The sequence below is a fragment of the Allobosea sp. TAF32 genome (assembly GCF_052113585.1).
In the GTDB taxonomy this organism is placed as follows: domain Bacteria; phylum Pseudomonadota; class Alphaproteobacteria; order Rhizobiales; family Beijerinckiaceae; genus Allobosea.
This window is the reverse complement of sequence record NZ_JBFRDM010000007.1, coordinates 275163-331835: the sequence shown is the minus strand read 5'-3', so window position 1 is coordinate 331835 and position 56673 is coordinate 275163. Positions and strand designations below refer to the sequence as shown.

The 56673-nt window shown below is 66.3% G+C and carries 50 protein-coding genes (2 of these 50 running past the window's edge); 21 read left to right on the top strand and 29 right to left on the bottom strand.

Features of this window, described 5'->3' with window-relative positions; all coding sequences use genetic code 11:
• From thiL to AB4Z16_RS16885, 12 genes are all read right to left on the bottom strand, one after another.
• A protein-coding gene (gene thiL / locus AB4Z16_RS16940; RefSeq protein WP_441512523.1) for a thiamine-phosphate kinase crosses the window boundary here: on the bottom strand, positions 1 to 85 show its beginning. It extends 911 nt beyond the left edge of the window; 85 of the gene's 996 nt are visible here — the first part of the coding sequence; its start codon is at positions 83 to 85; its stop codon lies off the left edge, out of view.
• Complete coding sequence (nusB, locus tag AB4Z16_RS16935) at positions 85 to 552, bottom strand: transcription antitermination factor NusB (RefSeq protein ID WP_441512522.1); 468 nt, start codon at positions 550 to 552, stop codon at positions 85 to 87. The genes thiL and nusB overlap by 1 nt, the downstream gene beginning before the upstream one ends.
• Positions 549 to 1058, bottom strand: coding sequence for a 6,7-dimethyl-8-ribityllumazine synthase (gene ribH / locus AB4Z16_RS16930; RefSeq protein WP_441512521.1), 510 nt, complete (start codon positions 1056 to 1058; stop codon positions 549 to 551). Before ribH ends, nusB begins: the two co-directional genes overlap by 4 nt.
• Positions 1059 to 1243: 185 nt before the next feature.
• Positions 1244 to 1891 (bottom strand): riboflavin synthase, encoded by a 648-nt coding sequence (locus AB4Z16_RS16925; protein ID WP_441512520.1) that lies wholly within the window; start codon positions 1889 to 1891, stop codon positions 1244 to 1246.
• Positions 1891 to 3021: a bifunctional diaminohydroxyphosphoribosylaminopyrimidine deaminase/5-amino-6-(5-phosphoribosylamino)uracil reductase RibD gene (gene ribD, locus AB4Z16_RS16920; RefSeq protein ID WP_441512519.1), complete on the bottom strand. Its 1131-nt coding sequence runs from the start codon at positions 3019 to 3021 to the stop codon at positions 1891 to 1893. Before ribD ends, AB4Z16_RS16925 begins: the two co-directional genes overlap by 1 nt.
• Complete coding sequence (gene nrdR, locus AB4Z16_RS16915; protein ID WP_441512518.1) at positions 3014 to 3508, bottom strand: transcriptional regulator NrdR; 495 nt, start codon at positions 3506 to 3508, stop codon at positions 3014 to 3016. The genes ribD and nrdR overlap by 8 nt, the downstream gene beginning before the upstream one ends.
• A 42-nt stretch (positions 3509 to 3550) precedes the next feature.
• A complete protein-coding gene (gene glyA / locus AB4Z16_RS16910) occupies positions 3551 to 4852 on the bottom strand; it encodes a serine hydroxymethyltransferase (protein ID WP_441512517.1) in 1302 nt (433 codons plus the stop codon).
• Between the two features lie 502 nt (positions 4853 to 5354).
• Entirely contained in the window at positions 5355 to 8186 is a 2832-nt protein-coding gene (locus tag AB4Z16_RS16905; protein WP_441512516.1) for an autotransporter domain-containing protein, read from the bottom strand.
• A 287-nt stretch (positions 8187 to 8473) separates the two neighbouring features.
• Complete coding sequence (locus AB4Z16_RS16900) at positions 8474 to 9718, bottom strand: L,D-transpeptidase family protein (RefSeq protein WP_441512515.1); 1245 nt, start codon at positions 9716 to 9718, stop codon at positions 8474 to 8476.
• 299 nt (positions 9719 to 10017) lie between these two features.
• Positions 10018 to 10530 carry a transcriptional regulator LdtR gene (ldtR, locus tag AB4Z16_RS16895; RefSeq protein WP_441468360.1) on the bottom strand — a complete coding sequence of 171 codons (513 nt, stop codon included), beginning with the start codon at positions 10528 to 10530 and terminating at the stop codon, positions 10018 to 10020.
• Between the two features lie 264 nt (positions 10531 to 10794).
• Entirely contained in the window at positions 10795 to 11241 is a 447-nt protein-coding gene (locus AB4Z16_RS16890) for a DUF6163 family protein (RefSeq protein ID WP_441512514.1), read from the bottom strand.
• A complete protein-coding gene (locus AB4Z16_RS16885; protein WP_441512513.1) occupies positions 11238 to 12293 on the bottom strand; it encodes an enoyl-CoA hydratase/isomerase family protein in 1056 nt (351 codons plus the stop codon). The genes AB4Z16_RS16890 and AB4Z16_RS16885 overlap by 4 nt, the downstream gene beginning before the upstream one ends.
• Positions 12294 to 12542: 249 nt before the next feature.
• Between AB4Z16_RS16885 and hemB the strand changes: the two genes are divergently transcribed.
• The gene (gene hemB / locus AB4Z16_RS16880) at positions 12543 to 13598 is read left to right on the top strand and encodes a porphobilinogen synthase (protein ID WP_441512512.1); all 1056 of its coding nucleotides are present in this window, start codon (positions 12543 to 12545) and stop codon (positions 13596 to 13598) included.
• A gap of 18 nt (positions 13599 to 13616) precedes the next feature.
• On the opposite strand, the gene AB4Z16_RS16875 is transcribed toward hemB, so the two are convergent.
• Positions 13617 to 14255 carry a VOC family protein gene (locus AB4Z16_RS16875; protein ID WP_441512511.1) on the bottom strand — a complete coding sequence of 213 codons (639 nt, stop codon included), beginning with the start codon at positions 14253 to 14255 and terminating at the stop codon, positions 13617 to 13619.
• Between the two features lie 161 nt (positions 14256 to 14416).
• Between AB4Z16_RS16875 and AB4Z16_RS16870 the strand changes: the two genes are divergently transcribed.
• The 3 genes from AB4Z16_RS16870 to AB4Z16_RS16860 are packed head-to-tail and all read left to right on the top strand — an operon-like array spanning position 14417 to position 17572.
• Positions 14417 to 15757 (top strand): branched-chain amino acid ABC transporter permease, encoded by a 1341-nt coding sequence (locus tag AB4Z16_RS16870; RefSeq protein WP_441512510.1) that lies wholly within the window; start codon positions 14417 to 14419, stop codon positions 15755 to 15757.
• 42 nt (positions 15758 to 15799) lie between these two features.
• Positions 15800 to 17044, top strand: a complete 1245-nt coding sequence (locus tag AB4Z16_RS16865) for a threonine ammonia-lyase (protein ID WP_441512509.1) — start codon at positions 15800 to 15802, stop codon at positions 17042 to 17044.
• 57 nt (positions 17045 to 17101) lie between these two features.
• Positions 17102 to 17572, top strand: a complete 471-nt coding sequence (locus AB4Z16_RS16860) for an RDD family protein (RefSeq protein ID WP_441512508.1) — start codon at positions 17102 to 17104, stop codon at positions 17570 to 17572.
• Here AB4Z16_RS16860 and AB4Z16_RS16855 read toward each other — a convergent pair whose 3' ends face one another.
• Positions 17573 to 18562: a class I SAM-dependent methyltransferase gene (locus AB4Z16_RS16855; protein ID WP_441512507.1), complete on the bottom strand. Its 990-nt coding sequence runs from the start codon at positions 18560 to 18562 to the stop codon at positions 17573 to 17575.
• On the opposite strand from AB4Z16_RS16855, the gene AB4Z16_RS16850 reads away from it, so the two are divergent.
• The 6 genes from AB4Z16_RS16850 (at position 18550) to AB4Z16_RS16825 (ending at position 23570) form a co-directional block, all read left to right on the top strand.
• A complete protein-coding gene (locus AB4Z16_RS16850; RefSeq protein WP_441512506.1) occupies positions 18550 to 19314 on the top strand; it encodes an arginyltransferase in 765 nt (254 codons plus the stop codon). The two genes, AB4Z16_RS16855 and AB4Z16_RS16850, sit on opposite strands and share 13 nt — an antisense overlap.
• A gap of 113 nt (positions 19315 to 19427) precedes the next feature.
• Complete coding sequence (locus AB4Z16_RS16845) at positions 19428 to 20075, top strand: RraA family protein (protein WP_441512505.1); 648 nt, start codon at positions 19428 to 19430, stop codon at positions 20073 to 20075.
• Between the two features lie 152 nt (positions 20076 to 20227).
• On the top strand, positions 20228 to 20542 hold the full coding sequence (locus AB4Z16_RS16840) for a UxaA family hydrolase (protein ID WP_441512504.1): 315 nt from the start codon (positions 20228 to 20230) through the stop codon (positions 20540 to 20542).
• Positions 20539 to 21738, top strand: a complete 1200-nt coding sequence (locus AB4Z16_RS16835; RefSeq protein ID WP_441512503.1) for a UxaA family hydrolase — start codon at positions 20539 to 20541, stop codon at positions 21736 to 21738. Before AB4Z16_RS16840 ends, AB4Z16_RS16835 begins: the two co-directional genes overlap by 4 nt.
• A gap of 123 nt (positions 21739 to 21861) precedes the next feature.
• A complete protein-coding gene (locus AB4Z16_RS16830; RefSeq protein ID WP_441512502.1) occupies positions 21862 to 22887 on the top strand; it encodes a DUF2336 domain-containing protein in 1026 nt (341 codons plus the stop codon).
• An 89-nt stretch (positions 22888 to 22976) separates the two neighbouring features.
• Positions 22977 to 23570: an outer membrane protein gene (locus tag AB4Z16_RS16825; RefSeq protein WP_441512501.1), complete on the top strand. Its 594-nt coding sequence runs from the start codon at positions 22977 to 22979 to the stop codon at positions 23568 to 23570.
• Positions 23571 to 23885: 315 nt separating this feature from the next.
• Here AB4Z16_RS16825 and parC read toward each other — a convergent pair whose 3' ends face one another.
• The 3 genes from parC to AB4Z16_RS16810 all read right to left on the bottom strand — a co-directional run bounded on the left by parC (position 23886) and on the right by AB4Z16_RS16810 (position 27535).
• Positions 23886 to 26132, bottom strand: coding sequence for a DNA topoisomerase IV subunit A (parC, locus tag AB4Z16_RS16820; protein WP_441512500.1), 2247 nt, complete (start codon positions 26130 to 26132; stop codon positions 23886 to 23888).
• A gap of 122 nt (positions 26133 to 26254) precedes the next feature.
• Complete coding sequence (recO, locus tag AB4Z16_RS16815; protein WP_441512499.1) at positions 26255 to 27016, bottom strand: DNA repair protein RecO; 762 nt, start codon at positions 27014 to 27016, stop codon at positions 26255 to 26257.
• Positions 27017 to 27151: 135 nt separating this feature from the next.
• A complete protein-coding gene (locus AB4Z16_RS16810; RefSeq protein WP_441512498.1) occupies positions 27152 to 27535 on the bottom strand; it encodes a tautomerase family protein in 384 nt (127 codons plus the stop codon).
• 116 nt (positions 27536 to 27651) lie between these two features.
• On the opposite strand from AB4Z16_RS16810, the gene AB4Z16_RS16805 reads away from it, so the two are divergent.
• On the top strand, positions 27652 to 28497 hold the full coding sequence (locus AB4Z16_RS16805) for a LysR substrate-binding domain-containing protein (protein ID WP_441512497.1): 846 nt from the start codon (positions 27652 to 27654) through the stop codon (positions 28495 to 28497).
• Here AB4Z16_RS16805 and AB4Z16_RS16800 read toward each other — a convergent pair.
• The 3 genes from AB4Z16_RS16800 to AB4Z16_RS16790 all read right to left on the bottom strand — a co-directional run bounded on the left by AB4Z16_RS16800 (position 28494) and on the right by AB4Z16_RS16790 (position 33060).
• Positions 28494 to 30710: a RelA/SpoT family protein gene (locus tag AB4Z16_RS16800; protein ID WP_441512564.1), complete on the bottom strand. Its 2217-nt coding sequence runs from the start codon at positions 30708 to 30710 to the stop codon at positions 28494 to 28496. The genes AB4Z16_RS16805 and AB4Z16_RS16800 overlap by 4 nt on opposite strands.
• A gap of 163 nt (positions 30711 to 30873) precedes the next feature.
• Positions 30874 to 31263: a DNA-directed RNA polymerase subunit omega gene (gene rpoZ, locus AB4Z16_RS16795; RefSeq protein WP_441512496.1), complete on the bottom strand. Its 390-nt coding sequence runs from the start codon at positions 31261 to 31263 to the stop codon at positions 30874 to 30876.
• Between the two features lie 87 nt (positions 31264 to 31350).
• A complete protein-coding gene (locus AB4Z16_RS16790; protein ID WP_441512495.1) occupies positions 31351 to 33060 on the bottom strand; it encodes an ATP-binding protein in 1710 nt (569 codons plus the stop codon).
• 231 nt (positions 33061 to 33291) lie between these two features.
• Here AB4Z16_RS16790 and AB4Z16_RS16785 point away from each other — a divergent pair, with 231 nt between their 5' ends.
• On the top strand, positions 33292 to 34044 hold the full coding sequence (locus AB4Z16_RS16785; protein WP_441512494.1) for a pyridoxine 5'-phosphate synthase: 753 nt from the start codon (positions 33292 to 33294) through the stop codon (positions 34042 to 34044).
• A 52-nt stretch (positions 34045 to 34096) separates the two neighbouring features.
• Positions 34097 to 34513 (top strand): holo-ACP synthase, encoded by a 417-nt coding sequence (gene acpS, locus AB4Z16_RS16780; RefSeq protein ID WP_441512493.1) that lies wholly within the window; start codon positions 34097 to 34099, stop codon positions 34511 to 34513.
• Between the two features lie 70 nt (positions 34514 to 34583).
• Here the strand turns inward: acpS and aqpZ are convergent, their stop codons facing one another.
• The gene (gene aqpZ, locus AB4Z16_RS16775; RefSeq protein ID WP_441512492.1) at positions 34584 to 35309 is read right to left on the bottom strand and encodes an aquaporin Z; all 726 of its coding nucleotides are present in this window, start codon (positions 35307 to 35309) and stop codon (positions 34584 to 34586) included.
• A 245-nt stretch (positions 35310 to 35554) separates the two neighbouring features.
• On the opposite strand from aqpZ, the gene lepB reads away from it, so the two are divergent.
• The 5 genes from lepB (at position 35555) to AB4Z16_RS16750 (ending at position 39363) form a co-directional block, all read left to right on the top strand.
• Positions 35555 to 36322, top strand: a complete 768-nt coding sequence (lepB, locus tag AB4Z16_RS16770; protein ID WP_441512491.1) for a signal peptidase I — start codon at positions 35555 to 35557, stop codon at positions 36320 to 36322.
• On the top strand, positions 36319 to 37050 hold the full coding sequence (gene rnc, locus AB4Z16_RS16765) for a ribonuclease III (protein ID WP_441512490.1): 732 nt from the start codon (positions 36319 to 36321) through the stop codon (positions 37048 to 37050). The genes lepB and rnc overlap by 4 nt, the downstream gene beginning before the upstream one ends.
• Complete coding sequence (era, locus tag AB4Z16_RS16760; RefSeq protein ID WP_441512489.1) at positions 37043 to 37960, top strand: GTPase Era; 918 nt, start codon at positions 37043 to 37045, stop codon at positions 37958 to 37960. The genes rnc and era overlap by 8 nt, the downstream gene beginning before the upstream one ends.
• 18 nt (positions 37961 to 37978) lie before the next feature.
• On the top strand, positions 37979 to 38524 hold the full coding sequence (locus AB4Z16_RS16755) for a sugar O-acetyltransferase (protein ID WP_441512488.1): 546 nt from the start codon (positions 37979 to 37981) through the stop codon (positions 38522 to 38524).
• Between the two features lie 206 nt (positions 38525 to 38730).
• Positions 38731 to 39363, top strand: coding sequence for a LabA-like NYN domain-containing protein (locus tag AB4Z16_RS16750; protein WP_441512487.1), 633 nt, complete (start codon positions 38731 to 38733; stop codon positions 39361 to 39363).
• A 75-nt stretch (positions 39364 to 39438) separates the two neighbouring features.
• On the opposite strand, the gene smpB is transcribed toward AB4Z16_RS16750, so the two are convergent.
• Genes smpB through dapA form a run of 3 tightly spaced genes read right to left on the bottom strand, consistent with a single transcriptional unit; the run spans position 39439 to position 41500 of the window.
• Positions 39439 to 39912, bottom strand: a complete 474-nt coding sequence (gene smpB / locus AB4Z16_RS16745) for an SsrA-binding protein SmpB (RefSeq protein ID WP_441512486.1) — start codon at positions 39910 to 39912, stop codon at positions 39439 to 39441.
• Positions 39909 to 40556: an FMN-binding negative transcriptional regulator gene (locus AB4Z16_RS16740; RefSeq protein ID WP_441512485.1), complete on the bottom strand. Its 648-nt coding sequence runs from the start codon at positions 40554 to 40556 to the stop codon at positions 39909 to 39911. The genes smpB and AB4Z16_RS16740 overlap by 4 nt, the downstream gene beginning before the upstream one ends.
• 50 nt (positions 40557 to 40606) lie before the next feature.
• Entirely contained in the window at positions 40607 to 41500 is an 894-nt protein-coding gene (gene dapA, locus AB4Z16_RS16735; protein WP_441512484.1) for a 4-hydroxy-tetrahydrodipicolinate synthase, read from the bottom strand.
• Between the two features lie 171 nt (positions 41501 to 41671).
• On the opposite strand from dapA, the gene AB4Z16_RS16730 reads away from it, so the two are divergent.
• Positions 41672 to 43750 carry a transglycosylase SLT domain-containing protein gene (locus tag AB4Z16_RS16730; protein WP_441512483.1) on the top strand — a complete coding sequence of 693 codons (2079 nt, stop codon included), beginning with the start codon at positions 41672 to 41674 and terminating at the stop codon, positions 43748 to 43750.
• Positions 43751 to 43927: 177 nt separating this feature from the next.
• Entirely contained in the window at positions 43928 to 44821 is an 894-nt protein-coding gene (locus tag AB4Z16_RS16725; RefSeq protein ID WP_441512482.1) for an alpha/beta fold hydrolase, read from the top strand.
• A 2-nt stretch (positions 44822 to 44823) separates the two neighbouring features.
• Here AB4Z16_RS16725 and AB4Z16_RS16720 read toward each other — a convergent pair whose 3' ends face one another.
• The 5 genes from AB4Z16_RS16720 to AB4Z16_RS16700 all read right to left on the bottom strand — a co-directional run bounded on the left by AB4Z16_RS16720 (position 44824) and on the right by AB4Z16_RS16700 (position 56284).
• Positions 44824 to 45525, bottom strand: coding sequence for a hypothetical protein (locus tag AB4Z16_RS16720; protein WP_441512481.1), 702 nt, complete (start codon positions 45523 to 45525; stop codon positions 44824 to 44826).
• Between the two features lie 9 nt (positions 45526 to 45534).
• On the bottom strand, positions 45535 to 47889 hold the full coding sequence (locus tag AB4Z16_RS16715) for an OmpA family protein (protein WP_441512480.1): 2355 nt from the start codon (positions 47887 to 47889) through the stop codon (positions 45535 to 45537).
• Positions 47890 to 48160: 271 nt separating this feature from the next.
• Entirely contained in the window at positions 48161 to 49549 is a 1389-nt protein-coding gene (locus AB4Z16_RS16710) for a porin (RefSeq protein ID WP_441512479.1), read from the bottom strand.
• Between the two features lie 406 nt (positions 49550 to 49955).
• On the bottom strand, positions 49956 to 54272 hold the full coding sequence (locus AB4Z16_RS16705) for a translocation/assembly module TamB domain-containing protein (RefSeq protein ID WP_441512478.1): 4317 nt from the start codon (positions 54270 to 54272) through the stop codon (positions 49956 to 49958).
• Positions 54272 to 56284 (bottom strand): autotransporter assembly complex protein TamA, encoded by a 2013-nt coding sequence (locus AB4Z16_RS16700; protein WP_441512477.1) that lies wholly within the window; start codon positions 56282 to 56284, stop codon positions 54272 to 54274. Before AB4Z16_RS16700 ends, AB4Z16_RS16705 begins: the two co-directional genes overlap by 1 nt.
• A 267-nt stretch (positions 56285 to 56551) precedes the next feature.
• Here AB4Z16_RS16700 and AB4Z16_RS16695 point away from each other — a divergent pair, with 267 nt between their 5' ends.
• Positions 56552 to 56673: the beginning of a GGDEF domain-containing protein gene (locus AB4Z16_RS16695; RefSeq protein WP_441512476.1), read on the top strand. It continues 1147 nt past the right edge of the window; the window shows 122 of its 1269 coding nt (coding positions 1-122); the start codon lies at positions 56552 to 56554; its stop codon lies off the right edge, out of view.

The following is a 56673-nucleotide window of genomic DNA, read 5'->3' as shown; positions in this document are numbered from 1 at the left end:
GCAGCCCAAGCCCGCCCGGCCCGGCGATCGGCGCGAAATAGCGGGCGATCAGCTCGAATTCACCCGGGCGGGAGGTTTCGGACATCAGGCCGCCGGTGCGTCGAACTCGTCGGCGCGGAAGTCGCGGGCCATGCGGTCGAGCACGGCGTTGACCATGCCGATCTCGTCGCCCTCGTAGAAGGCGCGGGCGACCGCGACATATTCGGAAATGACGGCGCGAGCCGGCACGTCCTTGCGGAAGGCAAGCTCATAGGCGCCGGCGCGCAAGATCGCGCGGACCACGGCCTCGACCCGCTTCAGCGGCCAGTCCTTGGCCAGCAAATCGTCGACAGTGCGATCAACCAGGCGCTGCTCACGGACGACGCCGCCGAGAATGTCGCGGAAGAAGGCGATCTCCGCCTCCGGCAACTCGATCTCCTCGACCTCCTTGCCGATCCAGAAATGCTCGAACTCGGCCATCGCCTCGACGACGCCACGGCCGCCGATTTCCATCTCGTAGAGCGCCTGCACGACCGAGAGCCGCGCCCCGCGCCGCTTCTCGGCGCGGCTCATTGCGATTGCTCCACCAGGGAGCGCTTGTAGCGCAGCACGGCGAGCGCGGCTTCCGCCGCGCCACCGCCCTTGTTCATGTCCGAGCGGTTGGCACGGGCCCAGGCCTGAGCGTCGTTCTCGACGGTCAGAATGCCGTTGCCGAGCGGCAGAGCGAAGGCGACCGAGAGATCCATCAACGCGCGCGAGCTTTCGCCGGCGACGATGTCGTAATGGCCGGTCTCGCCGCGGATCACCGTCCCGAGCGCGACGACGGCTTCATAGGGATCGACGGCCTCGTCGGCGGCGCGCAGGCCGATGACGATGGCGGAGGGGATTTCCAGCGCGCCGGGGACGGTGACGACATCGACGCGGCAGCCGGCTTCTTCCAGCACGGCGACGGCGCCGGCCAGCAGCTCATCGGCGAGCTTGTCATAGAATCGCGCCTCGACGACGAGGACGCGGGCGCCGTCGATCTCGACGGCGGAAGTTGCGGCCTTATCGGCCGAGGTCTGCCGGGGTCCGGCCATTTCTTCTATCCTTCTTGCACACGGTCCAGTCGACGCGATCGGGCCGCACAGCGCTCGTCACGAGGAGCCATTTCGACAGAAATGGCGTCTCGAAGGATGATCCAGAGCGGGCTGGAACATCCGTCGAGACGCCGCTTCGCGGTTCCTCAGGATGAGGGCTCGAATTCTTGAGTTGAAGCAGGCTCTTACCCCTGCGGGCGCGCCTCCGCAAGCCGCGCGGCATACCGTGCCATCAGATCGACCTCGAGATGAACGGGGTCGCCCTCCTTGCGCTGTCCCCAGGTGGTGACGGCGAAGGAGTGCGGAATCAGCAGAACAGTGAAGACATCGTCCTCCACCGAATTGACCGTCAGCGAGGTGCCATCAAGGCAGATCGAGCCCTTGGTCGCGATAAAGCGGGCGAGCTCCTGCGGCGCGCGGATGTGGAAACGCGCGGTCGCGCCCCAGGGCTCGTCCGGGTCGGCCTCGATCGCATCGATCTTCAGGATGCGGGCGATACCGTCGACATGGCCGGTGACGAGATGGCCGCCAAGCTCCTCGCCGACCTTGAGCGAGCGCTCCAGATTGACCTGCGTGCCCGGCTCCCAATCGCCGACGGTCGTCTTCGCCAGCGTCTCCGCCGCGGCCTCGACCTGGAACAGGCAACCCATCGCGCCGTCCGTGCGGGGCCTCAGCGCCGTGACCGTCAGGCAGACGCCAGCGCAGGCGATCGAGGCGCCGATTGCGATGCCTTGCGCCTCATAGGGGCAGGCGATGGCGAAGCGCTTGAGGCTCGGCCCCTTGCGCTCAGCCTCCACGACCTCGCCGATGGCGGTGACGATGCCGGTGAACATCAGCCTCTCCTCACGAAATGCTCGAAACGGTCCTGACCGATCAGCCCGGTCTCGGCAAGGGCGTATAGATCGGGCGCGGCCAACAGCCCGGCAAGCCCCGGACGCACGGCAACGATGCCGGGCTGCCCCAGCGTTTTTGGCGAAGTGGAGACGATCACCTCGTCGGCAAGACCAGCCAGCGCCAGCTTCTCGCCTATGCGCGGGCCGCCCTCCGAGAAGACGCGGGTGATTCCGCGCGTGCCCAGCAGCGTCAGCGCTTCGCGCAGATCGAGATGGCCGTCGCTACCGGCCGAGACGCGCATGACCTCGACGCCGGCGGCGACCAGGGCCTCTTCGGGCTCGACCGGCGCGGTCTCTGCCGCGATGATCCAGACGGGCACCTCGCGCGCCGTGCGCACGAGCTTCGAGTCAAGCGGCAGGCGCAGATGCGTGTCGAGGATGACGCGGATCGGCGAGCGCGCGGCCAGACCGGGCAGGCGCACGGTGAGCTGCGGGTCGTCCGAGAGCACCGAGTTGACGCCGAGCATGATCGCATCGTGATGGGCGCGCTGCAGATGCACCCAGCCGCCGGCCACCGGGCTGGAGACTGCGATGGGCGTGCCCCCTGCCCCCCCGGCATAGCCATCTGCCGTGCGGGCGATCTTGAAGGTCACCATGGGCCGTCCCTGCGTGATGCGCAGGACATGGCCGCGATGGGCGCGCTGCGCCTCGTCCTCAAGCACGCCGACGGTGACCTCGATACCCGCCGTGCGCAGCAGCGCATGCCCGAGACCCGCGATGAAGGGGTTGGGGTCCGACATCGCCGAAACGACCCGCTTCACGCCCGACAGGATGGTGTGTTCGACACAGGGAATGCCGCCGCGCACCGAACGATGCGAGCAGGGTTCGAGCGTGACATAGAGCGTGCCACCCATCGACGCAGCACCGGCCCGCGAAAAGGCATGCGCCTCGCCATGCGGCCGCCCACCGGGCTGGGTCAGGCCGCGAGCAACGACGATCGGCCCATCGGGGGTGTCGCGGGTGATGAGGGCGCCGACGGAGGGATTCGGCCAGGTCGCGCCGAGATTGCGGGCGCCATAGGCGAGCGCCTGCGCCATGAAGGCGCGATCGACCGCGCTGCGGTCAGTCATCGGCGCGGCGCGGTGGGGCGGAGACGCCCTCCTCCTCGACGGTGCCGAGCTGGCCGAGCAGTTCCTCGAAGTCCTTCGCCTCGCGGAAATTCTTGTAGACCGAAGCGAAGCGGACATAGGCGACGTCGTCGAGGCCCTTCAGCCCCTCCATCACCAATTCGCCGATGGTCGAACTCGGAATCTCCGTCTCGCCCGAGCTCTCAAGCTGGCGGACGATGCCGTTGACCATGCGTTCGATGCGCTCCGGCGCGACGGGGCGCTTGCGCAGAGCATGCGCAATCGAGGTCTCCAGCTTATCCCGATCGAACGGCGCACGCCGGCCCGAGCGCTTGACCACCGTCAATTCGCGCAGTTGCACGCGCTCGAAGGTGGTAAAGCGGCCGCCGCAATCGGGGCAGACCCGGCGGCGGCGGATCGAGGCGTGGTCGTCGGTGGGACGGGAGTCCTTCACCTGCGTATCGAGGGAGCCGCAATAGGGACAGCGCATTCCGGTTCGCCAGCTTTTCTCAGAGCCCCTTCGAAACCGCCCTCAATAGATCGGGAAGCGCGCCGTCAGCGCCTTGACCTTGACCGTCACGGCCTGCTCGACCGCGGCATTGCCTTCCTCGCCATGGGCGGCAAGACCGTCGAGCACCTCGGCGATGAGCTCGCCGACCTGCTTGAACTCGGCGATGCCGAAGCCGCGCGAGGTCGCAGCCGGGGTGCCGAGGCGGATGCCCGAGGTGGTCATCGGCTTCTCCGGGTCGAAGGGGATGCCGTTCTTGTTGCAGGTGATGTGGGCGCGGCCGAGCGCGGCCTCGGCCGCCTTGCCGGTCAGCTTCTTCGAGCGGAGATCGACCAGCATCAGGTGGTTGTCGGTGCCGCCGGTGACGAGGTCGAAGCCCTTCGCCTTCAGCGTCTCGGCCAGCGCCTTGGCGTTGGCGACGACAGCGTGGGCATAGGTCTTGAACTCCGGCTGCAGCGCCTCCTGGAACGAGACCGCCTTGGCGGCGATGACATGCATCAGCGGCCCGCCCTGAATGCCGGGGAAGATCGCCGAGTTGATCTTCTTCGCCAGCGCCTCGTCATTGGTCAGGATCATGCCGCCGCGGGGGCCGCGCAGGGTCTTGTGCGTCGTGGTGGTGACGACATGGGCGTGCGGGAATGGCGAGGGATGCGCGCCGCCGGCGACGAGCCCGGCGAAATGGGCGATGTCGACCATGAAATAGGCGCCGACCTTGTCGCAGATCTCGCGGAAACGGGCAAAGTCCCAGTGGCGGGCATAGGCCGAGCCGCCGGCGACGATGACTTTCGGCTTGTGCTCGATGGCGAGGCGCTCCATCGCGTCATAGTCGATGGTCTGGTCGACGACGCAGACGCCGTAAGAGACGACGTTGAACCACTTGCCGGACTGGTTGACCGGCGCGCCATGGGTCAGGTGCCCGCCGGCGGCGAGATCAAGGCCCATGAAGGTGTCGCCGGGCTGCATCAGCGCCATGAAGACGCCCTGGTTGGCCTGCGAGCCGGAGTTCGGCTGGACATTGGCGAAGTTGCAGTCGAACAGCCGGCAGGCGCGCTCGATGGCGAGCTTCTCGGCGATGTCGACGAACTGGCAGCCGCCATAGTAGCGCCGGCCCGGATAGCCTTCGGCGTATTTGTTGGTCATCACCGAGCCCTGCGCCTCGAGCACCGCGCGGGAGACGATGTTCTCGGAGGCGATCAGCTCGATCTCGTCGCGCTGGCGGCCGAGCTCCAGATCGATGGCGCGGGCGATCTCGGGATCGGCGTCATGCAGCGAAGCGCCGAAGAAGGAGTTCGAGAGGTGCTTGTCGGCGGCGGCGTCATGGCTCATGGCGGGGCTCCATCGGCGCTGTATCATCGCCCACCAACGGCGTGCGACCCTGCGCGGCATGCGGTGCGAAGGCTTTGCGGAATCCGCGCGCGCGATCCCGCTGTCGCGGGTCCCGTAGCACTCGGGGCGCGCCTTTCCAAGCGTGAAGCGGATGACACGAGCGCAAGCAGCTCAAAAAATCCAAGGCGCCTCCCCGACCGACCAAGGAGCACGGCCCCGGGTCGCGATGACGGCCGGCCCGGAACCATGCCGGTGAAGACGAACGCTCCGCAAATTTAGGGCATCGCCTGCTCGGCTGCAGCGGTTTCACCACGAGTCTGCTCTCGGGCGCGCCGGCTTTCGCCGACAACCCCGAATCGGATGAGGCAACCGGGCTTCGCCTGCTGGCCGGCTCGCTTCTATCGGCGCCGGGGGACTGACATTCGCAGCCGGGCGAAAAGGGACGGCAAGGATCGCCAGCACCGCCGATCGTGCCGAACACATGATGCCGCGCGGTGGCCCGCTACCAGGTCGCGCGCAATCCCGCCGTCACGGCATGGGCGGTGTCATCCGCGTTGAGACGGACATCGTAATCGGCGATGAGCGTCACATTGCGGCCGGCCCGCGTCGACAGGCCGATGCCCAGGATCGCGCTATCGCGCGCCACCCGCGCGCCCTGCACGGCGAAGCTTGCCGCCGACGCCCCGATGAAGGCGGTGTCGAGGACGACGGCATCGTCGAGGAATTCGTGCTGCCAGCGGCCGCGCGCCTCGATCGCGATCCGGTTCGCACCAAGGTCGAACTGCCGGGTGAGACGGGCGCCGAGGCTGCCGAGCAGGCTCGATGCCGATTGCCAGCCGCTGGTCAGGCCGATGCTGCCGGCGCCGGTCTCGGCAAAGCCATCCTGCCGCACGTAGGTATAGCGCAGCCCGGCCAGCGGCTCGATCGTCGACCAGCCGAGTTCGACGGCATAGGCCGCCTCGAGAGCGCCGGTGAAGCGGTCGCCGCCGTAATCAGCGTCGGCTCGACGCGAGATGCCGCCGAAGCTGATGCTGCGCTGGCTCTCGAGATCGAGGCGGGCATAGCCGAGGACACCGTCGAGGCGCAGCGGCCCGCTCGCATAGCTGCCATAGAACGCGCCGTCATAGGCCTTGATGCTGCCCTTGCCGGCGAACTGCCGGAAATCGATATCGGTGCTGGACAGGCCGAGGCTGAAGCCGAGCAGCAGAGCGGGCGTGACCTGCCGATCGAAGCCGCCGGCCACGCCGCCGCCGCGGTAATCGGCGCCGCCGGCATTGGCATCGCCGCCGACCCTGCCGGCGAGGCCATAGCCACGCAGCCAGGCATTTTGGGAGGCCCCAGCCTCGCCCCAGGGTGCAGCCTGGCCGGAGGGCAGCCGCGCCAGCAGCGCCGCAGCCGGGCTGATTGCCCCACCCGACGCATAGGCCATCGCCGTATGCCCCGCCGTCGGCTCGACCTGGCCGGAGCGCAGATCGGTCAGGCGTTGCGCGATCATTCCGCCGAAGGGCGCGAAGCCGCCGAGTGCGATCGTACTGAGGCTGGCATGCGCCGCGCCCGAGAGGCCGGACAGCGCCGCGCGGGCGCCGTCGCGCGTGCCGGCGGCCTGGAGCAGGGTGGCCACGCCGCGCAGATCGGCATCGGCACCGACAAGGCCGCGCTCCAGAGCGGAGCCGGCAGCGCATTGATTGGCCGAGGCGCAGACGCCGGGCGCGTCGAAGGGGAGCGTACGGATGTCGAGATGCGCCGTGTTCGGCTCGTAGCGCAGGCTGGCCTGGACGAAGGGTGCCGAGCCGTCTCCGAAGGGACCTTCGACGCCTTCGAAGCGGCCGATGAGGCCCTGCCCGGCGGTGATCACCGGCATGGTCAGGAAGCGCGGCAGCAGTTGCGGGCCGCCGGCCAGCGCTACCTGACCGGCAAGGCTAGCCGTTCCCGTCACGGCGAGACGATTCTGCCCGCCCGTCGCGTCGAGCTGCTGGACCAGGAATCCGCCGGCCTGCTGCACATAGCTGCCGTTGACGGTCAGCGTCCCGACGCCGCGGTTGTTGCCGGCCCAGACCGCGCCGGCATTGTCGACATAGCCGTTGACGACGCCGGTGCCGGCAAGCGTGCCCGCCGGCGCGACGCTGGTGGCCGAGGCGATGCTGCCCATGACGGTGAGAAAGCCGCCCTCGACCCGCGTCGCGCCGGCATAGGCGCTGTGGCCGGTCAGGACGAGTTCGCCGTCGCCGCGTTTGACGAGGCCGCCTGCGCCGACAATATCGTTCTCGAAGAAGGCGACGCCGCCGGGCTGTTCGACGACGAAGTCGCCCCAGTCGAAGCGGCCGGGGCCGAGCACAGCCTTGCCGACATCGAGCAGGCCGTATCCGAAGATTTCGTCGACGCCCGGCGGGCCAATGTCCTTGGCTGTGCCGAGCAGGGTCTGGCGCACCTGGTCGGCGCTGAAGAAGGGAAACATCTGCCAGACCAGCGCCGCTGCGCCCGATACATGGGGAGCGGCGAAGGAAGTCCCGTAGACCCTGGAATAGCCGCCGCTGTTGTTGGCCACGACAATGGGATCGTTGGGATAAGGGTCGGGATACCACCAGTCGCCGCCGCCGGGGGCCGCGAGGCACCAGTTCTTCGCCACACCGCAGCGGTTGGTGTAGAACGGCTCATAATCGGGGCCGAGGGCCATAACCGCCAGCCAGCCGCGCTCCAACTCCGGGAAGAGATAGGGCAGCCCGGCCTCGGCGCTCGGTTGATTCCGGCCTTCATTCGCCGTGCCCCAGATGCTGAGAATTCCTGCGGCAACAGCGCGTCGATAGGCGGGGATGCCTGCCGGGTACTCCGACTGGTAGCTGCCGCTCGTGAATGCCGTAATCGGGCGTTCATCGCCGTAGCTGTTATTGATGATGCGGACGCCGCGCGCCTGCAGATCGGCATAGGCTCTCATCGTGAAAGCCACTTCCGTATATCCCAACTCGACTTCCGTTCCAGCGACGACGAGCGAGGCGCCGGGCGCGACCCCGTGCACGCCCTTGCCGTCACGGTTGGCGGCGATGACTGATGAAACGCTCGTGCCGTGCCCGCTGCGATCGATCGGCTGCGCCGTTTCGGTGGGATAGTCGTAACCCCCGGCATATCGGCCGATGAATTCAGGATGTGCGGCAAAGATCCCGGAATCGATGACTCCGATCAGCACACCCGTACCATCGACGCCGCGCGCATAGGCATTCGCGGCGTTGATATAGTCGAGCCCCCACTGGGCCAAGTATTCGGGTGTGCGCCAGCTCTGGGGATCGGTGAGCGGGCCGCGCGACTGAGCCGCGGCGACATTCGTGAGAGCCGTCGACACCAGAAAGGCTGCAACGGTAGGCTTAGCCAGGAAATTCACGCAGCCCCCGAGACATCGGCGCAAGGCTCCATCCGGACGCGCCGGCTAAGAACCTGCCCACAGGCGGCCGGAGGGTCAACGCGAACCAGTGGCCGGCGCCTAGGCCGACAACGCATGGCTTCGGTTAGGGCCGCGGAAGCGCCGGGTGCTTTCTGTCACCTCGATCGCAGTGCGCCGCACTGGCTCCGGCCAGCAAAAAGCCCGCCGTCTCCGGCGGGCTTCATCGCTCTCGAGAGCCTCTCGGCCGTTCAGATGTCCTGATCGCCCTGAAGGGCCGCTACCGGCGCCGGGCCGAGGCCGTCCTTGTTGTAGATGTCGTCGCGGAACTGCACGCCGCCATCGGCCGTCGCCCACGCCGTGACATAGACCCAGTAGCAGGCCACCGGGTCGGAAATGCGGGCGTTGACGCGCTGCCCCGACTGAATGACCTCGTCGATCTTGGCGCGGTCCCAGCCGGGGGTGTTCTTCAACAGCCAGGCGACATAGTCGCGCACGTTCTGGACGCGCATGCAGCCTGAGGAGACGAAACGGTAATCGTCGCCGAAGATGCCCTTCGACGGCGTGTCATGCATGTAGACACCGTGCGGGCTGGGGATGTTGATGCGCACGAAGCCGAGCGAGTTGAAGTCGCCGCCCGGATCCTGCCGGAAGGTATAGCGCGTCGCCTCGTCCGAGTTCCAGTTCACGCTGGCGGGCGAAATCTCGCCGCCGCTCGGCGAGATGATGCGGATCTTGTTCTCGGCAAGATAACCCGGCTCCTTGCGCATCTTCGGGATCAGATCCTTGCGGATGATCGAAGCGGGAACCGTCCAGGTCGGGTTGAAATTGACTTCGGGAATCCGGGTCTGCAGCAGCGGCGACTGGCGGTCGATCTTGCCGACGCCGGCGGCGTGACGCGTCGCGACATGGCCGTTCTCGACGGTCTCCACCATCGCCGCGGGGATGTTGGCGACGACATAGCGGCCGCCGAGATTGCCGGACCAGGTGCGCAGGCGCACGACATTGGTCTCGAGCTGGCGGATGCGGCGGTCGATCGGGACGTTGAGCGCGACCACCGTGGCGCGGTTGATCGTGCCGGTGGTGGACAGGCCGACGCGCGACTGGAAGCGGCGCACACCTGCCTCGACATAGGAGTCATAGACTGCGCTGTCGCCTGCGGCCGCATCGAGGTCGCCGGTGACGATCAGGCGCTGGCGCAGAGCCACAACGCCCGGCCCCCTGGCGCCGACGCCCATGCGCTCCGGCAGCTGGACCTGCGGCCAGCCGCCACGGGCGGCGAGATCCCGATAGGCGGCGATCGCCTGCTCGGTAGCCTGCAGCGATTCCGGCGAAAGCATCGGCGTGGAGGAGCGGAGGACGGCGTTGCGCGGACCCGCATCGTAGCTCTGCCGCCACTCCGCCTGCTGGGCGAGCGCCGGGGCTGCGGCGGCCGTGGCGGCGCCCGAGAGCAGGGCCAACACGGTTTCGCGGCGAGTCAGGCTCAGTTGCGACATCTCATCCCTCTTCAAGACTTCACGCATGCAGGCAGGCCGCATAAAAACGTCGCCAAGAAGGCGACGCTGGCGCCGGACTGCCACAACAACCTCATGGCCGATGACGGTGTCCTAGCACGGTTAACGAGGCGTGATGACAGAGGCGAATTTAGGGCATGGCATGGTTTTGCCCCATGCATGGCAACAAAGTCACAGTCGATCCCGAAGCCCTGCGGGAATCGCGCCGACGCGGCCGAGACAGGTCCCAGCCGCGCAACAGGCAGGCAGATCGGCGAAGCCGTCGTTAAGCGACGGAGACGTCAGAGCTTGTAGCGGATCTGGTCGGTCCAGAAGCGCTCCAGGCGCAGCAGCGCGTTGTTCATGCGCTCGAAGTCATCCGCCGCGATGCCGCCGATCTGCTCGACGGTGCGGACATGCTTGTCGTACACGCCCTTCACGATATCGTGCACTTCGGTGCCCTTGTCGGTCAGGCTGATCCGGACCGAGCGACGGTCGATGCGCGAACGGGCGTGGTGGAGATAGCCGAGTTCGACCAGCTTCTTCACATTGTAGGACACGTTCGAGCCGAGATAGTAGCCGCGGGTGCGCAGCTCGCTGGCGGACAGCTCGGCATCGCCGATGTTGTACAGCAGCAGGGCCTGCACGCTGTTGACGTCGTCACGGCCGCGGCGCTCGAACTCGTCCTTGATGACATCGAGAAGCCGGCGATGCAGCCGCTCCACCAGGGTGAGCGACTCAAGATAAAGAGGCTTCACGTTGAGTTCGGCCTCTTTAGTCTTGGCAACATCCAAAGTCTTGACGCTCGCTTTCATGGTATATCCTGCCTGTTGTGTGTCGGCCAGGATTTGTCTCCCGGTCCGCTTCTGAAAAACACCATAAGCAGGGGCGGATGAAAACGAGTTTAAATATCAGGATGAATCAGGGATTTACCCCTTTGGGTGAATCGTAAGTGAAGCTAGAAACGCTTAAGCTAAAGCGATTCTTACCATGACTCGACGCAATCGAAGCGCTGGCCGCCGCGTTTGGAGCGCTGCGAGAACGCCGTGCGAGGGGAAGATCGTAGCGGCGATCGATCGCTACTCCGCCTCGTTCTCCGCCGCCCAGGTGGCGAGGAAATAGACGGCCATCAGCCCGACATAGAGCACTACGAGCCATGCCGTCATCGGCACGAAGCGCGGGAAGAAGAAGCCCAGCAACATCTGGCTGATCGCCGCCAGAAGCCAGAGCACGCCACCCCAGGTGGAAGTCAGCCAGAGGCCGACAGCAGCGACGAGGTCGATCACGGCGAAGTAGACGATGATGGCCTGATAGCTCAGCAGCCGGTTTTCGAAGGGCGGCTGCGGATTGCCGGGCAGGCCAAAGATCACGGCCCAGGCGGTGAGCCCCTTGGCGAGCCAGAAGGCCGAGAGCAGGCGCAGGAACCAGACGAGCAGGAGCTGCCACCGGCCTCGCCGCTTCTCGCCATCCTCGCCGGACCTCGCACCGCGCAGAGCCTCGCCATCGCCACCCAGACCCAAGCTCAATCCTCCAGCTCGAGTTCGTCGGCGCCGAGCGGCGCAAAATAGGCGTCGATATCGGCCTGCCTGACGGCATCGAGCGTCGCCGGCTGCCAGCGCGGCGCCTGATCCTTGTCGATCACGACAGCGCGCACGCCCTCATAGAAGTCATGGCCGCGCGCAATGCGCGACACGATGCGGAACTCGGTACGCATCGCCTCGGCGAAATCGAGGCCGGCGCCACGCCGCATCTGCTCGAAGGCGATGGCGACGCTGGTCGGCGATTTGGTGGCGATGGTCTGCAGCAGCTTGGCTGCGAAGGCGCTGCCGCTGGCGGCGGCCTTGTTCAGGCCTGCGATCACCACCGGCAAGGTCTCCCCGCCGAAGGCATCTGCGATCACCGCGCGCTCAGCCTGCAGGGGGCCCGGCCCTCGCTGGAGACTGAAGGCGGCGAGGATCTCGTCGAGCGCGCCACGACCCGTCAGCGCATCGGCCAGTTCCGCCATCCGCTCGCTCGGCACGCCATGGGTGGCAAGCCCGACCGTGAGCGCATCGGCGGCGCCGACACGCTCACCCGTCAACGCCAGGAAGCGGCCGAAGCCGTCGTCGAGACGCGGCAGCGCATAAGTCGCGCCGACATCGGGGAAGAAGCCGATGCCGACCTCGGGCATGGCGAAGAGATAGCGATCGCCCGCGATGCGGTGGCTGCCATGCAGCGATATGCCGACGCCGCCGCCCATGACGATGCCGTCGATCAGCGCGACATAAGGCTTGGGATAAGTCTTGATGCGGTGATTGAGGATGTACTCCTCGCCCCAGAAGGCGAGCATCTCGTCACGTCGCCCGGCCTTGCCGCAATCATGCAGCCAGCGGATGTCGCCCCCTGCCGAGAAGGCCTTCTCGCTCGTGCTGATGACGACGATGCGGGTGACCTGCGGATCGTTCTCCCAGGCGTCGAGCGCGCGTGCGAGCTCGCGGACCATGCCGAGGCTCAGGGCATTCAGCGCATTCGGCCGGTTGAGCACCACGACGCCGGCGGCGCCGCGGATCTCGCAGATGATCTCCTGGTCCTGCGTCATGGTCCGATCCTGCTTCCGTGGGCAGCGGTTCTGGAAGGCGGGGGCAGGCTTGTCAACGCGACGGAACGGCAAGTGCGGCTTGGCCCCGCCGCACCGCTCGGCTCGGCGCGCCCTGCGCCCGGCTGGCAGCAGCCTTGCGACCAAGCGCCCTGTTTTGGAATGGTTCCGATGTGATATGTAAACGGCTTGCCGACATCGCCCCTTCGACGAATGCCGGGCCGTTTTCGTTCATCGCTTGAGGCAAAGTCCATGGAATCCCGGGTCGTGCGGCCTTTCCCCGCTCCGCAGTCGCATCAGGACGAGGCGCACGGCGCGCCGTCGCTCGGGCTCACCCGCCGGATGCGCCGCAACCGCAAGGCCGACTGGTCGCGCCGGCTGGTGCGCGAGTCGCAGCTCACGACCGACGACCTGATCTGGCCGATCTTCCTGATGGACTCGGCCGAGGCCCGCTTGCCGGTCGAATGGATGCCGGGCGTCGACCGGCTGAACATCGAGGAAGCCGTGCGGCAGGCGGCGGAGGCTGCGGCGCTCGGCATTCCGGCGATCGCGCCCTTCCCCTATGTCGACAAGGCGCTGCGCGATCCCACCGGCTCGGAAGCACTCAACACGAACAACCTGATGTGCCGCGCAGTGCGCGCCATCAAGTCGGCGGTGCCGCAGATCGGCATCATCTGCGACGCAGCGCTCGACCCCTATACCTCGCATGGCCATGACGGCGTGATGGATGGCGAGCGCATCCTGAACGATGCCTCGGTCGCAATCCTCGTCGGACAGGCTCAAGCGCTCGCGGATGCCGGGGCCGACGTGATCGCGCCCTCCGACATGATGGACGGGCGCGTCGGCGCGATCCGTGCCGCGCTCGACGGCGACGGCCATGAGGATGTGCAGATCATGGCCTATGCGGCGAAATACGCTTCGGCATTCTACGGCCCGTTCCGCGACGCGATCGGCACCAACGCCACGCTGGTCGGCGACAAGCGCACTTACCAGATGGACCCGGCCAATACCGACGAGGCGATCGCCGAGGTGATGCTCGATCTCGAGGAAGGCGCCGACATGGTGATGATCAAGCCCGGCATGCCCTATCTCGACGTGGTCGCGCGGGTGAAGGACCATTTCCGCGTGCCGACCTTCGCCTATCAGGTCTCCGGCGAGTACGCGATGATCATGGCGGCGGCGAACAATGGCTGGCTCGACGGCGACAAGGCGATGCTGGAGAGCCTGCTCGCCTTCAAGCGTGCCGGCGCCGACGGCGTGCTGACCTATTTCGCGCCGCGCGTGGCGAAGAAGCTCAAGGCGGGCTGAACACGCCCGTCGCAGCTGCTAGAACAGCTCCTTCAGGCCGGCAGGCGTATTGATCCGGGCGCGGTAGCGCAGGCTATCGCCTCCCGTGATGGTAGGCCCGCGGTCGAGCGCGAGCTCGCGATAGAACTCCATGAGTGCGGCGGCGTCGGGGTGTTCGAGCGAAAAGCCCTCCAGCCGCGCGCCCATATCCGCGATCGTCGCCATCGAACGCGGCTTGCCACGCCTGTCGATCAGCGAAGGGGCCGCACCGCCAAGGGGCAGGGAGCCGTCATCCGGGATCGCAAAATCGAAGGCAGGTTCGGACCAGGGGAGCGAGACCTTCTTGCCGAAGACATCTTCGCGGCCGGCGAGCATCAGATCGATCGCATCCGTCCTCGCCACCCAACCACGCAGACGGCGGCCCGCATCCCAATCGGCCCTGACCGATTTCTGATCGTCCAGGCCGAACCACCGCGCGCGAGCCGGCCTGACGCCATCGGGATCCAACGCCACGATCTCCAGATAGATCCCCTCCCCCAGCCGCAGCAGATGGTTATGGGTGCCCATATAGGCGTGGCGCTGGCCGAAGGGGACGTCGAGCTCCAGACAATCCCGAACATGCGCGACGCCTTCCGACAAGGTCGGCGCGATGACCGTAAGATGATCGAGATGGAGCATGGCTGAACCGGCAAGGGAGCGGAGATAGGATGCTATTCTAGGCAGGGACCGGCGACGTTTTCCAGAATCCGGCTCGATTGGCCAGCGACTCGTTCGGCTCGCGGCAAGCTCCGAGATGCGTGTGTTTCAAACCAACCGCGCAAGCGCTACCGTCGCGCGGCATGCGTCCGCTCATCTTGCCGATTCTGGCCGTTGTCCTGCTCGCCCTTGCGGGGTGCGGCGCGGATTTCGACACCGATCAGATGCGGCTCTGCCGCCAGGCGATCCCACCGCTCAATCCGCCGAATGCCCGCATCGAGATCGAGCGCGCCACGAAAGGGCCCGTGCCGCGGGCGCTGAGGCTGCTCTACAGGGTGCAACTGGGCGACGACATCTCGCGCCACCGCAGCATCGATTGCCTGTTCGCCGGGGAAGGCGGCGGCCCCGGTCGCGGCGCGCTGGTCGGTATCGCCTCGGACGGGCGCCCGATGGCCGATGCCAGCTTCTATCTGCTGCGCCGCTTTTATCTCGAGGACAGGGCCGAGCCGCCGCCTGATCCGGCCGCCCCCTCCGCCGAGAACCTGCCGGCGATCCCGATCTCGGTCGCCTACGGTTTTCAGCAGGGGCTGAGCGCCCTGCCGTCGGCGGCGATCTACAGTCTGCTCGCCGCGGCCTATGCCCTCGTCTACGGGCTGACCGGGCGGATCATCCTGTGTTTCGGCGAATTCGCGGCGCTCGGCGCGCTTTCCTCCGTCGTCGGCGTGGCGCTGCTGCTCTCGCTCGCGATCTCGACGCCGCTTTCAGGGCTCGTGGTGGCCTTCGCCGTTGCGATCCTCGTTTGCGCCCTGCACGGCTTCGCCATCGGCCGCTTCGTGCTGCGTCACCTCGAACGCGCCAGCGGCCAGCAGATGCTGATCGCCACGATCGGGCTCGCGATCGCGCTGTCCGAATATCTCAGGCTGGTGCAGGGTCCGGAACTGCGCTGGCTGCCGCCGGTGTTCAACAGCCCGATTCCCCTGGCCCATTCCGGGACCTTCATCGTCACCTTGAACCCGCTGGCGCTGGCGCTCGCCGTCATCGGCCTCGCCGTCACGCTCGGCCTCGTCGCGCTGATCCGCCGCACGGCCTATGGCCGGGCCTGGCGGGCCGTCTCCGACGATGCGCGCACTGCGGCCCTGTTCGGCGTCGACGCCCGCGCCGTGCATGACGTCGCCGTCATCATCGCCTGCGCCGTCTGCGGCATGGCCGGCGTCATCGTGACCGCGATCTATGGCGGCATGGGTTTCGCCGGCGGTTTCTCCCTGGGTCTCAAGGCACTCGTCGCCGCCATTCTCGGCGGTATCGGCTCGGTCAGCGGCGCGGCGCTGGGCGGCCTGTGCATCGCCATATTCGAAGCCGCGTGGTCGGCGACGCTGCCGATCGAACAGCGTGATCTCGCCGTCTACTCCCTGCTGGCCGTTGTATTGATCTTGCGCCCCGGCGGCTTCTTCGGCGATGCAGACCTGACACCGCGGCAAGTCTGACACGCACGAGCTTGACGACATGACACCGGGATGGAGCGCATCATGAGCGAAGCCTTCGCCATCACCCCCGAGGATATCGACGCGGCGGCGAACCGCATCGAAGGGCATGTGCTGCGCACGCCGCTCGTGCCGGCGCCGCGCCTGTCCGAGCTGACGGGCGCGACCGTTCTGGTGAAGCACGAGAACATGCAGGCGACGGCCTCGTTCAAGGAACGCGGCGCCGTCAACAAGTTGCTGACGCTCAGCGAGAGCGAGCGGGCGCGCGGCGTCATCGCCATGTCGGCCGGCAACCACGCCCAGGCGGTGGCCTATCATGCCAAGCGCTTCGGCATTCCCGCGACGATCGTGATGCCCGAGACGACACCGCTGGTGAAGGTCGAGAACACCCGCGCCCATGGCGCCCGTGTCGTGCTCCACGGCGAGACGCTCTTCGAATCCAGCCAGAAGGCGCATGAGCTTGCCGGCGCCGAGCAACTCGTCTTCGTCCACCCCTATGACGATGCAGCGGTCATGGCGGGCCAGGGCACGGTGGCGCGCGAGATGCTGGCCGACGAACCCGATCTGGACGTGCTGATCATCCCGATCGGCGGCGGCGGGCTGATGGCCGGCAACGCCGTTGCCGCCAAGGCGATCAAGCCCGGGATCGAACTCATCGGCGTGGAGGCCGATCTCTATCCCTCCTTCTTCAATGTCGTGCATGCGCAGAACCGGCCGATCGGCGGGCCGACCCTGGCCGAAGGCATCGCGGTCAAGACGGTGGGCCAACTCACCCTGCCGGTGGTCTCCAGCCTGGTCAGCGATATCGTCCTTGTCGGCGAAGACCTGATCGAGCGTGCGGTCAACGCCTATGCCAGCCTGCAGCACAGCCTCGCGGAAGGCGCGGGCGCCGCCGGCCTCGCCGCGATGCTGAAGGACCCGCAGCGCTATGCCGGGCGTAAGGTCGGGCTCGTGCTCTGCGGCGGCAATATCGACACGCGCCTGCTCGCCGCGATCATGGTGCGCGAACTCGAACGCGAGGATCGCATCGTCGCCTTCCGCCTGACCAGCAACGACCGGCCGGGCCTGCTCGGCAAGATCGCCAGCCTGCTCGGCGATGAAGGCGCCAATATCCTCGAGGTCAGCCATGGCCGCTTGTTTCTCGACGTGCCTGCCAAGGGCGTCTCGCTCGACGTCACCGTGGAGACGCGGGGCGAAGCGCATTCGCGCGCGATCGAGAACATGCTTGCAAAAAACGGCTTCGCGCCAAGGCGAATCCTGCCACGCGGCCTTGCGGAACCGATGCGCTGATCAAACATATCCGCTCGGGCTACGCATCCCGCGCGCCGATGAAGGATTGAAGTCTCGATGAGCGATACCCGCTACAGCCAGCCGATCACGGCTCTGGAGCAGCGCCCCTACCAGAACGTCAGCGGCGTTCTCGGATCGCGCCTGTTCGCCTGGCTCGTCGATATCGTCGTGCTGTTCTTCCTTGGCTGGCTGGTCGTCTTCCTGCTGTTCGTGCTCGGCATCGTCACCTTCGGCGCGACCTGGCTGCTTCTCCCGATCGCGGCGTTCGCGACGGCGCTGGGCTATGCCGCGCTGACGATCGGCGGGCGGCGTCAGTCCACCTGGGGCATGCGCGTCGCGGGCCTGAGGGTCGAGACCGCTAATGGCGGCCGCCCGGACGGGCTGACCGCCGCTGTGCATGCGCTGCTGTTCTACGTCGCCGCTGGCACTTTCCTGCTCTGGCTTGTCGACGTCGCCTGCGGCTTCGCTCGCGAAGACCGGCGCATGGGCCATGACCTCCTGACCGGGCTGGTCGTCGTCCGGGCCTGATCAGAAGCGAAAGCGCAGCAGGCGCGCCATCTGCGACAGCGCGGGAATCCATCCGAACATCTGGATGGTCGCCCGCGCCGTGAGCGACATCCGCGCGACCTGTCGTAGATCGTACCCGTTCGCGCCATAGCCCGTGAGCTCCTGAACGAGCTTGAGTCGGGGGAGTTGTCGCATCAGCTCCCGGGGATCATCGAGCGCCCAGTGCAGCGCCGCGCCGGTCGAGCGGATGGCGGGCTGCCAGGCGATCAGCGTGAGGCCCACCCGGCTATAGGCATCGAAGGCAAATTCGCCGCCGGGGACGTGCCCCATCACCCGCGCCAGCAGAAGCACCACCTCTTCCTCGGGCAGATAGGGCAACAGGCCCTCGGCGATGATAAGAGCTGGCCGATCCCGCGGCACCGCCTCGAGCCATCCCGACTCGATCACCGACGATCCCAGCAAGGTGCAGTTTTCTCGGTCCGCATAGAGGCGCTGCCGCAAAGCGATGACATCGGGGTAGTCGACCTCGAACCAGCGGATGCTGGCGGGGGGCTCAAGCCTGAGAACGCGCGAGTCGAGCCCGCAGCCGAGATGCAGCACGGTAGCTTCGGGGTGCCGGGCAATGAAATCCCGCGTCCAGCCATCGATCACATGCGCCCGCAAGGCGACGCCGATCATCAAATCCCGATCGATTCCGAGCCGCGCGAAGTCGTAGTCGACCCACCCCATCGCCTCCGCGGCGAAGCGATCCTTCAGGAGCGAGTCGGGCAAACGGCTCTCGCCTGCCTTCGCGCAGAGCGTGATCAGGAGCGTTTCCTTCGCTCCTCTGAGCGCCACTTTCTCGCCGGGCATTTCAACTCCCGAGGCCAATCCGTTCGCAGCCCAGTCGACGCCGGGAAGTTGTCGGCAGCAAGATCGCCGCACATGCCGCCTCGCGCTTGTTGCCGCCGCCACCGATGCTACATTGAAGGCGCGCAGCTTTTTCGGAGCCCGCCGACGTGACGCGCCCATTGCGGGACGCCCCGCAATTCTACCTCACTTCCCCAACCGCGTGTCCCTATCTGCCAGGACGCGAGGAGCGGAAGGTATTCACGCATCTGGTCGGCTCCCGGGCGCGCGAGCTCAACGATGTGCTGTCGCAAGGCGGCTTCCGCCGTTCGCAGAGCATCGCCTACCGCCCGGCATGCGAGATCTGCCGGGCCTGCATCTCCGTCCGGATCTGCGTCGACGATTTCCGCTATTCGCGCAGCTTCCGCCGGGTGCTGGCGCGCAACAGCGACCTGATCGGCGAGGCGCGGCCGCCGCAACCGCGCTCCGAGCATTATTCGCTCTTCCGCGCCTATCTCGACGAGCGCCATCCCGATGGCGGCATGGCGACGATGTCGGCCCTCGACTTTGCGATGATGGTCGAGGACACCCATGTCGAGACGCATCTCATCGAATACCGCCGGCGCGGCCCCGATTCGGGTTTCACCGGCCGCGGCGAGGGCGATCTCTTCGCCATGGCCCTGACCGATACGCTCAAGGACGGGCTGTCCATGGTCTACTCGGTCTATGATCCCGGGCTGGAGCCGCGCTCGCTTGGCACCTTCATGGTGCTTGAGCACATCGCCCGGGCGCGGCGGCTCGGCCTGCCCTACGTCTATCTCGGTTACTGGGTCGAAGGTTCGCCCAAAATGGCCTACAAGGCGCGCTTCCTGCCGCAGGAGCGCTTGCTGCCGCAGGGTTGGGAACGCGTCGACCGCACTGATTCAACCGATTGAAACGCATCAGCGACGCGCGCAGAACGCGCTTGCGACGCCCAGCCCCTCCCGGCACTGTGCCGCCAACGGCCAGCGCGGCAAACCCGCCGCGACAAATGCCGACCGGAGGAAACATGAGCGAAGACCTGACGCAGCGGCTGGAGCGTTGCTACACCGGCATCATCCACGACACGATGCGGGCGATGGGCCTGAGGGACTTCGTGCTGCCGCCGGAACTGCGTCCGCTCCTGCCCGGCCAGAAGCTTGCAGGACCCGCCTTCACCGTCGAAGGCAAGACCGGCGAATTCGACGCGCATGAGACGCTGCTCGGCTGGACCGGCCTGCTCTCCGCCGCCAAGTCCGGCCATGTCTGGGTCTGCCAGCCCAACACCAACGAGATCGCGCTGATGGGCGAGCTCTCGGCCGAAACGTTGAAGAACAAGGGCGTGCGCGGCTGCGTCATCGACGGGCTCTCGCGCGACACCGAATTCCTGGTCGAGATGGGCTTCCAGGCCTATTTCAAGGCCTGCACGCCGCGCGACATCGTCGGCGCCTGGCTGCCGAAGGCCGTCGACGAGCCAATCAAGATCGGCGATGTCTGGATCCGGCCCGGCGACTACATCCTCGCCGATCGCGACGGCGTCGTCCGCATCCCCGCCGAGATCATCGAGGACGTTCTGGAGAAGTCGGAAACCGCGATCTCGGCCGAGAACAAGGTCCGTACCGCGATCCTCGCCGGCACGGACCCTCAGCAGGCCTACCTGCAGTTCGGCAAGTTCTGAGAGAGTTGCAGCCCTCATCCCGAGAAGCCGGGCAGCCGCGCCTCGAAGGATGATCCAGATGGTTCAGGAGCCTCCGCGAGCATCCTTCGAGACGCCATTCCAAGGGAATGGCTCCTCAGGATGAGGGCTCCCTCCCAGGAGGACTCGATGTCATGTCCCACGATCCGCGCCTCATCCTGCTCGATCCGCGCGACAACGTCCTGGTCGCGCGGGTGCGGCTGAAAGCCGGCGAGAGCGTCGAGACTGGCTCAGGTCCCGCAGCGCTGGACCGCGACATCGCGCTCGCCCACAAGATCGCGCGCCGCGCCATCGCGGCCGGAGAAAAGATCCTGAAATACGGCGCGCCGATCGGCGTCGCGACCGAGGCGATCGCGCCGGCCGCGCATGTCCATGTCCACAACATGCGCAGCGACTACACGCCGACCTACCATCTGGAAGATGAACGCAAGGCGGGAGCCTCGGCATGAGCGAGATGCGCGGCTATCTCCGGTCCGACGGGCGCAAGGGCATCCGCAACACCGTCGCGGTCGCCTATCTCGTCGAATGCGCCCACCATGTCGCACGCGAGATCGCCCTGCCCTGGCGCGAAGAAGGCGTCCATGCCATCGGCTTTCCCGGTTGCTATCCGAATTCCTACGCCGAGCGGATGATGGAGCAGCTTTGCACGCATCCGAATGTGGGCGCCGTGCTCCTAGTTTCGCTGGGCTGCGAGAGCTTCAACAAATACGCGCTGGAGCGGGCGATCCACGCCAGCGGCCGGCCGGTGACGACCATCATCATCCAGGGCACGGGCGGCACCCGCTCGTCTATCCGCGAGGGCCGAGCCTGGGTCGAGGAGCAGCGCATCGCGCTCGACGCGCAGGAGACGGTGCCGATGGCGGTCTCCGAGCTGGTCGTCGGCACGGTCTGCGGCGGCTCTGACGGCACCTCCGGCATCACCGGCAATCCGGCTGCGGGTCGCGCCTTCGACAAGCTGATCTCGGAAGGCGCCGCCTGCATCTTCGAGGAAACCGGTGAGCTGATCGGCTGCGAGCACATCATGGCGGCGCGCGCGGTCACGACGGAGCTCGGCGTGGAGCTGGAGAAGTCCGTCGCCAAGGCAGCGCGCTACTATGCGACGCTGGGCTATGGCTCCTTCGCCGCCGGCAACGCCGAGGGCGGGCTCTCGACCATCGAGGAGAAGTCGATGGGCGCCTATGCGAAATCCGGGGCATCGCCGATCTCCGGCCTGATCAAGCCCGGCGACGTGCCACCGCATGGCGGGCTCTACCTGCTCGACGTCGTGCCGGATGGCGAGGTGCGCTTCGGCTTCCCCAACATCAACGACAATGCCGAGATCGCGGAGCTGATCGCCTGCGGCGCGCATTGCGTGCTGTTCGTGACGGGCAGAGGCTCGGTCGTGGGCTCGGCGATCTCGCCCGTGGTGAAGATCTGTGCCAACCCGGAAACCTATCGCCGGATGTCCGAGGATATGGACGTCGATGCCGGGCGCATCCTCGAAGGCCGCGCAGGCCTCGACGCGATCGGCCAGGAGATCCGCGATCTCGTGGTCTCGCTCGGCCAGGGCGGCAAGACGAAATCCGAGGAGCTCGGCCATCAGGAATTCATCCTGACCTATAAGAGCTTCGAGCCGCTCGGCCCTGCCTGCCTGCCGGCAGGATGAAGGCCGACGTAGCCAGCCCCCCGAGAAAACCTGCCCGCCCTCCAGAAAAAGAGCGAGACGCCTTAAGAGTAAATCAAGCTCGGCCGGGCATGATGGCGCCGCTGCTTTGCCGTGGGGGCCTTCATGTTGCGTAACCTGACCCGGATGCCGGCCGACATGTCGTCGGATTCGCGCCGGCAGTTGCTTCATGCGGTCACGGATCTGTTCCTCCTCGATCAGGAACCGAGCGAGACCGTCAAGGAACACTACGGGGAGATCGCGACGACTTCGCTCGGCCAGCTCGGCGACGATGAGCGCAAGGGCTATGCGGACCGCGTGGCGAGCATGCCGACCCTGCCGAACAATGTCGCCGTTACTCTCGGCAGCGATGGCAATGCCGACGTCGCGCGGCTTGTCCTGACCCTTTCACCGGTTCTCACCGACACCGACCTCGCCGCCATCGCCGTCAGCCAGTCGCAGCAGCATCTCGTCGCCATCGCCGAGCGCGCGCGCCTCTCCGAAAGCGTCACCGACATCCTGGTCGAGCGTGGCGACCAGAAGGTGCTGCACACGGTCAGCGCCAATGAGGGCGCAGCCTTCTCCGACCGGGGCTTCGATCGGCTGCTCGAGCGCGGCCACGGCGACGCCGATATCACCGACGCACTGGCCCGCCGCTCGGACCTTGCGCCGAACCGCGCCCAGCGCGTCCTGCGGATCGTCGAGCAGTTCGCGGAAGGGGCCGCTCCCGGCGCGAGCGCAACGCAGGAGGCCGCCTCCCTCGCCCGCCAGGCGCGCCAGCAAAGGCTCGAGGTCAAGCTCCTGCTCTCCGATCTCGTTGCGAAGGTCCGGGAGGTCGACGATGTGCTGACCATGCTGGCCGACGAAGACCGCGCCTATCATCTCGCGCAGGTCCTCGCGCAGATCGCCGACATCACGATCGACCAGGCGCTGCGCGTGCTGATGCAGCGCGATGCCAGCGGCATCGCCGTCACCTGCCGCTCGCTCGGGATCGGCACCACGGCCTTCCGCGCCATCCTGCAATTGCGCGCGCGGCGGCTCTACTTCTCCTCGCGCGACATCGACGACGATGTCGATGCCTACGCCAAGCTGGACCTTGCGACCGCCGAGCGGACGCTGCGTTTCCTCAAGCTCCGGACGAAGATCGCCTGAGCGACCGTGGCCGCGCCACAAAACCGCGACATTCACCCCGCCTCATGCTAGCTTCCCGCAGGGCGCTTCTGCGCGAGGATGGCTTCGACGTGAGATTTCCGCTTCTTTCGGCTGCGGCGCTTTCGGTTCTTTTCGCGGGCGCAGCGCAGGCAGAGACCCTCCTGCCCCTCACCGGTTTCGCCGCCTTGCCGTCCTTCGCCTGGGACGAGCCGATGATCTCGCCGCGTTGGGAGGGCTCCTACGCCCGCACCTCGTCAGGCTTCCAGGTCACAAGCTCGAAGCATATGCGCACGAACGCCGGGCCGACCTTCGGGCTCGAGGCCGGGACGATGCGACGCGAGGGCAACTTCGTTTACGGCATCGTGGGCGCGATCGACTACGCCCCCGCGATCGGCGGCTATGGCTATCCGAGCTTCGGCAACGTGGCCTACACGCGCGACTTCGCCGGCGCCTTCCAGGTCAAGACCGGCGTGCTGGTAGCGCCTGACGTGCTGCTCTACACCAAGGTCGGGATGTCGGCCGCCAACGAAACCTGGCGCTATGGCGCAACGCCATTCTCGGCGCCCTTCAACCAGAGCGAAATCGCCGTGCGGCCCGAGGCTCGCGCCGGCGTGGAATGGGCCGTCACCGACAAGATCACGCTCAGCCTCGAAGCCGGGATCCTCGGCCGGCCGATCCGCTGAGGATTTGATTCAGGCGGCTGCTGGGTTGATTCAGGAAGTCTGCGTAAGTTCCTGACAGCATTGACATTTGACAATGAAGGCGCAGGGAACCCCTCTGCTGCATCGAAGTCGGCTGTTGACGGCCTCGACACTTCAAGCGCCGATCTCGGGCAAGCCCGAAGACAGGCGCAGGGGTGAGTGTAGGCCGTTGGACAAGCGAGACGAGCCCTCACCGCGGCAACCGTCAGGTCACGGCTAAAGCGCCAACGGCGGTTCTGCGTTGCGGTTCTCGCGACTTCTCTGCGAGCATGAGGACGTCCTACTGGCTAGGCGCCCTCACCCCCCGAAGGTATTGCTCTTCGGGAAGCCCTTGGGTGGCAGGCGCCCGGCCTCGGCGCGATGGCCGAGCCATTCCAGCAGATCGGCCTGCGTCACCGTCCAGGTCCGGCCGGAGGTGTCGAGCCAGGTCAGGCCGTCAGCGAGGTTGAAGGTCTTGGCGTCGGAGAGGCCGCCATCCTTGTAGCGCTGCAGGCGCACGCCCTTGCCACGGCCCATCTCCGCCACTTCCGAGATCGGGAAGCAGAGCAGCTTGCGGTTCTCGCCGATGATCGCGACATGGTCGCCATCAGCCGGCACCGCTAGCACGGCGACGTGCGTGCCATCGACATTCAGAACCTGCCGCCCCTTGCGGGTGTTGGCGACGACATCGTCGGCGGGAGCTACGAAGCCCCTGCCCTCGCTCGTCGCCATCAGCAGCTTGGAGCCCGGCCTGTAGGGGAAAGCGGAGACGATCTCGGCCGTCTCCTCCAGTTCGATCATCAGCCTGATCGGATCGCCGAAGCCGCGCCCGCCCGGCAGCTTCGAGGCGTCGAGCGTGAAGACCTTGCCGTTCGAGGCGAGCACAAGCACTTTCGCGGTCGTCTCGGTGAAGAACGCCGTCTGGAGCGCATCGTCGCCCTTGAAGGAGAAGCTGGAGCGATCCTGCACATGGCCCTTCAGAGCGCGGATCCAGCCCTTCTTCGAGATGACGACGGTGATGGGCTCGCGCTCGACCATGGCCTGGGTCAGGTCGATATCGGCGGTGTCGGGCATGTCGGCGAAGTCGGTGCGGCGCTTGCCGATCGCCGTCTCCGGGCCGAAGGTCTTCTTCACCTGGCGGATGTCCCAGGCGATCGTCTTCCACTGTGTCGCCTCGGAGCCGAGCAGCTCCTCGATCTGCCCCTTTTCCTTGGTCAGTTCGTCAAGCTCGGTCTTGAGCTGCATCTCCTCAAGCTTGCGCAATGCGCGCAGGCGCGTGTCGAGAATGGCATTGGCCTGAACCTCCGTGAGATCGAAGACCTTCATCAGCTCGATCTTCGGCTCATCCTCCTCGCGGATGATTTTGATGACCCGGTCGAGATCGAGATAGACGATCAACAGGCCGCGCAGGATCTCCAGCCGCTTCTCGATCTGGCCGAGCCGGAAGCGCGAACGCCGCTGCAGCACCTCGCGGCGATGGTCGAGCCAGGCGCGCAGGGCCTCCGAAAGGCCGAGCACGCGCGGCACGAGGCCGCCGGTCAGCACGTTCATGTTCATCGAAATGCGCGCTTCCAACTCAGAGAGCCGGAACAGCGATTCCATCATCAGGTTGGGATCGACATTGCGGGCGCGCGGCTCGATGACGACGCGGATATCCTCCGCCGATTCGTCGCGCAGATCCGCGACCAAAGGCAGTTTCTTGTCGTTGAGCAGCTCGGCGATCTTCTCGATCAGCCGGCCCTTCGAAACCATGTAGGGGATCTCGGTGACGACGACCTGCCAGGCACCCCGCTCAAGATCCTCCTTCACCCAGCGCGCGCGGGTGCGAAAGGCGCCGCGACCGGTGCGATAGGTCTCCGCCATCGAGGCGCGGCTCTCGACGATGATGCCGCCGGTCGGAAAATCCGGGCCGGGCACGAAGGTCATGAGCTGCTCGGAGGAGGTCTCCGGGTGCTGGATCAGGTAGAGCGCGGCGTCGCAGAGCTCGGCGGCGTTGTGCGGCGGGATCGAGGTCGCCATGCCCACAGCGATGCCCTGCGAGCCATTGGCGAGCAGGTTCGGGAAGGCGGCCGGCAGGACGATGGGCTCTTCGTCCTCGCCGTTGTAGGTCTCGCGGAAGTCGACCGCGTCCTCGTCGATGCCGTCGAGGAGCAGGCGCGCGACCTCGGTCATGCGCGCTTCGGTATAACGGTAGGCGGCGGCGTTATCGCCGTCGATATTGCCGAAATTGCCCTGCCCGTCGACGAGCGGATAGCGCTGGGCGAAATCCTGCGCGAGGCGCACCAGCGCGTCGTAGACCGACTGGTCGCCATGCGGATGGAACTTACCGATGACGTCGCCGACGATGCGGGCGCATTTCTTGTGGACCTGGCCCGGATCGAGCCGCAGCAGCCGCATGGCGTGCAGGATGCGGCGATGGACGGGCTTCAAACCGTCGCGCGCATCCGGCAAAGCGCGGTGCATGATGGTGGAGAGCGCATAGGCAAGATAGCGCTCTTCGAGCGCCGATTTCAGATCGATGCGCTCGGATTCGTCCTCCGGCGGCGGATCGACCGGTTTGCCCATGCGTCTTCAGCCCTCGTCTCGTCGAAAATTCGCGCGGCTTCTATGGCACAGCGCGAATCAGCCCGCCAGAACAATGCAGGTACGCCGCCATGCGTGCAAACGCCGGCGCCGGCATTTTGCGCTCAATCAGTGGATGAATCCGCAGCGGGTGAATTCGCTGCGATGCGCGTCGCCAGTTCGATCAATCGCGCCCGCTCCGGCGGTTCGCGAAGCCCCCGAGGCTCGTAGAGGTGACGGCGCAGAAAATGCCCGGTCAGGGCGAAGCCCGCCAGAAGCTCGGCCGCGGACGGTTCACGCCCGCCCTGCCCCTCGACCAGGAAGGCCGGCAGCGCCAGCAGCCGGTCGAGATAGGGTTGCGCCGCCCGGCGGCTGACGGCCTTGCCCGATTTCGGCGAGACATGGCTGAGATCGTCGGGGGAGCCGGTCACGGCGCAGCGCGCAAGATCGAGCCCGAAGCCGAGTTCCGAGAGCATGGCGAGTTCGAAGCGCACAACCAGCGCCGGCGTGAAGCGCTGTTCGTCGAGATGAGCGATGAGGACGGCGAAGCCCTCGTAGAGGCCCGGATGCGGGTCCCGCTCAGGCAGCAGGCGAAGAAGCGCAGCGATCGTCCCCAGCCCGTAGAGCGCGACCGGGACCGCCATCAAACGGGCGGCATGCGAGGTCAGCAGTTCCACCCTGTACTCGCCGAGGTGTTCGTCGAGCCGGGCGCGCCATGTCACAGCGACATGATTGCCCGGCTGGAGCTGCGGCTGCGCCTTCCGCGAACGCCCGCCCCTGACGAGGCCGAGGTGACGGCCATGGTCGCGGGTCATCACCTCGAGGATCACGGCGCTCTCGCCATGAGCCTTGAGGCCGATGATCGTGCCTTCATCCGTCCATTCCATGGACAGGATTTAGGACAGGCGGGCGCAGGAAGAAACCGCGTCATGGCCGGGCTCGCCCCGACCATCGCGGAAACCGGCGCCCTCCCGCCCGGCACTTCCGGATCGACGCGACGCTTCCGCCAAGCAAGGTCGCTCTCAGGCCACGTACTGGGCGATTCCGCCCCCAAACGACCAGTCCTCGCGCTTGACCTCGACAAGGTTGATGAAGATGTCGTCCGGCTTCAGCCCGGGGTCGCGAGCAAGGTTCGCCGCGATCGCCGCATAAAGCTTCTTCTTCTGCGTCACGCCACGTGTGTTGGCCACCGTGATTTGGATGATGACCAGACCCGCACTGCGGTTGAAGCCGAAATAATTGGCATCGAAGACGAATTCGTCGGCGTCATGCTGATGCACGACGGCGAAGAGATCCTTCTCCGGCACCTCGAACGTCTCGCGCAGCGCCTTGTAGACACCGTCGATGATCGCCGCAGGTTCGGAAGCGGGCCGGCCGCGACGCATGGAAATCCGGATCAGAGGCATGGTTCTCTCCATCTGCGGTAGCCGGATGGCTGCCGGTCGATGGCCAGAAGCTAGCCTTGAATCATAAAGCAATAAACCGTATCGTACGAGATATCATAAATACGGATTTCTGATTTATGAGCACTCCTGCCCTCGATGTCGAAGCGGTTGCCGCCTTTCTTCAGGCCGCCGAATTGTCGAGCTTCACCCGCGCTGCCGAAGCGCTCGGCTCGACGCAGTCGCTGGTCAGCACGCGGATCAAGCGGCTGGAGACCACGCTCGGGAAGCTTCTTTTGCAGCGGCATCCGCGGCTGGTTCGGCTCACCTCCGAAGGCGAGCGCTTCCTGCCGGCCGCCCGCGCATTCCTCGCCGCCCACAGCCGGGCGCTCGCTGCCTTCAGCGAGGCGCCCGAGCGGATCGCCATCGGCATCAGCGAACAGGCGGCCGGCGCCGATGTGCCGGCCCTGCTCGCCCGACTGGCCGCGCGCGACCCCGACCTCATCGTCAATCTGCGCATCGAGCCGTCGAGCCAATTGGAGGCGGCTTATGAGGCGGGCGATCTTGATGCGGTGCTCGTGCGCAGGATCGGCGCCGGCAAGACCGGAGAGGTTCTGCGCGAGGACAATCTCGGCTGGTTCGCCTCTCCAGACTTGCCGCGCCGGGGCGACTCGCCGCTGCCGCTGATCAGCCTCGTCTCCGAGTGCCGCCTGCGGCAGCACGCCATCGCCGCGCTCGACCGGCGCGCCATAGGCTGGCGCGAAGCCTTCATCGGCGGCGGAATGGCCGCTGTGCAGGCCGCGCTTGCCGGCGGCTTCGGGGTCGCTGCGCTGGCAACCCGGGTCGCCCCGCCGGGCGCCGTCGATATCGGCGCGGATTGGGGGCTGCCGCCGCTCGGGCGCTCGCATGTCGTGCTGCGCAGCAACGCGGCCACGCCACGCGGCCGGGCCTTCGTCCGCGAGCTGGCAGCCGCGTTCCGGAACTAGCCGACCACCCGCTCGACGCGGCTTATCACGCGCTTCTCACGCAGCTCGCTGATGATCGCGGAGAGGTGCTTCAGATCCCAGACGGTGAGATCGATCGTGACATCGGTGAAATCCGGGTTCGGACGGTTCATCGAAACCGAGTCGATATTGCCGTCATGCTCGGCGATCGTCGTGGTAATCTGGGCGAGCGAACCTGGCTCGTTCAGCGACTTCAGCGCAATGCGAGCCGGGAAACGCTGCGGCACCTTGTCGTCGAGATCCCAACGCACATCGAGCCAGCGTTCGGGCTCGTTGTCGAAGGCGGCGAGCGCCGGCGACTGGATCGGATAGATCGTCACGCCCTCGCCCGGCGTCAGGATCCCGACGATGCGATCGCCCGGCACCGCGCCCCCCTGCGGAGCGAAGCGCACCGGCAGGTCACGGCCGAGGCCGCGGATCGGGATGGCGCTGTCGTCGGAGGGCTCCTCGCCCGGCAGTTTGAACTTCAGGTTTTCGCCCTGACGCAACTCGAACCAGCCTTTTCCGCTGGCCGCGGCGCCGGGCTTGGTCTCGGCCGAAGCGCGCTTCTCCGGCTCGAGATCGGGATAGACCGCCTTCACGACGTCGCCGGAATACATCTCGCCACGACCGACGGCGGCGAGCACGTCATCGACCGTGCTGCGGGCGAGGCGCCTGAGCGCAGCCTTGAGCTTGTCGTCGGAGAAAGCCCGCTCGGCGCGGGAGAAGGCACGTTCAAGGATCTGGCGGCCCAGGCCCGCATATTGCCGGCGCACGGCAGCGCGCGTGGCACGGCGGATCGCGGCACGGGCCTTGCCGGTGACGACGAGCGACTCCCAGGCAGCCGGCGGCGCCTGGCCCTCGGCGCGGGTGATCTCGACCTCGTCGCCGTTCTGCAGTTCGGTCAGGAGCGGCGCGATGCGTCCGTTGATCTTGGCGCCGACGGCGCTGTTGCCGACATCGGTATGGACGGCATAGGCGAAATCGATCGGCGTCGCCCCGCGCGGCAGGGCGATCAGCCGGCCCTTCGGCGTGAAGCAGAAAACCTGATCGTGGAAGAGCTCGAGTTTGGTGTGTTCGAGAAACTCCTCGGGGCTGTCGCCCTCGTTCAGCAAGTCGACGGTGCGGCGCAGCCACTGATAGGCGCGGCTCTCGTCGCCGAGCCGGATCGGCGCGCCGGGGCGGCCATCCTTGTAGTGCGCATGCGCGGCGATGCCGTATTCGGCGATGCGGTCCATGGTGTCGGTGCGGATCTGCAGCTCGACGCGGCTATGGCCGGGGCCGACCACGGTGGTGTGGATCGAGCGATAGTCGTTCTGCTTGGGCGTCGAGATGTAATCCTTGTAGCGCCCAGGCACCATCGGCCAAGTCATATGGACGATGCCGAGGACGCGGTAGCAATCCTCCGGCTTCTCGACGATGACGCGGAAGCCGAAGATATCCGAGAGCTGCTCGAAGGAGACTGACTTCCGCTCCATCTTCTTCCAGATCGAATAGGGGCGCTTGCGCCGCCCCGAGACCTGGGCCTGGATACCGCTGGCGGCAAGCTTCTCCTTCAGATCGCGCTCGATCTCGCCGATCACCTTGCCCTCGCGCGCGGTGACCTCCTCCAGCCGCTTGGTCACGGTGGCATGGGCTTCCGGCTTGATGTGGCGGAAGGAAAGCTCCTCCAGCTCCTCGCGCAGCTCCTGCATGCCCATGCGCCCGGCGAGCGGAGCATAGATCTCGATCGTCTCCTCGGCGATGCGCAGCCGCTTCTCGGGAGGGACGAAATGCAGGGTGCGCATGTTGTGCAGCCGGTCGGCGAGCTTGACCAGCAGCACGCGGACATCGTCGGCGATGGCGAGCAGCAGCTTGCGGAAATTCTCGCCCTGAGCCGCCTTCTTGGAGACGAGGTCGAGCTTCTTGATCTTGGTGAGGCCGTCGACGAGCCGGCGGATATCCGGCCCGAACATGCTCTCGATCTCCTCGAGCGTCGCGGCGGTGTCCTCGACCGTATCGTGCAGCACCGCTGCGACGATGGTGGCATCGTCCAGCTTGAGATCGGTCAGAATCGCTGCAACTTCGAGCGGATGCGCGAAGAAGGGATCGCCGGAGGCGCGCTTCTGGGTGCCGTGTGCGCGCATGGCATAGACATAGGCCCGGTTGAGCAGGTCCTCGTCGGTATTCGGATTGTAGCTCCTGACCCGGTCAACGAGCTCATACTGCCGCATTATGCCCATGCGGGCCCCTGCCTCGACATTCTCTTGTTGCAACTCATGATTATTTGCGCAGGCATGGACGGCAGCAAGGCGTTTTCCGGATGGCGGGCATGAAAAAGCCCGGCGGTGCCGGGCTTTAACTTCAAACTATGAACAATCGATTCACGCGGGCCGAGGATCAGTCCTCGTCGTCGGCGCTCTCGGTCGGCGGCACGAGGCCGTCGAGGCCGCGCAGCAGGTCCTCTTCGCTCATCCGGTCGAACTGGACTTCGCTGTCGGGCGTCGTTGCGCTGGCGGGGCTGGCGAGCAGCGGAACGGTCTCCTGCTCCGGCTCGTCGACCTCGACATGCTTCTGCAGCGAGTGGATCAGGTCTTCCTTGAGATCCTCGGGCTTCAGCTTCTCGTCGGCGATTTCGCGAAGCGCGACGACGGGATTCTTGTCGTTGTCGCGCGTGACGAGGATCGACGAGCCCGACTGGATCATCCGCGCGCGGTGGCTGGCGAGCAGCACCAGCTCGAAGCGGTTCTCGACCTTGTCGATGCAGTCTTCAACGGTAACGCGAGCCATGGGCGGCTTCTTCCGATCTCAGCGATGCAGGGGATAGGTTGAGCAGGCCCTTACAGCCAAAGCCGCCGGGATGCAAGAAATTCGCGCTCAGGCCCGCATGCGCCGGACCATGTCGTCCAGGGTCGGCTCCAGCCGGCCGCCGCCCTCGCCCGCGCGTCCGCCCATCGCCGGCAGCTCATGCGGCTTGAGCTCGGCGAAACGCATCCGCATCGTGGTGGCGACCCCCTCGCCGAAGGCGATCGCCTCGCGGTTGCCGATCGAGGAGAGGAAATTGATCGTGCTGGCCGAAGCGTCGGAAATCGCCGAGCGAATGATCTGCTGGTCGCGCTCGTTGGCCAGCCGCATGGCGAAGACGGTCGAGCACTGCGACAGGATGGTCGGGTCGAGTTCGCCCGGGCGCTGCGTGACCACGCCGAGATAGGCGCCGTATTTGCGCCCTTCCTTGGCGATGCGCGCGATCGCCTGGCGGGTTGGCGCGAAGCCGAGCGCCCGGTCGGACGGCACATAGCGATGTGCCTCTTCGCAGAGCACCAGGACCTCGCAGGCGCCCTGGCTCGCCATTGCGATGTCGAAGGCAAGCCGCGACAGCACCGAGGCGACGGCATTGACCACCTCGCCCGGCAGGCCACCGAGCTGGAAGGCGGTGATCGGCCGGCCATGCATCGGAATGCGGAAGATCTGACCCAGTATCGGCGCCACCGTCTCGTACATATTGGCGCGCCCGAACATGAAGCGGTAGCGCGGATCGGCGTGGAGCGATTCCAGCCGCACCTTCAGCGAGCGCAGCGCCGCCCTCGGCCAGCGCTGCTCGTGCAGGCCGATCATTTCGTCGATAACGGCAAAGGCGTCCTTCAGACGGTAAGGCGTCGATGCGTCGACACCGCCCGTCGACGGCGCCGGCTCCGAGCCGCTGCGCCCCGTGCCGAGATCGAGCGGACGCTTGAGCAGGCTCGATCCGAGGTCGCGCGCCAGTTCCTGACCACTGGGAACACGGTAGCGGGTTCGGGCTGCTGCGACGACCTCCCGCAGAATGTCCGGCTCGTCGTCCAGCGCAGGCCGGCCGCGAAAGACGATATCGGCAAACTCCTCCTGCTTGAACATCCAGAACGGCAGGTCGAGCGCATCGCCATCGATGGTCAGGGCGAGATCCGGAAAGGCGACGGAATATTCGTTGTGCGGATCGAGGATCAGAACGCGCAGGCGCGGGCGCGCCGCGACGGCACGGCGCAGCAGGAGCGAGACGGCGCTCGACTTGCCGACACCCGTGGTGCCGACGAGGGCGAAATGACGCGAGAGCATGTCCTGGATGCTGACGGTCGCGGCGATGCTGGCATCCTGCGTGACATGGCCGATCTCGGCACCCGTCCGGTCACCAAGGTCGTGAACGAGCGCAAGATCGCCGGCGCGGATGCGGTGAGCTATGGCGCCGATCGGCGGATAGGTGGTAATGCCGCTCTGGAAGCGCGCCGAGCCATCCGGCTTCTCGAGAACCTCGCCCAGAAACTCGACCTCGACCTGAATCGGGTTCTCGCCGTCCGTCCAGGCTGGCTCGACCGCGTGCAGCTTGTAGACCAAGGCCACGATGCGGCTTGGACCGAGATTGATCGAGATCATGCGGCCGATCGCCCAGGCGTCGCTTGCCTGCCAGCTGCCTGTCGAGACCGCGCTCAGGATCGTGGCACGCGATCCGTCGCAGGCGATCACCCGCCCAAGCGCACGCTCGGGCGGCTGACCGGCATTGCGTCGGTCCGGCGTAATGTCTGCATGGAAGGCCGCGTTATTTACGGTTAGTTGCATATCTCAACTAGCTCAACCAAAGGTTTAGTTGATTTATGTCTTGATATTGCAGCGCGCCGGTTACGATTACCTTCACGGAGACCGAACAACCATTCGCTGTTGTCAAATCAGCAATCGCGCCTGCGGATGGTCGCACAGATCACAAATCGTGAGGCCGCCATCACAATCCCTGCATTGAGCCGATGCCGTGCTTTCGTCTAAGCACGGGTAGCTTCAAAGAGGGCTTGCACAATGGCCGAAGGGCTGCGTCTCGGCGTCAACATCGACCATGTCGCCACGGTGAGGAATGCGCGCGGCGGTGCCCTGCCCGATCCGGTCCGCGCCGCCCATCTCGCCATCGCCGCAGGCGCTGACGGAATCACCGCCCATCTGCGCGAGGACCGCCGCCATATCCGCGACGCCGACATGGAACGGCTCGCCGCCGAGCTGACGAAGCCGCTCAATTTCGAGATGGCCGCCACCGACGAGATGATCGCGCTGGCGGAGCGCCTGAAGCCGCACGCGGCCTGCCTCGTGCCGGAAAAGCGGGAGGAGCGTACCACCGAGGGCGGGCTCGACGTCGTCGGGCAAGAAGAACAGCTTGCGCCACGCATCGCCCGCCTGAAGGCCGCCGGCTGCCGCGTTTCGCTCTTCATCGAGCCCGACAAGGCGCCGATCGCTATGGCGGCCAAGCTCGGCGCCCCCGTCGTCGAGCTCCATACCGGCAGTTGGTGCCATGCGGTTGCGGATGGCAGAACGGCCAAGGCGGAGGCCGAGTTCCAGCGACTTGCCGATGGCGCGGTTTATGCGGCCAAGCTCGGGCTTGAGGTCCATGCCGGCCATGGGCTCGACTACGACACCGCGCGCAGGCTTGCCGGCATACCGGCCTTCGTCGAGTTCAACATCGGCCACTTCCTGATCGGCGAGGCGATCTTCGTTGGGCTGGACGCGGCGATCCGCCGGATGCGGCAGGCGATGGATGATGGGCGCGGCACCGGAGGCTGACCGTTCCGGAAACCGGTTTCCACTTTCCCGGCCAATGCTCTAAACGCGGAGCATGATCCTCGGCATCGGCTCCGACCTCTGCGACATCCGCCGCATCGAGCGCTCCCTCGAGCGCTTCGGCGAGCGCTTCACCCAACGCGTCTTCACTGACGGGGAGCGGGCGAAGTCCGACCGCCGCGCGACGCGCGCCGCCTCCTATGCCCGCCGCTTCGCCGCCAAGGAGGCTTGCTCGAAGGCGCTCGGCACCGGCATGCGGCTGGGCGTGTTCTGGCGTGACATGGAGGTGGTCAATCTGCCGGGCGGGCGCCCGACCATGCGCCTGACGGGCGGCGCGCTTGAGCGTGTGAAAGCCATGACGCCGGCAGGTTTCGAGCCGGTCGTCCATGTCTCGCTGACCGACGACCCGCCACTGGCACAGGCCTTCGTCGTGATCGAGGCCCGTCCGATCATCGGCGATCGCCCGGCCTAGTTCCGCAGCCATGGAACAGGGAAGGCCGGTGCGGCGGCACCAGCCTTCCCTCAGCAAATGTCGAGCTGGCCTACTCGGCCGGCTGGGTACCGCTGACGACACCCTGCGGCTCGTCGCTCAGCCAACGATAGATTGCGCCGCCGAGCACGCCGCCGATGAGCGGCGCGACCCAGAACAGCCAGAGCTGCTGAATGGCCCAGCCGCCGACGAACAGCGCCGGCCCCGTGCTGCGCGCCGGGTTCACCGAGGTGTTCGTCACGGGGATGCTGACGAGGTGGATCAGGCACAGGCCGAGGCCGATGGCGAGCGGCGCAAAGCCGGCCGGAGCCCTGCCGTGGGTCGCCCCCATGATGATGAAGAGGAACATCATCGTCATCACGACTTCCATGAGGAAGGCCGAGGCCAGATTGTATTTTCCCGGTGAATGCTCGCCAAAGCCGTTCGAGGCGAAGCCGTTGGCGAGATCGAAGCCCGGCGCGCCGCGGGCGATCTGATAGAGAACGGCCGCGGCCACGATCGCGCCGACGACTTGCGCGACAATGTAGGGAACGATCTGCCCCACCGGAAAACGACCGCCTGCAGCGAGCCCGACCGTCACGGCCGGATTGAGGTGGCAACCGGAAATATGGCCGATGGCGTAAGCCATCGTCACGACGGTGAGGCCGAAAGCGAGCGAAACGCCGAGCAATCCGATGCCGACATTTGGAAAACCTGCAGCGATGACCGCACTGCCGCAACCCGCAAAAGTCAACCAGAACGTGCCGATGGCTTCGGCGACATATTTCTTCGTGCTCATGGTGATTCCCCCAAAGGTCGGAAACGCGGGAATGCTGTTCGTGAAACACGATATCGTCAACGCATCTAAGTGGGTATTCGCTCTGCGAATTTGGCCCATCTCCCGCCGTTTTCTCGCATTGTAATTGTTCTCACCATGTATTCGCCATCCGCCAGTATCATCTCACCAGACTGCTCTTGCGCGTTGTCGCAGGCGCGATAGTCGGCTAGACCGCGCGCTGGATTGCAGTCCCAGGAGCGCCCCGCGTGGCCAACGAAGTCGAAAGCAAGAACAAGACGACCAAGGAAGAGGGCGGCGTCTTCGAGACGATCAAGGTCGTCGTCCAGGCGCTCCTCATCGCGTTGGTCATCCGCACCCTGCTGTTCCAGCCCTTCAACATCCCTTCGGGCTCGTTGATCCCGACCCTGCTGATCGGCGACTATCTCTTCGTGTCCAAGTACACCTACGGCTATTCCAAGCACTCGATCCCGTTCAGCCCGCCGCTGTTCTCAGGGCGCGTCTGGGCGGCCGAGCCCAAGCGCGGCGACATCGCCGTGTTCAAGCTGCCGAGCGACAATTCGACGGATTACATCAAACGCGTCATCGGCCTGCCCGGCGACCGCATCCAGATGATCGACGGCATCCTGCACATCAACAACCAGCCGGTGAAGCGCGAGCGCATCGCCGACTATGTGACCAGCGACAATTGGGGCCGCAGCGTTCCGGTGATCCGCTACATCGAAACGCTGCCGAACGGCGTCCGCCACGAGATCATCGAGCGCGAGGGCGACACCGGCACCTTCGACAACACTCAAGTCTTCGTCGTGCCGCCCGGCCACTTCTTCATGATGGGCGACAATCGCGACAACTCGCTCGACTCGCGCGACCGCAGCGTCGGCTATGTGCCGTTCGAGAACTTCGTCGGTCGGGCCGAGATCATCTTCTTCTCGATCGAGGACGGCGCCTCGGCCTGGAAGATCTGGGAATGGCCCTATACGGTTCGCTGGAACCGTCTGTTCAGCACCATCAAGTGAGCAAGAGCAGCGAAGCCGCGCGCAAGGCGCCGGACACAGCGCGGCTGGAAGCCGCGCTGGAGCACAACTTCAGCGACAAATCCCTGCTGATCACGGCGCTTACCCATATGAGCGCCGAGGAATCGCGGCTGGCTAGCTATCAGCGCCTCGAATTCCTCGGCGACCGTGTGCTCGGCCTATCGGTCGCCGACATGCTGTTCCGGCGCTACCCGCAATCCGAGGAAGGCAATCTTTCACGCCGCCTCGCCGATCTCGTGCGCAAGGAGACCTGCGCCGAGGTGGCGCAGGGCTGGAATCTCGGCCATTTCATGCGGCTGGGCGATGGCGAGATCCTCGGCGGCGCCCGCAAGAACAAGGCGATCCTGGCCGATGCCTGCGAGGCGATCATCGGAGCGGTCTTCATCGACGGCGGCTACGAGGCGGCCCGCGCGCTGGTCGAACGCGCCTTCGGCGAGCGGCTGATGAAGCCGGTGCGCCCGCTGCGCGACGCCAAAACCGCGCTGCAGGAATGGGCTCAAGGCAAGGGCTATCCGACGCCGACCTACAGCGAGCGCGGCCGTTCGGGGCCGGACCATGCGCCGGTCTTCGTCGTTGCTGCAAAGATCACCGGGCTCGCGGACTCCGAGGCGCGCGGCCCCTCCAAGCGGCTCGCCGAGCAGGCCGCGGCCGAAGCCTTCCTGCGACGCGAAGGCCTGTGGAACGAAAACCCGGAAGGCGAGCATGTCTAAAACCGATCAACCCACGCGCTGCGGCTTCGTCGCGCTGATCGGCGCGCCGAACGCCGGCAAGTCGACGCTGCTCAACCAACTCGTCGGCGCCAAGGTCTCGATCGTCTCGCGCAAGGTGCAGACGACGCGGACGCAGGTGCGCGGCATTGCCCTGTCCGGCCCGGCGCAGATCATCTTCGTCGATACGCCCGGCATCTTCGCGCCGAAGCGCCGGCTTGACCGCGCGATGGTGACGAGTGCCTGGGGCGGCGCGACCGACGCCGACCTGATCGGCGTGCTGATCGACGTTGGCCGCTTCGAGCACGAGGAGAACACCGCGCTGCTGGAGAAGCTCGCCGAGCTGAAGCAGCCGAAATTCCTGATCCTCAACAAGATCGACACGGTGGCGAAGGAAAAGCTGCTCGAGATCACCACCAAGGTGAACGAGCGCGGGCAGTTCGAGGCGACTTTCATGGTCGCTGCGCTCACCGGCTATGGCGTGAAGGACATCCTGGCCTGGCTCGAAAAGCGCCTGCCGCTCGGACCCTGGCTCTACCCCGAGGACCAGATCTCGGATGCGCCCTTGCGCTTCCTCGCCGCAGAGATCACCCGCGAGAAGATCTTCGAGCGGCTGCACGATGAACTCCCCTACCGCTCCACGGTCGAGACCGAGAGCTGGCAGCAGAAGCCGGACGGCTCAGTCCGTATCGAGCAGACGATCTATGTCGAGCGCGAGGGCCAGCGGAAGATCGTGCTCGGCGAAGGCGGCCAGACGATCAAGGCGATCGGCCAGAAGGCCCGCGCCGAGATCGCCGAAGCGGCCGAGGCCAAAGTTCACCTCTTCCTGTTCGTGAAGGTTCGCGAGAACTGGAGCGACGACCCTGAACGCTATCGCGAGATGGGATTGGAGTTCCCCAAGGGCAAAGCCTGAGCTACGCGGAGGACGGCGATGCGCAGCGAGAGGGACAAGATGCTCGCGGGCGAACTGTACCGTGCGGACTGCCCGGAGCTTATCGCCGATAATCGCCGCATTAGCGACTGGATGGAGCGTTTCAACGCAACCACGGCCACGCCTGAGCAAAGGCCCGCATTGATGCAGGAGGCGTTTCGCCATGTCGGGCGGAGCGTCACCATCCGCCCGCCCTTCCATTGCGACTATGGCTACAACATCAGCCTGGGCGACGGCGTCTTCCTCAACTTTGGCTGCGTCATCCTCGATGTCGTCGCCGTGACCATCGGCGACGACACGCAGATCGGCCCGGGCGTCCAGATCCTCACCGCGGATCATCCGCGTGATCCCGCTCAGCGCCGGCAGATGCTGGAGTTCGGCCGCCCGGTCAGCATCGGGAGCAATGTCTGGATCGGTGGCGGGGCGATCGTCCTCCCCGGCGTCACGATCGGTGACGATGCGATCATCGGCGCGGGCAGCGTGGTCACGCGCGACGTGCCCAAGGGGCGGACGGCGCTCGGCAATCCCGCACGGCTGCGGCCCTGATCTCCCGAACAGTCGAACCCGAGAGTTGAGCCCGGTCGTCGGCGCGATCGAACGGCGCGACACTGCCGCAGCCGCATGGCCGCACTGCGTCAAGAAGCCACGGTTCCTGCTTGAACCTTGTCAAATTTCCTTCATGAACGACATTGTTCGAACGCCTTTTGCTTCCATCTTTATTGCTTGAAGTCATTTGAGCAGGAGTCATTGCCATGAACGGCGCACCGCGCATCGCGCTTTTCATCGACGGCGCCAATCTCTACGCGACCTCGAAGCAGCTCGGCTTCGACATGGATTATCGTCGCCTGCTGCGTGAGTTCCAGAGCCGCGGCAATCTGATCCGCGCCTTCTACTTCACCACGCTCGTCGAGAGCGAGGAATACTCCTCGATCCGCCCGCTCGTCGACTGGCTCGACTACAATGGCTACCGCGTCATCACCAAGGCAGCCAAGGAATTCACCGACGCCACGGGCCGGCGGCGCGTCAAAGGCAACATGGACATCGAGCTGGCGATCGAGATGCTCGAGCTCGCGCCGCATCTCGACCAGATCTACCTGTTCTCCGGCGATGGCGACTTCCGCCCGCTGGTCGAGGCAGTGCAGCGCAAGGGCGTCAAAATCTCGGTCGTCTCGACGATCTCGACCAACCCGCCGATGGTCTCGGACGATTTGCGCCGGCAATGCGACGAGTTCGTCGATCTTGCCCAGCTCATGCAGAAGATCGGGCGCGATCCGTCCGAGCGCAGCCCCCGCAGCGCCACGCCCGGCGCCCCGGCCGCACCCGGCAATCCCGCGCTCGAACGGCGCTACGGTATCCGCCAGGGCGACGAGCCGGTGGAAGGGTGAGGCTCCTTTTGGAGAGCTGCCGCCTCTTCCCTTCTCCCCCTGCGGGAGAAGGAGAAGCACGGCCCTGATCCAAGCCTACCCGCCTGTTTTCAAGATCCGCTGCTTGTCGCGGTTCCAGTCGCGGGTCTTCTCGGTCTCGCGCTTGTCGTGGAGCTTCTTGCCCTTGCCGAGACCGAGCTCGACCTTCGCCCTGCCCTTGTCGTTGAAATAGACCTTGAGCGGGATCAGAGCCATGCCCTCGCGCTGGACTGCGCCCATCAGCTTGTTGATCTCGCGACGATGGAGAAGCAGCTTGCGCGGCCTGCGAACCTCATGGTTGAAGCGGTTCGCCTCCAGATATTCCGGGATATGGGCGTTGAACAGGAAGAGCTCCTCGCCCATCGGGCCGGCATAGCTCTCACCGATCGTCGCCTTGCCGCCGCGCAGCGACTTGATCTCGGTGCCCTGCAGCGCGATGCCCGCCTCCAGGGTTTCCTTGATCTCGTAGTTGAAGCGCGCCTTGCGGTTGTCGGCGGCGAGCCGATAGCGGGCGGGATCAGGCTTCTTCATGCAGTTTCACTGAATCCGTGCTTTTTCACCAGCGAGGCCATCGCCTGCGAATCCGTTGCGGGATCGGCGCTCAGGCCGTCGAGGACGCCGAGCTTGTCGTCCTCGCGCCGGTTCTGGCTGAGTTTGAACTTGCCGATGATCGAGGCGATCTCGATCTCGACACCGACGATGCCACGCGCCTGCGCGACGATGAAGGGCTCCGGCGCGTCCGAGACCGCCCAGGGCTCGGTGCGGGGCGCCTCCTGCTGCTGCGTCAGCGACTCGAGCTGGGCACGCAGCCATGCCGGCTCTTCGATTGCCCGGGCGGGGCCGCGCACCTGGACGGTGACGTAGTTCCAGGTCGGCACGACCTTCCCGGTCTCGCGCTTGGTCGCGTACCAGGCCGGCGTGACGTAGCGCTCGACGCCAGTGAAGATCACCAGCGTCTCGGCACCCGCCGCGATCGCCTTCCACTGCGCGTTGGGCCGCGCGACATGGGCGCGCAGCACACCGTTCTCTCCCTCATCCTCGTGAAGGATAAAGGGAACCAGATTGGCGATAAGGCCGCCCTCGCCCACTGTCACCAGCGAGGCGAGCGGGTGCTGGCGAATGACGGCGTGGAGCTGCGCGCGGTCCTCGACCTTGAAGTGACTGGGCTCGTACATTCCGGATTTCCCTGGCGTCGCCGGGGCGACCGGACGAACGCAATCCCTATCTAAGCATTCAACAGCCCGGCGAAAACCATGGCGTCTCGGATCACCTTGCCGGTGGCCGGTGTCACCGGCATCAAGGGCAGGCGGATTTCCTCCTCGATGCGGCCGAGCAGCTTCAGGCCATGCTTGGCGCCGGCGAGGCCGGGCTCCTTGAAGGTCGCGTCATGGAGCGGCACCAGCCGGTCCTGCACCTTCAACGCCCCAGCGTAATCGCCCTTGAGCGCGGCCTCCATCAGATCGGCGCAGAGGCGCGGCGCGACATTGGCGACGACCGAGATGCAGCCATGACCGCCGGCAGCCATATAGGCCAGTGCGGTCATGTCCTCGCCGGAGAGCTGGATGAAATCCGGGCCCATGGCGTGGCGCTGCTGCGAGACGCGGGCGAGATTGGCGGTGGCATCCTTCACGCCGACGATGTTCTTGAGCTCATAGAGCCGCGTCATCGTCTCGACGGACATATCCACCACCGAACGCGGCGGGATGTTGTAGATGATGATCGGAATCCCGATTGCATCGTTCACCGCCTTGAAGTGCTGGTACATGCCCTCCTGGGTGGGCTTATTATAATAGGGCGTGACCACGAGAACGGCGTCGGCGCCGGCCTTCCCGGCATGAACGGCGAGATCGATAGCCTCGATCGTGTTGTTGGAACCAGCCCCTGCGATCACCGGAACGCGGCCCTTGGCCTGATCGACGACGATTTCGACGACGCTCTTGTGCTCGTCATGGGAGAGCGTCGGGCTCTCGCCGGTGGTGCCGACCGGGACCAGGCCGGTCGAACCGCTGGCGATCTGCCATTCGACCAGCGCGCGCAGCGTCTCCTCATCGACCTTGCCGGATTTGAAGGGAGTGACCAGAGCTGGCATCGAGCCGGTAAGGGCAATGTGCTTGGTCATCGGGCTGATCCTGAAGCGAAACGCGGGTTGTCGGGCCGCCACACATAAACCGTCGTTTGGTCAAGGCAAAGCCGGCAATGCATGAAAATGCGTAGCCTCATAGTTAAGCCTTCATCAACCCCCTTCCCCGACCATCGTTCCCGAATGCCTGCCCCAGGATGGAGACCCGCCATGGCCTCGCCTGCTGCCGCGAGGAGATTGATCGGCCTGCTGTTGCCTGCCGTGCTCTCCGCCTCGACCACACAGGCGGGTGACGACGGCATGCTGGCGAGCCAGCGCAAGCTCGCCATGATCGGCGACGTCGAGACCACGGGCGCGCTGCTGCCCTATCCGTCCTCCACCCTGCGGGGCGATGATGCAACCAATCTGGACGCCGTGAAATCTGCCGTCGCCGCCTATAGACGCGGCGCACTCGGCGAGGGTGATGAGCTTGCGGCGCGGATCGACGACCGCGCCGTTCGCACGCTGCTCGAATGGGTGGCGATCCACGCCAATGCCGGCACCGTGTCGTTCACGCGGATCGACGCCTTCCTGCGCGAGCATCCGAACTATCCCGCGACGACCCGTTTTCGACGCCGCGCCGAAGAGGCGCTGATCGCCGAGAAGAAGAGTCCGCTGATCGTCCGCGCCTTCTTCCACGGCCAGCAGCCGGTGTCGCCGGCCGGGCGGATCGCGCTCGCGCTCGCGCTCAAGGACGAGGGGCGAGCCGAAGAGGCTGCCGCCCTCGTGCGCCGGACGTGGCGCAAGGACCCGTTCGGGCAAGCGCTGGAGAAGATCGTCCTCAAGGAATTCGACGCCGTGCTGACGAAGGACGACCATCGGCAGCGTACCGAGCGCTTCCTGTTCAAGGACAATGACGGGGCAGCCTTGCGCAATGCCGCCCGGGTCTCGGCCGACTATGTCGTGCTGGCCAGGGCGCGGCTCGCCAGCGCCGGAGCGCGCCAGCCGATCCCCGAAAAGCAGATCGCGGCAGTGCCAGCCTCCGTCCGCAGCGACGTTTCCTTCGCCTTCCTGCGGGCGCAGCAGGCCCGCCGGGCCGACAAGCTCGACGATGCCGTCAAGGCGCTCGCCAGTGTTCCGCGCGACGCAGCCATGCTGGGCGATGGCGACGGCTGGTGGGAAGAGCGGCGCATCATCTCGCGCAAGCTCCTCGATGCCGGCCAGCCAGCGAAGGCCTATGAGGTCTCGGCTGGCCACGGCGCCGAGGACGCAGCGGAGCGTATCGAGGCGGAATGGCATGCCGGCTTCATCGCACTGCGCTTCCTGAAGAAGCCGGAAGTCGCGCTGAAGCATTTCGACGCCGCTGCCGCCATCAGCGAAACGCCCATCTCGGTCGCCCGCGCGGCCTATTGGCGGGGCCGCGCCTTTGAGGAGATGGGGCAAGCCGATGAGGCCAAGGCCGCCTTCGGCAAGGCGGCAGAGCAACCTGTCGCCTATTACGGTCAACTCGCGCGTGCGAAGCTGGGGCTGGACCGCCTGCCGCTCCGAAGCACTTCGGCCGCCGCCCTCGAGGGATTGCCGGGCCATCGCGGCGTGCGGCTGCTCTATCGCATCGGCGAGCGCGACCTCGCCACGCTGATGCTGAACGATCTGGCACAGCGCCTGCACACCACCGAAGCGCTGGAGGCGATCGCGGCAATCGCGCAGCGCGAAGCTGATGCCCGTGCGCTCGTCGGCATCGGCAAGGCGGCGCTGCAGCGCGGCTTCCCGCTCGACATGGCTGCCTATCCGGTCAACGGCATCCCGGAATTCGACGTGCTCGGCGACCCGATGGAGCGCGCCATCGTCCACGCCATCGCCCGGCAGGAGAGTGCCTTCGACCCGGCCGCGATGTCCGGTGCCGGGGCACGCGGGCTGATGCAGATGATGCCGGCGACGGCACGCGAGACGGCACGTCGTGCCGGGCTGCCCTTCGACTGGCAGAAGCTGGGCCAAGACCCGCTCTATGCGGCGCAGATGGGTGCAGCCCATCTCAACGACCTGCTGAAAGAGTGGCGCGGCTCCTACATCCTGACCTTCGCGGCCTATAATGCCGGCTCGCCGAATGTGAAGAAATGGATCGCCGCCTATGGCGACCCGCGCGACCCGGAGGTGGATGCCGTCGATTGGGTCGAGCGCATCCCCTTCTCCGAGACGCGCAACTACGTCCAGCGCGTGATGGAGAATCTGCAGGTCTATCGCGAGCGGCTGAACCAGCGCACCGCCTATCTGATCGACTACGATCTGAAGCGCGGCGGCAAGCGCGATTAGCCGCTGGCCCCTCACCTGCCCCGCCATCCCGGGCGCGGGCCAAGCGAGGACCTGCAACCCATCGCAGTCGCAGCGGCCTTCAACGGATTCCACATCGGCGTCGAGCTGCGAAAGCCGGCTTCCGCCCTCGGCCGGAGCATGATTAGGTGCGCGGGAGATAGCTTCCTCGAGTTCCGCATGATCCCGGCTTCCGCCTTTACCTCCCGCTTCGTCAGCGCTCGCGACGGTCTGAAACTCCATCTGCGTGACTATGGTCCGCTCGAAGGGACCGCACTTCCGGTCGTCTGCCTGCCGGGTTTCGCGCGCACGGCCGCCGATTTCCACGAACTGGCAATGGCTCTCGCGCAGGACGAGACCAAGCCGCGCCGCGTGCTGGCGCTCGATTATCGCGGCCGCGGGCTCTCGGATTACGACCGCAACTGGAAGAACTACGACATCCGCATCGAGCTCGACGACCTCATGCAGGTTCTGGTCGCGATGGGCATAGAACAGGCCGTTTTCGTCGGCACCTCGCGAGGCGGGCTTCTCACAATGGCGCTCGCGGCGGCCCGGCCGGCCGTGATCAGCGGAGCGGTCCTCAACGATGTCGGCCCGGTGATCGACGCGCGCGGCCTGTTGCGCATCCGCGGCTATGTCGGGAAATTGCCGGTGCCGCGCAGCTTCTCGGAAGGCGCCGAGATTCTGAAGCGGCTCTCCGACCAGCATTTCCCGGCGCTCAGCCAAGCGGAGTGGGAGATCATGGCCCGCCGCACCTGGACGGATCGGGACGGGCCGCTCAAGCCGGATTACGACACGAAGCTGATGAAGGTGCTGGAGGAGCTCGACCTCGAAGCGCCCCTGCCGGTGCTCTGGACCTATTTCGACGGGCTCAAAGCGGTGCCGCTGCTGGCGATCCGCGGAGCGAACTCCGATCTGCTGGCCGAAAAGACCCTGCAGGAGATGGCCGAGCGCCATCCCGACTGCGAAATCTTCACCGTCGCCGGACAAGGCCACGCCCCTCTATTGGGCTCGAGAGACATGGCCCGGCGCATCGGCAAGCTGATCGCGCGGGCCGAGCGTCGAGCGGCCTGACTTTAGGGTTTCGACGGCTCCTTCGTGGCCTCGCTGGAGATGGCTGCGACATTGCCCTGTCCGGCGGAGCCGTCGTCGCGGGACGTCTCGACCAGCCCCGCCTGGGCGCGAGCGGCAAACTCCGTCACGACGCCCGTCGCCAGAACCTTCGCCTGGCCGACCCAGTCTTCACGCTCGATGCGACCGGGAAAAGCAAGGTAACTGCCGACCCATTCGACGTTGTCGGGCGCCCAGGCGGCGATCTGCTCGAAATGCCAGATGCCGAGGCCGTGCAGGCGACCTTCATTCTGCCGGCCGACACCCTTGATCAGCTTCAGATCGTCGGCTTTTCCATCGCGAGCCACCGCCTGACCCGCGGGCCGACGGCCGGGCAGATCGGCCTCGTTCTCGACGGGCGGAAGCACATCGGCCGTCACCCGGGTTACGCTCACCGCTGTCGGCCTGTGAAACAAACTAGCACAGGCGCAACCTGCCCAGTACGCAGCGATGAATAGCAGCGCGGTCTCCAACCATGTCGCAACGGCCCCGTTGAGCCATTGGAACCAGGCCAGGGCTGCACCAAGGGCCCAGAACGCAGCGACAACCGTCCAGGCACCGTTCCACAGCCGGACTCTGCCGCCACCTTGGCTGATCCGGCCCATAGCGAGCCCAAGGCCGAAGGCGCCGAGCAGGAACCAAACGAACTGGCTGGCGAGATAGAGCATGACCGCCTCCTACTTCGCCACGGTGAACTGCACGCGGCGGTTCATCGCTTTGGCTTCCTGCATGTCGTAGGGCAGGATCGGGCGGGCGCTGCCATAGGCTTTGACCGTGAGCTTCGCGGGGTCGATGCCGCGGTGCGCGAGCTCCTCACGGACACGCGTGGCCCGGCGCAAGGACAGGTCCACATTGTCGAAGCCGCGCCGTTCGCCGTCGCGGTTGGCATGCCCTTCGATGGTCACCGAAGCGTCGGGGCACCTCTTGAGAATGGCCGCCGCCTCGCCGATTACTCGCTCGGTCGTCGCATCGAGTTCGACGACCGAGGTGCCCTGCCCGAACAACACGGCGTTGCGCCGGGTCAAGCCATCGAGATCGTTCTGGCAGCTCGCCGGCGGGTCGACGACGCAGCCGGTCTGGCGCAGGCTGATTGCGGCATCGGCCTTGAACCCCGCCGGCAGGCCGGACGCCGCGCTCGTCTCGATTTCGCTCCTGATCAGTTCGCGACAGGTCAATCCGCGGATGCTGACGCGATCATCCTCGATCGAAGCAGAGCCCAGATCCAACCTGAGCAGATCCGCGAGCATCACTCTCGCGGCAGAGCCGAAATCGGACGGCGCTCCCGGCACGACGACCAACCCGTCGTCGAGCCGATCCTTCAGGGGAGAATCGGCTACGACGGAACGGAGATTGGCGCGCGTTATTTCATCAGGAACATAACCGCTGAGCCGCAAGCCGGTGCGATCCATCGACAACGTCAGCCCATAAGGCCGCACCACGATGCCTTCCGGCAGAGACGCGACGGCAAGCCCTGCCGGAGCGCCGCGAGCAAGCAAATCATGCAGCGCCGCCAGGCCCGCCGCATCTGCAACCTCCCCGACTACGGCGAAGTCCTTGTCGCGGATCGTCACAGATCCCGACTTCAGCCGCGACAAGGCCTCAAGTGCGAAAGACAGCGATGCGGGAATATCGAGCTCGGAGCGCAACGCAGATTCGATGCTCATGCGGTCCTCGAGCGCTGCCTCCCCGAACAGACGCCGCGCCGCGGCCATTGCGTTGTCGCGCTGCGCCTCGCTCGCCACCACGCCGCCCAGTGAGACGCGCCCATCAGCGCGTCCAGCGTTCCAGTCGAGCGGCACCGGGGCTGCCGCTACCGGCGCGTCTGTCTGCCTGGCGGCTGACACGGGAGGCGCGCCCGATTGCTCACCAGCTCCGGAAGCGAGAGGGGCAGCGGAAGCCGAGGTGGGGCGATCGGCCGCGGGATTTGCCGGAAGTACGTCCTTCAGGATCAGGCCCGGCACCTCGGGCGGTGGCACGACGACAGGCGCCGGCGGCGGTTCCGGAGGACAATCGATCTCGACACGCGCGACCGAATCGGGACCGTCCTGCTGCGCAATCTGCAGGCGTAGCGACTGGCATGCCTCATAGCTGTCCGGTCCCTTGCCGGAGAGCGTATAGATGTCGCCGTCGAGCTCGGCCCTGCCTTCCCGAAGCCGAGCGAGGTCGGCCGCGGCGCGAGCGATCTTCTCCAGAAATGCAGACGGTGCGCCATCCCCCGGCTGCAATTCGTCACGCAACATGATCGCCGCCCCGAAGGCGCGTTGCACCGCCTGCAGGAGCTGCCTGTGGACCTCGTCGTTCGGGTAGTAGCCCCGCAGGACGAGTTCATCATCGGCGCGGTGCTCGGCGCTCCATCGATATGGTGCCACGATCGGGGGCTCAAGATCGCATTTCACGGCCTGGAAGCCAGGCCGCGCCAGCTGCACGATAGCAGCCTCGAGGGCCCGGAACGAAACGGGGCTCACGGCCCTCCCTTCGATGCAGAAGCGACTGTCGTCGAGCGCGATCCGTCCGGAAGCCAGTTTCGGCAGTTCGGCGATCATCGCGGCGGTCATGGCCCCGAAGCCGTCCGGCGCGCCGAACGCGATGGTCTGGCGATCGTCGACATGCAGGCCGGGCAGCGCCGCGCCTGCCGCAACGAGATTGGCTTCGGCCGTCTGGACATCCGGGACGAAGCCGCCGAGCGTAACGCTATCCGATAGCCGCCCGGCGAACCATGAATAGGGCTTCTGCGCAACGACCTGCGACAGACCGCCCAATGCCCGCCGCACGCCGAATTCGGCACGCAGATGCGCCATCGCGCGGGTTGCGCCGTCGGTCGACAGAACCTCGCCTGCAATCGTGACGTCGCGTCCCTCGACCTGCGCCACGACAGGACGGGCCCCTGGGGTCCGGCCGGCCACTGCCGCAACGGCCCTCACCGCGCGCGCGCCGACATCCTGCTCGATAGCTGCGTCCAGCCCGACATTCCCGGCTCCCCACAGCAGGACCAGTGGGATCAGACCCCAGAACCAGCGCGTCGGCTGCGACATGTCACGCCCCTATTCACCCGTTCCGGCCAATGCTCAGGCCCAGGCATCCGACAACCGCGACCGTTCCATTCTAACAATAATTCGCCTGACGATCCGCAGGCTTTGTTTTAAGCGCCGCCAAGCTTCACCCGATCCAAGCCGCCAACGCGAACGATGGATCGTCCCGATTCAACCGGATCGTGAAAGCCCCTCGGCCGCGGCGTGCTTCAATCCACAGGCAATAAAAAAGCCCCGGGTTTCCCCGGGGCTTCCGACTGAGATCGGAGACCGATCAGAAGTCGCGCTGGATGCGGAAGCGGCCAGCAACGGTGTCGTCGGACTTGATGCCGAGCACGCCGCTGCGGACGTTGTTGTTGCTGATGACACCGACCGGCGAATTGACGTCGAGATGCGAGTAGAGCACTTCGACACCGATATCGAGACCGGAGACCGGCGACCAGATCAGAGCGCCAGCGAGCAGGAACTCCTTCGGGTCTGCCGAACGGGCGAAGACGCCGTTGAAGGCTGCCGAGGCTGCGTCGTTGTACTTGAACTTCAGCTCAGAGTACGAAGCGCTGATCTCGGTGCGGATCGTCGGGGTGAAGAAGTGGCGGAACGCCGCAACAAGCGACCAACCGGTCGAGTTGTTGATGTTGCCGGTGATCGGGTTGATCGCGGCGTCGGCGAGCGTCAGGGCACCAACGCGGCCGAGACCGAGGCTGTTCGGCGACCAGCCGAGGTAGCCGAGGGCGCCGTCAGCATAGGCAGCCTGCAACCACAGAGCGTCGCCAGCGGCGAGCATCGGCAGGTTGATCTTCACGCCGCCCTGGATGGCCCAGACCATCTCATCGCCGTTGACCGCAGTGATGTTGGTCGCGGTGGCGTAGCTACGCTGACCGACCATACCGGACAGCTGAGCGGAGCCCCAGCCCTGATCGACGCGCAGCGAGGCGACGAGATCGGGGAAGTTCTGACCCTGAGCGGTAACCGCAATACCGCCGACGCCGGGGGTGAGCGGGTTGAAGATTGCGCCCGCGAGCTCGCGGCCCGAGGTGCCCGAGGTACGATCTTCAGCCGAGATCGTAGCCGAGAAGCCCGAACCGAAGGTCGCGGTGTAGGCCAGCAGGTTGACGCGCGAGTCAGCCGTACGGATCGAAGCGAAGTTCAGGTCCGAAGCGTAGAAGTCGAAGAACGACTGAGCGCGACCAGCGGTGATCGGGCCGAACTGCACGAAGGCCAGGTCAACCAGCGAGCCGGTCGAGGTGGACGACGGACCGCGGACGAGGCCGGGGACGGTCGAACCAACGTTGAACGGAGTCACGCCGCCAGCATTGTAGATGCCGGTGTTGTTGGTCAGCTCGTAGCGGATGAAGGTACGCAGGGTGCCGTAAGCGGTCTGCGTGCGGACGTCGACGTTCAGACGGCCACGGGCGCGGGTGCCGTAGGCATCCTGGAAGTCGCTGTAACGCGTGCCGATGGCGTACTCGGCGCGGACGCGGCCCGAGATGCGCAGGCAGGAGTCAGTGCCCGGGATGTAGAAGAAGCCGGCACCGTAGGCAGTGCAGACGCGAACGTATTCGACCGGAGCGGCCTTCCGCGAGGGAAGGTCGGCGGCCTGAGCCCCGGCGACCGCGGCGATGCCGGCGGCGGAACCGAGGAGGAGGCTCTTAACGAGCTTCATTTGGTAACCTCCAAAAGAGTTTCGAGACCCTCGGGCTTCAGCCTGCCCCCCGCCCCAGACTTTCAGCCTGATCGCAGAACCTGCCTATTCCCGGTCTTTCGCCCGCGTCACCGACCTATTTCGGAGGCGAGGACGAAAAACAGCGACCGGGAACGTCCCGACGCATTTCCACCATACGAATGCGCCCTCGCCGATCAACCATGATCCGCCGCCAAGGGCTGTGCATGGGGTGCTTTGAAATCCGGTGTTGCAGTCGAGCCACGCTTTGAAGCCCGAAATTTACGAAGCATTAACGCTCGACGGCCCGACGGGCTGGTTTTGAAGCGATCCAAAGGGGAAACATGAAGCCGGCGAGCCTTCCGGGCGGCGAATCTCGCGGTGCGTGATTCCCCGCCGCGCCGGCTGCTCAGTATTCCCACTCGGCGCCGATTCCGACGGCCGCGCTGCCGTCCGCCCCCGTCTCCGCCTGGAGCTTCAGGCGCTTCGTCACGTCGATGCCGACTGAGACACCGCTATCCTCGGGCTTCGTCCCCACCTTCACACCGATGGAGACATTGTCGCTGATGTAGCGCGAGGCCCCGAGGGTCGGGCCGCCTGCGCCCATCTGGATATCGAGATTGTCGACGCCGAGCGACTTGCGCAGCCGTTCGAAGGTGTCATCCCCGCCTCCGCCGGCGAACTGGGCTGCAGCCTGGGCAAGCTGCAGCGCCTGGAAGGGCGAGAGCGAGCCGGAGGCGCGGGCGAAAAGCAGCCGGGACAGCACCTCGTCCTGCGGCAATTCAGGTTGGGAGGTGAAGGCGAAGCTCGGCTGGTCGGCCGGGCCGCTGACGGTGATCCTTGCCGTCACGTCGCCCGCGCTGGTTTCAGCTACAAAGTCCAGTTCCGGAATCAGCCCTCCGGCGAAAGTGAGCCTGCCACGGCTGAAGTCGAGGCGTTGCGTGAGCACGCTGATGCGGCCTCGGCGCAATTCGAAGCCGCCGTTCAAGACCGGCGCCGAAGAGGTCCCGGCCACGCGGATCTCGCCGCCAAGTTCGGCATCGATGCCGCGGCCACGGATGAAGACCCGGCTGGGCGCCGAGACCGTCAATGCCAGCGTGGCGTCGAAGGGGGGCGCTGCTCGTCCGCGGCCGCGCGCCTCCCGTGCCTTGCGTTCTGCCGCGAGCCTTGCGGCAGCGGTCCCACGCGCATGGATGTGCCTGATGCCGTCGACCGGACGAAGCGAAGCCGGCAACCGATCGGGAACCGTGACCTCGAGCGAGACGATGTCGATGCGCCCGCCGAGCCGCGGACGCTGCGCCAGCGGACCGCTGATCTCGAGATCCAACCCGGCAACCGCGGTGACGAGCCCGCTCGAGACAAGTTGGGCACGATCGCCGCGGATGCGAATGTTGCCGGGGAATCCCGCGGCGGGGTCCACCTTGACCTGCCCGCTGGCCGTGATCGTGCCACCATTCGGCGCACGCGCCGAAGCGCGTTCGACGGTCAGATTATCGCCATTCGCCGCGACGCGGGCTTCGATGGCGTTAAGCCGGATCCCCTGCAGCGCATCCGTGAAGCTGCCGTTCGACAGGGTCGCGTTACCGCTCAACCGTGGCGCGGACGCCGTGCCTCCGGCGCGCATGTCGACGGCGACGCTGCCGGTCACGCGTTGCCCGTTCACGGCCAGCAGCGGATTGGCGAGCCCGGCATCGACGCGGCCCTGCGCGGCAAGATCGAGCGGCCCCGTCGCGTTGAGAGGCGCGGTTCCGCGCAATGTCAGGCTCGCGCCCCGGCCGGCATTCACAGTGGCGGAAACGCTGGTCGCATCGCCTTTGAAGGCCCCCTCACCCGCGATCTCGACTGGAGGCAAGCCTGCCTGACGCGTCTCGGGCGTCACGAGCTGGGCGATCCTCACCTTCCAGGGGCCGGCGAGATCGCCCGGCTTGCCCTTGACCTGCGCCTCGGCGTTCAGGGTGCCGGAGAAATTCAGACTGGGCGATGCGATGCGGGCGGCTGCGAGCGGCACGTCGCGGGCCGTGAAGCGCAGATCGAGCGTCTCACCGGCCCGGCCATCGAGCGTCACCTTGCCCTTGTCGATCGTCAGGGCGAGGCCGGCGATCTCGACCCCGGACGCCGGGAAGCTGAAGGTCGCGGGATTCGCGAGCGTGATCGCCCGGCCGTCGCGGCGGGCATCGAAGGAGGCGAGTTCCAGCTTGAGAGGCTCGCCGGGCACGAGCCGGCCGGCGCCTTTCAGGGCAAAGCCACGCGCATTGGCGCTCAGCGTGAAGGCGCTGGCGTCGGGCGCGCCTTTCGAGTCGAAGCGAATGGCGCTGATCGTCTCGCCGGCGGCGATGGCGCGATCGATGGCCACGGCCGCATCGAGCATCGGCCGGCCGTATATGTCGCGGGCGCCGATCTTCGCATCGAGCTTTTCGATCGAAACTGACGGCCCGGCGAGGCGCGAGCCCCGTGCGGTCAGGTCGATATCCTGCCGCCCATCCGGCGTGGCGAGGACGATGTCCGCGTCGAGCTGGCCGCCAAGCTTGGTCAGCGCCAGCGCCGACAGGTCATCGAGATTGCGCGCGGCCAGGGTCAGCCGCCCGGCCGCGCGGCTCGCCGGATCCAGCGTGAGACCTCCGTTCAGCCGGACCGAGCCGATCGACAGATCGAGGGTCGAGAGGTTCCAGCCGTCGTCGGGCTGGCGCGCCAGCTGGATATGGCCGGACGCCGGCTTGGCATCCACTTCGCCAGTCAGGTTGACGCTGGCGCTCAGTGCGCCCTGCAGATCCTTCGCGACCGCATCGACGGTCAGCCGCGGGATCGGCCGGGCGAGCGCAGTCGCATTGGCAATGGCGATGCGGGCGGTCGCGTCGAGCTTGTTCTGCGGGCCGGTGATCTCGGCGGTGATGTCGCCGCGGCCAGAGAGACGCGGGTCAGCGCGCTTGAGATCAGGCAGCGCAAGCGCCAGCTTCAGGCTGGATTGCTGCCGGCCGAGCGAGCCATCGGCGGTGAAGGCCGCATGCTGCCCGGCCACACGCAGGCCGTCCACCGTGTAATCTCCGGCAAGCGCATTGACACGCCCGGCCAGGGTGAGGTTGCCCGCCAGCAATCGGTCCACGACGGCGGTGCCGGTGGCGAGGTGCTCGGCCTTGCCATCGAGCGTCGCGGCGTAGTTGTTGAGACGCGGTGTCGCGTCGAGATCGGCCGTGACCTCCGCCCTGCCCCCGAGCGGGCGCTCGGCAAGTCCGCTAAGGCGCGAAAGATCTGGCAGGACGGCCTTGAGCTTGCCGAGCACACGCGCCTGTCCGAGCTTGCCCTTATAGTCGAGCTCGACGCCGGAGAGGGCGAGCTTCAACGTTTCGAAATCGGCTGTGCCATCGTCCTGGCCGACGCCACGCAGGGTAAAGGTGACCTTGTCGCCAACCGCGCGCGCGAGCGCCTTGTCGGTCAGCGCGACCCCGCTGGCCTCGCCGTCGGAGGTCAGCGTGATCCGGGTGCCCGGCTCGCCGATGGTCCCGGTCGGTGTCGCGTTGAAGGCGAGCGCGACCTTTCCGAACCGGCCGGCCGGCATCTTGGCATCCTGCGCGTCGAGGGTCGCGACCACGGTCGGGCCCGCAACGGGCCCGCGGATCGTCGCATCGAAGGCGAGCTTTCCGATCTCGGCGCCGGAGGCGACGGTACGGCCATTGGCATTCGGGCGCGAAGCCGCGCTGACGCGGATATCGAGCGTCTTGTCGGCGTTATAGCGGCCGAGCACGTCGAGACGCGCCAGCGCGGAGACCAAAGCGAGATTGCGGATATCGACGCCGCCATCGTCCCGAAGGCCGACCGCGCCGTCGAGGCGGGTCGAGCCCGCGAAGACCGGAGCAACCGGCGGCGGCATCAGCCCCTCGATGCGCGCCTCGAGCGCAAGCGCGAGCTGACGCTCGACGCCGGCGCGGTTGAGCGTCGCCGAGCCTTCGGCACCGATGGTCGGCCCTGCGGTGAAGGTCAGGTTCGAGCGGAAGGAGTCGAGCGGCCCGTCGCCGTTGAGATCGAGCTTCACCGGTGGCTCGCCTGGAAGGCCAGCGACCTTCGAGATCAACCCGCCGGCCGGCTCGTCGAGCTTGGCGGCGAGCCGAAGACGTGTCGTCTGCGGGACGAAGGCAAGATCGACGTTGAAGGTGCCGCCCATGTCGAGGCGGCGCGCCTCGAATTTGAGGTCGAGCCCTTCGCTCGGCGGACCGAGCGAAGCCGAGCCGGTCGCGCCAAGGCGCGCGGCGACGCCGAGAACCGGCTCACCCAAAGCCAGTTCATTGAGTTGGAAGGCGCGCAAGATCACCTTGAGCGGCAGCTCCGGCAGGATCGGCTCATTGCTCGCAGGCGCGGTGCCGGCCGGCTGCGGCGCGGGCCTGCGCAGCATCTCCAGCTTGCCGATTTCGAGGCGGTCGACATCGAGCCTGCGCAGAAGCAGCGCGCTGCGAGTCCAGATCAGGCGGACGCGATCGAGCCGCAGCCAGACGCCATCGCGATCCGACAGGACGATGTCGCGGATCTCCACATCGGAAGAAAGCGCGCCATTGACCTCGCCGATCGAGACCTGACTGGTGTCGCTGGACAGCGCCTTTGAGATGAGATCGGCGACGATGCCGCGATCGGTCTGTGCGTTCTGGGCGAAGCCGCCGAAATGGGCGGAGGCCAGGAACCCCGCCGTCAGCAGCAGGGCGAAGAGCGCCAGACGCGGCATGGTGAGAAGGCGGCGCATCAGAAGGCCTGCCCGATGCTGACATAGAGCGCGACCGGCTTGTCACCCTTGCGCGGGTTGAGCGGCGCCGCGACGTCGACCCGGATCGGCCCGATCCCGGTGTAGTAGCGCAGGCCAAGGCCGGCGGCCATCTGCAGCTGCTGCTTGCCGTCCGGGAAGCTCGATTCGAAAGCGGTTCCGGCGTCGAAAAAGGGCACGATGCCGATGGTCTCGGTGATCTTGATGCGCGCCTCTGCCGAGAGCTCCAGCAGGCTGCGCCCACCCACGACCTGATTGAACGGCCCCAGCGGCGCAATGCTGCGATAGGCATAGCCGCGCACGGAGCCGCCGCCGCCGGCAAAGAAGAGCCGCGTGGGCGGGATCTCGTTCAGGCTCGCGCCCGAGATCGAGCCGAAGCCGACGCGGCCGGCCAGGACATAGCGCGCGTCCTCGTCGAGTGCGTAGTAGGCGGAGACGGTCGCCTTGGTCTGGTAGATGCCGACCGTCGAGCCGAGGAAGGTCGGATAGGGCGCGAAGGACGCGTTCACGCGAAAGCCGCGCGTCGGATCGAGCAGGCTGTCGGTCGAATCGTATTTCACCGAGAGCGGAATGCCGACCAATGTGTAGGTTATCTGGCCGAGCACGTCGCTGGTCTGGCCGCGCTCGACCTCGAGACCGGCCTGGACCGAGAAGGTGTCGCTGAAACGGCGCATGATCGCGGTGGTCACATTGGCGTAGCGGGCCGTGTAGCCGCCATAGCGCTCGGTGCCGACGCGCTCGCGCGTTGCGACGCCGTCGATGAGCCAGTCGTAACGGCTGCCGCCCAATGCCGGCTTCAGGAAACTGAAGCCAAAGCGCCCGCCGATGTCGGATTCCTCGAAATCGCCGAAGCTCTTGATCTTCGTGCCGTCAATGCGCGGCGCCAGAAAGATGCTGCCCTCGAGCCGCAGCCGCTCGGCGCCTCCGAACAGGTTGCGGTGCTCCCAGTAGGTTTTCACCGTCGGGCCATCGATGGTCGAATAGCGGGCGGAGAAACCGAGCAGGCGCTTCGGCCGCTCGGTGACGTCGACGAAGATCGGCAGGTTGCCGGCGCGGTCGAGCTTGTCGCCCTCGCGGATGCGGACGGAACCGACAGCAGGGATCCTCGCGATCGAGCGGCGCATATCGGCCAGCGCCTTGGGCGAGTAGGGATCGCCGGGCTCGAGATAAATGAAGGAGCGGACCACCTCGGGCGGAATCTCGTCGGTCTGGCCAAGCGTGATGTCGCCGAAGCCCGCGAGCGGGCCGGGATCGAGGACGTAGGTGACGTCCATGATGCCGGTGGCGTGATCGACGACCGGCCTAAGCTCGACCATTTTGGCGAGCGGGTGCGACTGGGCGCGCATGTAATCGACCAGCGCCGCCTGCGCGCCGCGCAGCGCAGCCGAGGTCGCCGCCTCACCCTCTTTCAGCTTCGCGACCTTGAGCGGATCGGAGATCACGGCTCCTCCCGCCTCGTCGCGCTCGACCACGTCGATCTTGCGCAGGCCGAAGACCTTGCCCGGTCGGACCCTGATGGTGATCGGCACCGCATCGCGATTGCGATGCGCCTCCAGCGCCCGGATCAACGCCGCGTTCGGCTCTACCCCGAGCGTGAGCGAAACGCCGTCGACGACCATGGAGAGTTCGGCGTTGAAATAGCCCTGCGACCAGAGCGCATCGACGAGCGGGTTGAAATCGGCGGCCATGCGCCGCGCCAGCGTCTCGCCGTCCGGCGGCGCATCCTGGCGCAGCCGGTAGAGCAGAGAAGCGTCCTGCAGGGTACGGGTCAGCGCCTTGGCGTCTTCGGCATCGCCAAGATCGAAGTCGAGCTTGTAGGGCAGGCTCGACGCGCTCGCCGCCGGTGGCTCGTCCTTCTCGGTAAAGAGACCAAACACGTCCAGCGACGAAAGATCGAAAGCCCGGGCGGATTCAGCCTGCAGGCCCAGCAGTGTGGCAAACGCACAGCCGCCGCTCAGCGCGACAGCACGCCCTGCCCTACGCCACAACCGCATCCGCCCTCCAAGCCACCCCGCCACGCAATCGAAACCGTGTCCGATACCCGCCGTCATCATAAGGCGGGAGCGAGCATGCGCAATGCTCAAGGACCTGTAATCCTTCGGCCTGCCCACCGGATTCGAAAGAGCCTGTCGTGAAAAGACTAAGCATTGGTTTTCAAGAGCACGAAGGTTAATAGCTGAAAGTCACCACCGTTGCCGGGTGCGCTATCGGGCTGAACACCGTTGATCCCTCGTTAGAACCAACCGTGATAGACACTCAGCATGCCCGGCACCCTCCTGCTGCTCACGCAAGCCCTGATCTATTTCGGCGTCATGGCCGCGCTGTTCCGGCTGCGGCACGTGATGGGGCTCGGCGCCTTCCTCTGCGCGCTCGGCGTGATGCA

Excerpts from the sequence above, each read along its gene's own strand:
- nrdR (WP_441512518.1), bottom strand. The coding sequence starts at position 3,508 with ATGCGCTGTCCCTATTGCGGCTCCCTCGATACGCAGGTGAAGGACTCC.
- AB4Z16_RS16715 (WP_441512480.1), bottom strand. The coding sequence starts at position 47,889 with ATGTCGCAGCCGACGCGCTGGTTCTGGGGTCTGATCCCACTGGTCCTG.
- ribH (WP_441512521.1), bottom strand. The coding sequence starts at position 1,058 with ATGGCCGGACCCCGGCAGACCTCGGCCGATAAGGCCGCAACTTCCGCC.
- AB4Z16_RS16835 (WP_441512503.1), top strand. The coding sequence starts at position 20,539 with ATGAGCGAGATGCGCGGCTATCTCCGGTCCGACGGGCGCAAGGGCATC.
- AB4Z16_RS16840 (WP_441512504.1), top strand. The coding sequence starts at position 20,228 with ATGTCCCACGATCCGCGCCTCATCCTGCTCGATCCGCGCGACAACGTC.
- AB4Z16_RS16710 (WP_441512479.1), bottom strand. The coding sequence starts at position 49,549 with ATGAAGCTCGTTAAGAGCCTCCTCCTCGGTTCCGCCGCCGGCATCGCC.
- AB4Z16_RS16730 (WP_441512483.1), top strand. The coding sequence starts at position 41,672 with ATGGCCTCGCCTGCTGCCGCGAGGAGATTGATCGGCCTGCTGTTGCCT.
- AB4Z16_RS16755 (WP_441512488.1), top strand. The coding sequence starts at position 37,979 with ATGCGCAGCGAGAGGGACAAGATGCTCGCGGGCGAACTGTACCGTGCG.
- AB4Z16_RS16805 (WP_441512497.1), top strand. The coding sequence starts at position 27,652 with ATGAGCACTCCTGCCCTCGATGTCGAAGCGGTTGCCGCCTTTCTTCAG.
- AB4Z16_RS16810 (WP_441512498.1), bottom strand. The coding sequence starts at position 27,535 with ATGCCTCTGATCCGGATTTCCATGCGTCGCGGCCGGCCCGCTTCCGAA.
- AB4Z16_RS16705 (WP_441512478.1), bottom strand. The coding sequence starts at position 54,272 with ATGCGCCGCCTTCTCACCATGCCGCGTCTGGCGCTCTTCGCCCTGCTG.
- AB4Z16_RS16855 (WP_441512507.1), bottom strand. The coding sequence starts at position 18,562 with ATGGGCGCGTCACGTCGGCGGGCTCCGAAAAAGCTGCGCGCCTTCAAT.
- AB4Z16_RS16925 (WP_441512520.1), bottom strand. The coding sequence starts at position 1,891 with ATGTTCACCGGCATCGTCACCGCCATCGGCGAGGTCGTGGAGGCTGAG.
- AB4Z16_RS16750 (WP_441512487.1), top strand. The coding sequence starts at position 38,731 with ATGAACGGCGCACCGCGCATCGCGCTTTTCATCGACGGCGCCAATCTC.
- AB4Z16_RS16830 (WP_441512502.1), top strand. The coding sequence starts at position 21,862 with ATGTTGCGTAACCTGACCCGGATGCCGGCCGACATGTCGTCGGATTCG.
- era (WP_441512489.1), top strand. The coding sequence starts at position 37,043 with ATGTCTAAAACCGATCAACCCACGCGCTGCGGCTTCGTCGCGCTGATC.
- AB4Z16_RS16885 (WP_441512513.1), bottom strand. The coding sequence starts at position 12,293 with ATGACGCAGGACCAGGAGATCATCTGCGAGATCCGCGGCGCCGCCGGC.
- AB4Z16_RS16785 (WP_441512494.1), top strand. The coding sequence starts at position 33,292 with ATGGCCGAAGGGCTGCGTCTCGGCGTCAACATCGACCATGTCGCCACG.
- smpB (WP_441512486.1), bottom strand. The coding sequence starts at position 39,912 with ATGAAGAAGCCTGATCCCGCCCGCTATCGGCTCGCCGCCGACAACCGC.
- AB4Z16_RS16740 (WP_441512485.1), bottom strand. The coding sequence starts at position 40,556 with ATGTACGAGCCCAGTCACTTCAAGGTCGAGGACCGCGCGCAGCTCCAC.
- glyA (WP_441512517.1), bottom strand. The coding sequence starts at position 4,852 with ATGAGCCATGACGCCGCCGCCGACAAGCACCTCTCGAACTCCTTCTTC.
- AB4Z16_RS16875 (WP_441512511.1), bottom strand. The coding sequence starts at position 14,255 with ATGCTCCATCTCGATCATCTTACGGTCATCGCGCCGACCTTGTCGGAA.
- AB4Z16_RS16845 (WP_441512505.1), top strand. The coding sequence starts at position 19,428 with ATGAGCGAAGACCTGACGCAGCGGCTGGAGCGTTGCTACACCGGCATC.
- AB4Z16_RS16860 (WP_441512508.1), top strand. The coding sequence starts at position 17,102 with ATGAGCGATACCCGCTACAGCCAGCCGATCACGGCTCTGGAGCAGCGC.
- AB4Z16_RS16725 (WP_441512482.1), top strand. The coding sequence starts at position 43,928 with ATGATCCCGGCTTCCGCCTTTACCTCCCGCTTCGTCAGCGCTCGCGAC.
- dapA (WP_441512484.1), bottom strand. The coding sequence starts at position 41,500 with ATGACCAAGCACATTGCCCTTACCGGCTCGATGCCAGCTCTGGTCACT.
- rpoZ (WP_441512496.1), bottom strand. The coding sequence starts at position 31,263 with ATGGCTCGCGTTACCGTTGAAGACTGCATCGACAAGGTCGAGAACCGC.
- aqpZ (WP_441512492.1), bottom strand. The coding sequence starts at position 35,309 with ATGAGCACGAAGAAATATGTCGCCGAAGCCATCGGCACGTTCTGGTTG.
- AB4Z16_RS16720 (WP_441512481.1), bottom strand. The coding sequence starts at position 45,525 with ATGCTCTATCTCGCCAGCCAGTTCGTTTGGTTCCTGCTCGGCGCCTTC.
- recO (WP_441512499.1), bottom strand. The coding sequence starts at position 27,016 with ATGGAATGGACGGATGAAGGCACGATCATCGGCCTCAAGGCTCATGGC.
- AB4Z16_RS16900 (WP_441512515.1), bottom strand. The coding sequence starts at position 9,718 with ATGTCGCAACTGAGCCTGACTCGCCGCGAAACCGTGTTGGCCCTGCTC.
- AB4Z16_RS16870 (WP_441512510.1), top strand. The coding sequence starts at position 14,417 with ATGCGTCCGCTCATCTTGCCGATTCTGGCCGTTGTCCTGCTCGCCCTT.
- ldtR (WP_441468360.1), bottom strand. The coding sequence starts at position 10,530 with ATGAAAGCGAGCGTCAAGACTTTGGATGTTGCCAAGACTAAAGAGGCC.
- AB4Z16_RS16790 (WP_441512495.1), bottom strand. The coding sequence starts at position 33,060 with ATGCAACTAACCGTAAATAACGCGGCCTTCCATGCAGACATTACGCCG.
- parC (WP_441512500.1), bottom strand. The coding sequence starts at position 26,132 with ATGGGCAAACCGGTCGATCCGCCGCCGGAGGACGAATCCGAGCGCATC.
- AB4Z16_RS16700 (WP_441512477.1), bottom strand. The coding sequence starts at position 56,284 with ATGCGGTTGTGGCGTAGGGCAGGGCGTGCTGTCGCGCTGAGCGGCGGC.
- acpS (WP_441512493.1), top strand. The coding sequence starts at position 34,097 with ATGATCCTCGGCATCGGCTCCGACCTCTGCGACATCCGCCGCATCGAG.
- nusB (WP_441512522.1), bottom strand. The coding sequence starts at position 552 with ATGAGCCGCGCCGAGAAGCGGCGCGGGGCGCGGCTCTCGGTCGTGCAG.
- hemB (WP_441512512.1), top strand. The coding sequence starts at position 12,543 with ATGGAATCCCGGGTCGTGCGGCCTTTCCCCGCTCCGCAGTCGCATCAG.
- AB4Z16_RS16865 (WP_441512509.1), top strand. The coding sequence starts at position 15,800 with ATGAGCGAAGCCTTCGCCATCACCCCCGAGGATATCGACGCGGCGGCG.
- ribD (WP_441512519.1), bottom strand. The coding sequence starts at position 3,021 with ATGACTGACCGCAGCGCGGTCGATCGCGCCTTCATGGCGCAGGCGCTC.